Annotated in this window: 47 protein-coding genes and 6 pseudogenes (2 of these 53 running past the window's edge); 25 read left to right on the forward strand and 28 right to left on the reverse strand. The window is 70.2% G+C overall.

The annotated features are described in order from the left end of the window. The 4 genes from ACX28W_RS12655 to ACX28W_RS12670 form a co-directional block, all read left to right on the forward strand. Positions 1-2,463 carry the 3' portion of a CHAT domain-containing protein gene (locus ACX28W_RS12655; RefSeq protein WP_458999010.1) on the forward strand. The gene continues 1,575 nt to the left of window position 1, outside the view, so only the last 2,463 of its 4,038 coding nucleotides appear in the window; its start codon lies off the left edge, out of view; it ends in the stop codon at positions 2,461-2,463. Positions 2,464-2,512: 49 nt separating this feature from the next. Then, on the forward strand, positions 2,513-3,070 hold the full coding sequence (locus tag ACX28W_RS12660; protein ID WP_458999011.1) for a hypothetical protein: 558 nt from the start codon (positions 2,513-2,515) through the stop codon (positions 3,068-3,070). Between the two features lie 275 nt (positions 3,071-3,345). Beyond that, positions 3,346-4,524 carry an NAD(P)/FAD-dependent oxidoreductase gene (locus ACX28W_RS12665; RefSeq protein WP_458999012.1) on the forward strand — a complete coding sequence of 393 codons (1,179 nt, stop codon included), beginning with the start codon at positions 3,346-3,348 and terminating at the stop codon, positions 4,522-4,524. A gap of 72 nt (positions 4,525-4,596) precedes the next feature. Continuing rightward, positions 4,597-5,490, forward strand: coding sequence for an RNA polymerase sigma-70 factor (locus tag ACX28W_RS12670; protein ID WP_458999013.1), 894 nt, complete (start codon positions 4,597-4,599; stop codon positions 5,488-5,490). Positions 5,491-5,513: 23 nt separating this feature from the next. Here ACX28W_RS12670 and ACX28W_RS12675 read toward each other — a convergent pair whose 3' ends face one another. Continuing rightward, positions 5,514-5,708, reverse strand: coding sequence for a DUF397 domain-containing protein (locus ACX28W_RS12675; RefSeq protein WP_458999014.1), 195 nt, complete (start codon positions 5,706-5,708; stop codon positions 5,514-5,516). Then, a pseudogene (locus ACX28W_RS12680) lies at positions 5,690-6,523 on the reverse strand (helix-turn-helix domain-containing protein). The gene ACX28W_RS12675 and the pseudogene ACX28W_RS12680 overlap by 19 nt, the downstream one beginning before the upstream one ends. A 318-nt stretch (positions 6,524-6,841) precedes the next feature. On the opposite strand from ACX28W_RS12680, the gene ACX28W_RS12685 reads away from it, so the two are divergent. From ACX28W_RS12685 to ACX28W_RS12695, 3 genes are all read left to right on the forward strand, one after another. Then, positions 6,842-7,057 carry a hypothetical protein gene (locus ACX28W_RS12685; RefSeq protein WP_362082623.1) on the forward strand — a complete coding sequence of 72 codons (216 nt, stop codon included), beginning with the start codon at positions 6,842-6,844 and terminating at the stop codon, positions 7,055-7,057. Between the two features lie 259 nt (positions 7,058-7,316). Beyond that, positions 7,317-8,063: a DNA repair protein RecO gene (gene recO / locus ACX28W_RS12690; RefSeq protein ID WP_054235479.1), complete on the forward strand. Its 747-nt coding sequence runs from the start codon at positions 7,317-7,319 to the stop codon at positions 8,061-8,063. A gap of 51 nt (positions 8,064-8,114) precedes the next feature. Continuing rightward, positions 8,115-8,960 (forward strand): isoprenyl transferase, encoded by an 846-nt coding sequence (locus ACX28W_RS12695; RefSeq protein ID WP_458999015.1) that lies wholly within the window; start codon positions 8,115-8,117, stop codon positions 8,958-8,960. A gap of 59 nt (positions 8,961-9,019) precedes the next feature. On the opposite strand, the gene ACX28W_RS12700 is transcribed toward ACX28W_RS12695, so the two are convergent. The 4 genes from ACX28W_RS12700 to ACX28W_RS12715 are packed head-to-tail and all read right to left on the reverse strand — an operon-like array spanning position 9,020 to position 12,146. After that, entirely contained in the window at positions 9,020-9,436 is a 417-nt protein-coding gene (locus ACX28W_RS12700; protein ID WP_458999016.1) for a Fur family transcriptional regulator, read from the reverse strand. Positions 9,437-9,494: 58 nt separating this feature from the next. Continuing rightward, a complete protein-coding gene (locus ACX28W_RS12705; protein ID WP_458999017.1) occupies positions 9,495-10,397 on the reverse strand; it encodes a metal ABC transporter permease in 903 nt (300 codons plus the stop codon). Beyond that, positions 10,397-11,164, reverse strand: a complete 768-nt coding sequence (locus ACX28W_RS12710; protein ID WP_458999018.1) for a metal ABC transporter ATP-binding protein — start codon at positions 11,162-11,164, stop codon at positions 10,397-10,399. Before ACX28W_RS12710 ends, ACX28W_RS12705 begins: the two co-directional genes overlap by 1 nt. 16 nt (positions 11,165-11,180) lie before the next feature. Continuing rightward, positions 11,181-12,146, reverse strand: coding sequence for a metal ABC transporter substrate-binding protein (locus tag ACX28W_RS12715; RefSeq protein WP_458999019.1), 966 nt, complete (start codon positions 12,144-12,146; stop codon positions 11,181-11,183). 131 nt (positions 12,147-12,277) lie between these two features. Between ACX28W_RS12715 and ACX28W_RS12720 the strand changes: the two genes are divergently transcribed. The 4 genes from ACX28W_RS12720 (at position 12,278) to ACX28W_RS12735 (ending at position 16,969) form a co-directional block, all read left to right on the forward strand. After that, the gene (locus ACX28W_RS12720) at positions 12,278-13,660 is read left to right on the forward strand and encodes a glycine--tRNA ligase (protein WP_458999020.1); all 1,383 of its coding nucleotides are present in this window, start codon (positions 12,278-12,280) and stop codon (positions 13,658-13,660) included. 542 nt (positions 13,661-14,202) lie between these two features. Further along, on the forward strand, positions 14,203-15,120 hold the full coding sequence (locus ACX28W_RS12725) for a DUF4394 domain-containing protein (RefSeq protein WP_458999021.1): 918 nt from the start codon (positions 14,203-14,205) through the stop codon (positions 15,118-15,120). A gap of 221 nt (positions 15,121-15,341) precedes the next feature. Beyond that, on the forward strand, positions 15,342-16,346 hold the full coding sequence (locus ACX28W_RS12730; RefSeq protein ID WP_458999022.1) for an aldo/keto reductase: 1,005 nt from the start codon (positions 15,342-15,344) through the stop codon (positions 16,344-16,346). Positions 16,347-16,372: 26 nt separating this feature from the next. Then, a complete protein-coding gene (locus ACX28W_RS12735; RefSeq protein WP_458999023.1) occupies positions 16,373-16,969 on the forward strand; it encodes a TetR family transcriptional regulator in 597 nt (198 codons plus the stop codon). Positions 16,970-16,996: 27 nt separating this feature from the next. Here ACX28W_RS12735 and ACX28W_RS12740 read toward each other — a convergent pair whose 3' ends face one another. The 3 genes and pseudogenes from ACX28W_RS12740 to ACX28W_RS12750 form a co-directional block, all read right to left on the reverse strand. After that, the gene (locus ACX28W_RS12740) at positions 16,997-17,203 is read right to left on the reverse strand and encodes a hypothetical protein (RefSeq protein ID WP_362082650.1); all 207 of its coding nucleotides are present in this window, start codon (positions 17,201-17,203) and stop codon (positions 16,997-16,999) included. 149 nt (positions 17,204-17,352) lie between these two features. Continuing rightward, positions 17,353-17,487 (reverse strand): hypothetical protein, encoded by a 135-nt coding sequence (locus ACX28W_RS12745; protein ID WP_458999024.1) that lies wholly within the window; start codon positions 17,485-17,487, stop codon positions 17,353-17,355. Positions 17,488-17,511: 24 nt separating this feature from the next. Then, a pseudogene (locus ACX28W_RS12750) lies at positions 17,512-18,156 on the reverse strand (MFS transporter); the annotation flags it as partial. Positions 18,157-18,273: 117 nt separating this feature from the next. On the opposite strand from ACX28W_RS12750, the gene ACX28W_RS12755 reads away from it, so the two are divergent. From ACX28W_RS12755 to ACX28W_RS12765, 3 genes and pseudogenes are all read left to right on the forward strand, one after another. Continuing rightward, entirely contained in the window at positions 18,274-20,337 is a 2,064-nt protein-coding gene (locus tag ACX28W_RS12755; protein WP_458999025.1) for a zinc ribbon domain-containing protein, read from the forward strand. A 36-nt stretch (positions 20,338-20,373) separates the two neighbouring features. After that, a pseudogene (locus tag ACX28W_RS12760) lies at positions 20,374-20,538 on the forward strand (XRE family transcriptional regulator); the annotation flags it as partial. Between the two features lie 82 nt (positions 20,539-20,620). Next, the gene (locus tag ACX28W_RS12765; protein ID WP_458999026.1) at positions 20,621-21,040 is read left to right on the forward strand and encodes an NUDIX hydrolase; all 420 of its coding nucleotides are present in this window, start codon (positions 20,621-20,623) and stop codon (positions 21,038-21,040) included. Between the two features lie 38 nt (positions 21,041-21,078). Here the strand turns inward: ACX28W_RS12765 and ACX28W_RS12770 are convergent, their stop codons facing one another. Beyond that, positions 21,079-22,542 carry an MFS transporter gene (locus tag ACX28W_RS12770; protein ID WP_458999027.1) on the reverse strand — a complete coding sequence of 488 codons (1,464 nt, stop codon included), beginning with the start codon at positions 22,540-22,542 and terminating at the stop codon, positions 21,079-21,081. Between the two features lie 80 nt (positions 22,543-22,622). Between ACX28W_RS12770 and dusB the strand changes: the two genes are divergently transcribed. Further along, positions 22,623-23,774 (forward strand): tRNA dihydrouridine synthase DusB, encoded by a 1,152-nt coding sequence (dusB, locus tag ACX28W_RS12775; RefSeq protein WP_458999028.1) that lies wholly within the window; start codon positions 22,623-22,625, stop codon positions 23,772-23,774. 11 nt (positions 23,775-23,785) lie between these two features. Then, positions 23,786-24,043, forward strand: a complete 258-nt coding sequence (locus ACX28W_RS12780) for a hypothetical protein (RefSeq protein ID WP_458999029.1) — start codon at positions 23,786-23,788, stop codon at positions 24,041-24,043. A 16-nt stretch (positions 24,044-24,059) separates the two neighbouring features. Here the strand turns inward: ACX28W_RS12780 and ACX28W_RS12785 are convergent, their stop codons facing one another. Both ACX28W_RS12785 and ACX28W_RS12790 read right to left on the reverse strand, forming a co-directional pair. After that, positions 24,060-25,997: an amylo-alpha-1,6-glucosidase gene (locus ACX28W_RS12785; protein ID WP_458999030.1), complete on the reverse strand. Its 1,938-nt coding sequence runs from the start codon at positions 25,995-25,997 to the stop codon at positions 24,060-24,062. Further along, the gene (locus ACX28W_RS12790; RefSeq protein WP_458999031.1) at positions 25,994-27,739 is read right to left on the reverse strand and encodes an MGH1-like glycoside hydrolase domain-containing protein; all 1,746 of its coding nucleotides are present in this window, start codon (positions 27,737-27,739) and stop codon (positions 25,994-25,996) included. Before ACX28W_RS12790 ends, ACX28W_RS12785 begins: the two co-directional genes overlap by 4 nt. A 119-nt stretch (positions 27,740-27,858) precedes the next feature. On the opposite strand from ACX28W_RS12790, the gene ACX28W_RS12795 reads away from it, so the two are divergent. After that, on the forward strand, positions 27,859-29,100 hold the full coding sequence (locus ACX28W_RS12795) for an ROK family transcriptional regulator (RefSeq protein ID WP_458999032.1): 1,242 nt from the start codon (positions 27,859-27,861) through the stop codon (positions 29,098-29,100). 474 nt (positions 29,101-29,574) lie between these two features. Next, positions 29,575-32,316: a pyruvate, phosphate dikinase gene (ppdK, locus tag ACX28W_RS12800; protein ID WP_458999033.1), complete on the forward strand. Its 2,742-nt coding sequence runs from the start codon at positions 29,575-29,577 to the stop codon at positions 32,314-32,316. Between the two features lie 140 nt (positions 32,317-32,456). Here the strand turns inward: ppdK and ACX28W_RS12805 are convergent, their stop codons facing one another. Then, positions 32,457-33,026, reverse strand: coding sequence for a TIGR03668 family PPOX class F420-dependent oxidoreductase (locus ACX28W_RS12805; protein ID WP_458999034.1), 570 nt, complete (start codon positions 33,024-33,026; stop codon positions 32,457-32,459). 141 nt (positions 33,027-33,167) lie between these two features. Here ACX28W_RS12805 and ACX28W_RS12810 point away from each other — a divergent pair, with 141 nt between their 5' ends. After that, complete coding sequence (locus ACX28W_RS12810) at positions 33,168-34,103, forward strand: oxidoreductase (RefSeq protein ID WP_458999035.1); 936 nt, start codon at positions 33,168-33,170, stop codon at positions 34,101-34,103. A 171-nt stretch (positions 34,104-34,274) separates the two neighbouring features. Here ACX28W_RS12810 and ACX28W_RS12815 read toward each other — a convergent pair whose 3' ends face one another. The 4 genes from ACX28W_RS12815 to ACX28W_RS12830 all read right to left on the reverse strand — a co-directional run bounded on the left by ACX28W_RS12815 (position 34,275) and on the right by ACX28W_RS12830 (position 39,882). Then, on the reverse strand, positions 34,275-35,435 hold the full coding sequence (locus tag ACX28W_RS12815) for an alkaline phosphatase PhoX (protein WP_458999036.1): 1,161 nt from the start codon (positions 35,433-35,435) through the stop codon (positions 34,275-34,277). A gap of 213 nt (positions 35,436-35,648) precedes the next feature. Beyond that, positions 35,649-35,999 carry a nitrite reductase small subunit NirD gene (gene nirD / locus ACX28W_RS12820; protein ID WP_458999037.1) on the reverse strand — a complete coding sequence of 117 codons (351 nt, stop codon included), beginning with the start codon at positions 35,997-35,999 and terminating at the stop codon, positions 35,649-35,651. Beyond that, positions 35,996-38,602: a nitrite reductase large subunit NirB gene (gene nirB, locus ACX28W_RS12825; protein ID WP_458999038.1), complete on the reverse strand. Its 2,607-nt coding sequence runs from the start codon at positions 38,600-38,602 to the stop codon at positions 35,996-35,998. Before nirB ends, nirD begins: the two co-directional genes overlap by 4 nt. Beyond that, positions 38,602-39,882, reverse strand: coding sequence for an NAD(P)/FAD-dependent oxidoreductase (locus tag ACX28W_RS12830; protein WP_458999039.1), 1,281 nt, complete (start codon positions 39,880-39,882; stop codon positions 38,602-38,604). Before ACX28W_RS12830 ends, nirB begins: the two co-directional genes overlap by 1 nt. Before the next feature lie 246 nt (positions 39,883-40,128). Between ACX28W_RS12830 and ACX28W_RS12835 the strand changes: the two genes are divergently transcribed. Continuing rightward, positions 40,129-40,911 carry a sulfite exporter TauE/SafE family protein gene (locus ACX28W_RS12835; protein ID WP_458999040.1) on the forward strand — a complete coding sequence of 261 codons (783 nt, stop codon included), beginning with the start codon at positions 40,129-40,131 and terminating at the stop codon, positions 40,909-40,911. A gap of 18 nt (positions 40,912-40,929) precedes the next feature. Here the strand turns inward: ACX28W_RS12835 and ACX28W_RS12840 are convergent, their stop codons facing one another. The 3 genes from ACX28W_RS12840 to ACX28W_RS12850 all read right to left on the reverse strand — a co-directional run bounded on the left by ACX28W_RS12840 (position 40,930) and on the right by ACX28W_RS12850 (position 43,472). After that, entirely contained in the window at positions 40,930-42,009 is a 1,080-nt protein-coding gene (locus tag ACX28W_RS12840) for a S1C family serine protease (RefSeq protein ID WP_458999041.1), read from the reverse strand. A 127-nt stretch (positions 42,010-42,136) separates the two neighbouring features. Next, a complete protein-coding gene (locus ACX28W_RS12845) occupies positions 42,137-42,766 on the reverse strand; it encodes a class F sortase (RefSeq protein ID WP_458999042.1) in 630 nt (209 codons plus the stop codon). Positions 42,767-42,953: 187 nt separating this feature from the next. Next, the gene (locus ACX28W_RS12850) at positions 42,954-43,472 is read right to left on the reverse strand and encodes a hypothetical protein (protein WP_362077563.1); all 519 of its coding nucleotides are present in this window, start codon (positions 43,470-43,472) and stop codon (positions 42,954-42,956) included. A 326-nt stretch (positions 43,473-43,798) separates the two neighbouring features. Here ACX28W_RS12850 and ACX28W_RS12855 point away from each other — a divergent pair, with 326 nt between their 5' ends. Next, the gene (locus tag ACX28W_RS12855; RefSeq protein WP_458999043.1) at positions 43,799-44,446 is read left to right on the forward strand and encodes an NADPH-dependent FMN reductase; all 648 of its coding nucleotides are present in this window, start codon (positions 43,799-43,801) and stop codon (positions 44,444-44,446) included. 97 nt (positions 44,447-44,543) lie between these two features. Further along, a pseudogene (locus tag ACX28W_RS12860) lies at positions 44,544-44,708 on the forward strand (transcriptional regulator); the annotation flags it as partial. Here ACX28W_RS12860 and ACX28W_RS12865 read toward each other — a convergent pair. Further along, positions 44,656-45,249, reverse strand: coding sequence for a hypothetical protein (locus ACX28W_RS12865; RefSeq protein WP_458999044.1), 594 nt, complete (start codon positions 45,247-45,249; stop codon positions 44,656-44,658). The pseudogene ACX28W_RS12860 and the gene ACX28W_RS12865 sit on opposite strands and share 53 nt — an antisense overlap. A gap of 386 nt (positions 45,250-45,635) precedes the next feature. Beyond that, positions 45,636-45,863: a DUF397 domain-containing protein gene (locus tag ACX28W_RS12870; protein ID WP_458999045.1), complete on the reverse strand. Its 228-nt coding sequence runs from the start codon at positions 45,861-45,863 to the stop codon at positions 45,636-45,638. 163 nt (positions 45,864-46,026) lie between these two features. Here ACX28W_RS12870 and ACX28W_RS12875 point away from each other — a divergent pair, with 163 nt between their 5' ends. Then, positions 46,027-46,275, forward strand: coding sequence for a hypothetical protein (locus ACX28W_RS12875; RefSeq protein WP_458999091.1), 249 nt, complete (start codon positions 46,027-46,029; stop codon positions 46,273-46,275). Positions 46,276-46,799: 524 nt separating this feature from the next. Here ACX28W_RS12875 and ACX28W_RS12880 read toward each other — a convergent pair. Then, complete coding sequence (locus tag ACX28W_RS12880; RefSeq protein WP_458999046.1) at positions 46,800-47,237, reverse strand: cupin domain-containing protein; 438 nt, start codon at positions 47,235-47,237, stop codon at positions 46,800-46,802. A gap of 778 nt (positions 47,238-48,015) precedes the next feature. On the opposite strand from ACX28W_RS12880, the pseudogene ACX28W_RS12885 reads away from it, so the two are divergent. Next, positions 48,016-48,282, forward strand: a pseudogene (locus ACX28W_RS12885) (hypothetical protein); the annotation flags it as partial. Between the two features lie 86 nt (positions 48,283-48,368). Here ACX28W_RS12885 and ACX28W_RS12890 read toward each other — a convergent pair. Continuing rightward, positions 48,369-48,619, reverse strand: a pseudogene (locus tag ACX28W_RS12890) (IS110 family transposase); the annotation flags it as partial. A gap of 263 nt (positions 48,620-48,882) precedes the next feature. Next, positions 48,883-50,556 (reverse strand): M4 family metallopeptidase, encoded by a 1,674-nt coding sequence (locus ACX28W_RS12895; RefSeq protein ID WP_458999047.1) that lies wholly within the window; start codon positions 50,554-50,556, stop codon positions 48,883-48,885. A gap of 188 nt (positions 50,557-50,744) precedes the next feature. Here ACX28W_RS12895 and ACX28W_RS12900 point away from each other — a divergent pair, with 188 nt between their 5' ends. Next, entirely contained in the window at positions 50,745-51,155 is a 411-nt protein-coding gene (locus ACX28W_RS12900; RefSeq protein WP_458999048.1) for a gamma-glutamylcyclotransferase family protein, read from the forward strand. 90 nt (positions 51,156-51,245) lie between these two features. On the opposite strand, the gene ACX28W_RS12905 is transcribed toward ACX28W_RS12900, so the two are convergent. The 3 genes from ACX28W_RS12905 to ACX28W_RS12915 all read right to left on the reverse strand — a co-directional run. Beyond that, positions 51,246-53,393: a glycoside hydrolase family 36 protein gene (locus tag ACX28W_RS12905; RefSeq protein WP_458999049.1), complete on the reverse strand. Its 2,148-nt coding sequence runs from the start codon at positions 53,391-53,393 to the stop codon at positions 51,246-51,248. Positions 53,394-53,550: 157 nt separating this feature from the next. After that, on the reverse strand, positions 53,551-55,764 hold the full coding sequence (locus tag ACX28W_RS12910) for a molybdopterin oxidoreductase family protein (RefSeq protein WP_458999050.1): 2,214 nt from the start codon (positions 55,762-55,764) through the stop codon (positions 53,551-53,553). Positions 55,765-55,959: 195 nt separating this feature from the next. Beyond that, positions 55,960-56,634 carry the 3' portion of a SanA/YdcF family protein gene (locus tag ACX28W_RS12915; RefSeq protein ID WP_458999051.1) on the reverse strand. The gene runs 30 nt beyond the window's last position, so 675 of the gene's 705 nt are visible here — the last part of the coding sequence; its start codon lies off the right edge, out of view — the gene reads right to left on this strand; its stop codon occupies positions 55,960-55,962.

Consider the following 56,634-nt stretch of genomic DNA (forward strand, 5'->3'; position numbering starts at 1 on the left):
GTCGACGACGTGAACCGGGTGGTGTACCTGCAGAACCTGGCCGTCAACCTCTACCAGCGCTACCAGACGCGCGGGGACCTCCAGGACCTGGAGACCGCCACCCGCTACATGCAGGAGGTCAGGGCCGTCCTCGACGGCGGCGACACCGGCGTGCCCATCGATCTGTACCTGGTCGAGCGGGACCGGCCGTACCTCGAACACGGCCTCGCACAGCTGCAGTTCATGCTCGCCATCAACACCCGCTCCGAGCCCGGGATGGCGGCGGCCGTCGAGTCCATGCGCCGGCTGCGGGACTCCCTCGACGAGGACGACCCGGGGCGCCTCCCGCTCGACGCGGACTTCGGCCTGATGCTGATGGTGCGTTCCTTCTACGGCGGCACCGCGCGGGACCGCCTGGACGGGCTCGTCCTCATGTCGGAGACCGTGGAGGCGCTGCCCGAGGGCCACCCCGAGCGGCCCAGGCTGCTGCTGCGGACGGCGGGCGCGGTGCTGATGACCTCGTTCACGCCCTACAACAAGCGGGGTGTCGAGTCGGCGGAGAAGATGCTGCGCGACGTCATCGCCGCCGTGGCACCTGAGAGCCAGGAGGGACTCCGGGCGAGCGGGCTGTACGCGATCCTGTGCCACAACCGTTTCCTCCACGCCCGTGCTCCCGCCGACGCCGACCGGGCGATCGAGGTGGCCCGCGCGGCCCGCGTACACATGACGGACCGTGCCCCGTCCCCGGTCGGCACCCTCCTCACCAACGTCCTCGCCGACTCCCTGCGGGCCCGCTCGGCCCCCGGCGACGACGAGGCCGGGCGACGCACGGGTGTCGCCGGGCTGCGCGAGGCGGCCACCGTCGTACTGCTCCAGGCCGCCGCGGAACCGGCGCTCCAGATGGCCCGCACCGCCTCCGACCGGGCGCTGCAGATTGCCCGCTGGTGTCTGGCGGACGACGATCTGGCCGGTGCCGTGGAGGCCCTGGAGCTGGGCCGCGGGCAGGTGCTCCACGCCTCCACGACCACCGCCGACGTGCCCGCCCTGCTGCGCGAGGCCGACCGGACGGACCTGGCCGAGGAGTGGGAGGGCGGCGGCAGCCGCCGGGCACCGGCCCCGATCGACGTGGCGGAGCTGCTGGACGGTCCGGGCTCGCTGCTGGGCGCGCTCGGCGAGGGGGCCGAGCTGCCGCTCCCCGACGACCTGCGGCAGCGTACGCTCACGGCCCTGGCCCGCTCCCGTACGGGCGCCGCCCTGATGACCCCGCCCACGGTCGACGAGATCGCCGCCGCCCTGCGCCGGGCCGAGGCCCACGCGCTCGTCTACCTCCTGCCGCCCGGCGGCGGTCGCGCCGGCACCGCGGTCGTCGTCACCCACGAAGCCGATGTCGGCACGGTCGACTTCGGCCTGCTGCGGCACGAGGGCCTCGACGTCCTGGAGACCTACCGGGAGGCCCACCGCCGCCGCCAGGCCGCACTGGACCGACAGCCCGCCGACCTGGAAGCCCAGGAGGCGGCACACGTCCGCTGGCGCTCCGCGCTGGAGGAACTGTGCGACTGGGCCGGCCCGATGGTGATGGCCCCGCTCACCCGCTCACCCCTGATCCAGCAGGCAGGCCCCGAACCCCACCTGGTCCTTGTCCCGTTCGGCGACCTCGGCGGGATCCCCTGGCACGCCGCCCTGCTCAGCAGCGGCCGACGCCACGGCACCCGCCCCGTCCGCGCCGTCGAACGCCTGGCCCTCTCCTACGCGGCCTCCGCCCGCCAGCTCCACGAGGGACTTGGCCGCCCCCGCCTGCCGCTCGACGCCCGCCCGGTCATCGTCGGCAACCCCGACGGCACGCTGCCCGGCGCCACCACCGAGGCCCGCCAGATCCACACCGCTCTCTACCCGGGCGGCCAACTCCTCGGCAAGGTGCGCCGCGCGTCCGGTCCCGGCAGCCCCGCCGAGGTATTGGCCGCACTCCCGGGCCGCGAGGGCGCCGGCGCCTCCGTCCTCCACCTGGCCTGCCACGCCCGCCCGTCCGGCAACTCCCCCCTGGACGCATGCCTGTTGCTGGCGCCCGCGGAGGGCGGCACCGGACGGCTGCCGGTCCGCGAGATCCTCCGCCAGGCCCGGGGCCGCCCGCCCGGCGCCCCCGGCGGCCTGGTCGTCCTCGACGCCTGCGTCAGCGACCACGCCACCGGCGACTTCGACGAGGCCCTGACCCTCTCCACGGCCTTCCTTGCCGCCGGGGCCACCGGGGTCGTCGGCTCGCGATGGGAGGTCCCCGACGGCCTCACCGGCCTCATGATGTACGTCTTCCACGACCGCCTCCGCACCGGCGCCACCCCGGTACGGGCGCTGCGCGAGGCCCAGTTGTGGCTGCTGAACCCCGACCGAGTGATCCCCGACGACATGCCCCGCGCGATCGCCGACATCCTCCACGACGGAGATCCGGCCGCCCTGGAACTGTGGGCGGCCTTCGCCTGTCAGGGACACTAGTGCGGTTGTACGGCTGTACGGCCATGGCTGGTGGTACGGGGGAGGCGTGATGGACTCGGCCTTGACGGGCCTGCTGGTGGCGGTGGTGGGCGTGGGCGGCACGCTGGGTTCGGCCTGGCTGACCCAGCGCCGCGGTGACGCGTCCCGCCGCGAGGAGTGGGAGCGCCTCGAACGCACCCGCCTCGCCGAACTCACCGCGCAGCGCGCGGAGTCGGGCCGGGAGGCCCGGCGGGCGGCGTACACGGAGTTCAACGCCGCCGCCCGCCACTACCTGGCGACACTGAACGACCACGCCCACGTGCTGCGCATCGGATACGACGCGCAGGACTCCCTCGCCACGGTCGAGACGGCCCGCGTGGACTACCGCCGCCGATACGCCGAGGCCCAGATGATTGTGCCGGACACGGTGCTGGCGGAGGTGAGACGCGTCGACAGCGGCCTCGGCTCCGCCTACGGCACCCTGGCCCGCCTCACCCACGGCACGGCCCGCGAGGGCGACGACCTCGCGACCGTACGGGACGCGATCAAGCAGGGCTGGCAGAACCTGTCCCGGATGCGGGCGACCATGCGCACGGACCTGGGGGTGACCGGGCCGTCCCACGGGTGAGCGCAGTCTCGTATGAGTGAAGGCGGCGGGTTCGGCATTGCGGATCCACCCTCACGCGGAGTACGTGGCCGATCGGAAGAGGGAGTTGGGGAAGTGACCCTGCTCTGCCTCGGCCGGGCCCGGTGCAGCGAGGCAACCGACGGGTTCTTGCCGGCACGCCAACGGTGCACCCGGTGTGACGTGGTTCACATCGGCGGCCTGTCACGTCCGGTGCGGGTTGTCTGTCCGATGGGCGTCACCGGCACCGAAGCCGGTGCCCGACCTTGGGAGATCCGATGAACAACGGCCACCGCATCGTCGTCCTCGGCGCCGGCTACACGGGCTTGTTCAGTGCCATCCGGCTGGCCCACCGCACCCGCCGGACCGACGTGAAGATCACCCTGGTCAACCCCTCGAGCCGGTTCGTCGAGCGGCTGCGGATGCACCAGATCGCCGCCGGGCAGGAGCTGGCCGACCACCAGATCCCCGACCTGCTCGCCGGGACCGGCGTCACGTTCGTCCAGGGCACCGCCACCGCCATCGACCCCGAGGCCCGGCAGATCACCGTCGACGGCGCCGAGACTCTCGGGTACGACACGCTCGTCTACTCGCTGGGCAGCTCGACCGACACCGGCAAGGTCCCCGGCGCCGACACCCGGGCGTTCACCCTCGACAACCCGGAGATCGCCGGTCGGTTTGCCGCGCGGCTCACCGAGGTCGCCGCGTCCGGCGGCACGGTCACCGTCTGCGGCGGCGGCCTGACCGGCATCGAGGCGGCCACCGAGATCACCGAGAGCCACCCCGGCCTGGACGTCACGCTGATCAGCCTGGACGAGCCCGGCGGCATGATGGGCGCCAAGGCCCGCGCCTACCTCCACGGCGCGCTGGACCGCCTCGGCGTCACTCTTGAGACCGGCGCCCGCGTCACCAAGGTGCTGCCCGACGCCGTCGAACTGGCCGACGGCCGGCTCGTCCGCTCCGACGCCTGCCTGTGGACCACCGGCGTCAAGGTGTCGCCGCTCGCCGCCGCCGCCGGGATCGCCACCGACGACCGCGGCCTCATCCTGGTCGACGCCACCCTGCGTTCGGTTTCCCACCCGGAGATCCACGCCATCGGCGACGCCGCCGCCGTCCGTCTGGCCTGGGGACAGATCCACGGCACCTGCCAGAGCGGCCTGCCCACCGCCCAGTACACCGCCGACACCATCGCGCGGCTCGTGCGCGGCAAGGCCGTCAAGCCGTTCCGCTTCGGCTACTTCCATCAGCCGGTCAGCCTCGGCCGCCGTGATGCCGTCATCCAGTTCACCAAGGCCGACGACACCCCCCGCCGCACGCACCTCACCGGCCGGAGCGCCGTCGCGTACAAGGAGATGGTCAGCGGCAGCCCGCTCAAGACCTACCGGTTCAGCAAGCGCATGAACGTCACCACCATCGTCTCCAAGGGCGGCCGCGCCACCCGCAAGCCCGCGGCATGACGGGCACATCGGCTCCCAGCGCCATGATCTCGGGCCTTGCCGCCCTGGTTACGGCGCTGGCAGCATAAGCCGATGGTCGACGCCAGGGACGAGCCGGACCCGTACATCGAACACCGCAGGCTGCTGTTCGCCACCGCCTACCGCATGCTGGGCAGCGTCACCGACGCCGAGGACGTCCTCCAGGACGCCTGGCTGAGCTGGAGTACCGCGGACCGCGACGCGATCCGCCACCCCAAGGCCTACCTGGTGCGCACCGTCACCAACCTCTCGTTGAACCGCCTCACCTCCGCACGGGCAACCCGCGAAACCTACGTCGGGCCGTGGCTCCCCGAACCCCTGCTGACCTCCCCCGACATCGCCGCGGAGGCCGAATTGGCCGACAGCGTCTCCACCGCGATGCTGGTCGTCCTGGAAACCCTCAGCCCCGTCGAACGCGCCGTCTTCCTGCTCCGCGAGGTCTTCGGCTACTCGCACGCCGAGATCGCCGAGACCCTCGAACGCCCCGAGCCGACAGTCCGCCAGATCGCCCACCGCGCACGCGCGCACGTCCAGGCCCGCCGCCCCCGCTTCGACGCCGACCAGACCCGGCGCCGGCAGGTCACCGCCCAGTTCATGGAGGCCTGCGCGGGCGGCGACCTGAACGCCGTCATGGAACTGCTCGCCCCCGAGGTCACCGCCTGGTCCGACGGCGGCGGCAAGGTCACCGCCGCCCGCCGCCCGCTCCACGGCACCGACCACGTCGCGCGCTGGATCGTGGGTTTCCTGGCCAAGCCCGAACTGGCCGCGCTGACCATGGAGCCGGCCATCATCAACGGCGAGCTCGGCGTCCTGGCCACCCTCGGCGGACACACAGTCGGCGCCCTCTCGTTCGACCTCGTCGACGGCCGCATCCAGAACCTGCGCTTCCAGGTCAACCCCGAAAAGCTCAGCGGCCTGACCCCCGACAACAGCTTGGCGCTGCCCTGAAGCGTTGAGGGCCGGGGTAAAGGTCACGCCCTTACGGCGCCGATGAACTCCGTCCAGGCGAGCGGGCCGACCAGCAGAACGGGGCCAGTCGGGACCTTGCTGTCACGTACGGGGACGACGCCGGGGACTCCGTCGGCTACCTCGAGGCACTCGCCGCCGTTGTCATCGCTGTAGCTGCTCTTGCGCCACTGAGCGAGGCTCAGTTCGTACTCGCGCATCGTCTGTGCTCCTCCGCCGCCGATTCGATCAGGGCCAGGGACTCCGCCGGCGGCAGTGCGGCGGCCCTGAGCAGATCGTAAGTCCCTTGAACCTGCTTAACCAGGGCCGGATCGTCCAGCAGGTTCCCCGAATACACCGCCTCTGTATAGGCAGTTGCCGGAGCGTCCTCGAACTCCATGAGCTGCACCATGCGACCCATGAGGGGGTACGCCCCCACCGAGTAGGGCAGCACCTGGACCAGTACTCGCCGCTGTCGTACCAGGTTCGCGATGTGGTCGAGTTGCTCGGCCATCGCTGCGGCACCGCCGACCGGAATCTTCAGCACGTGCTCATGCAGGATCGACCAGTACACCGGCCCGGTAGCGTCGTCCAGCATCTGCGCCCGCTCCCTTCGGGCCGTCACCTTCTCGTCCATGTACTCGTCGGTGACGAAGGGGTTGCTCGCCAGCATCACCGCACGCGTGTAGGTCGCCGTCTGCAACAGGCCCGGCACGAGAGTCGGCGCGAACGTCGAGATCTTCGTCGCCGTCCGCTCGAGCTCCACCACCTACGCGAAATAATCCGCATACCGTTTGTCGTCAATCAGCTTTCGCCACGTGCGTTCGAAAAAGCCTCCGGTTTGCAGGAGTTCGTCGATTCGCTGGGCCACGTCCAACTGTGGTTTCCGAATAGCCTGTTCGAACTGTCCGATATAACCACCGGAGACGAAAACCCTTACCCCCAACTCCACTTGAGTGAAACCGGCATCCTCCCGGCGTCGTTTCAGCTCGGTTCCGAAGAACTCCCACGCTGCCTGCCGCGAACCGTTGGCCACAGGTCAACCCCCCTGCACTGCCTCGCACTTGTAGAGGACGGAATCCTGTCGAGTGTAGATGCAGAGGGTCACACTGGAGATGCGAAGCGTGAAACTCATAAAGAAGGGGAGCACGGTGAGGGCACAACACTCGGCGCACCGCGTCGAAGAGGCGGAGGTAACGGTGAAGGAATTGCGGGCGGCGCTCACGAACGCCGGAATTACGTTGCCGTCACTACGGATCGACCCGGCGAGTTTGGCGCGAGAGGCGCCTTGTCCGCGGATCGAATTGGGCGGCTGCTGCGTCGAGGTCGCGGCCCGGCTCGCGGCGGCGCTGCGGTGAGGCCGCCGATCGGCTCGTACGCGGTGGACGTGCGTACCGGGAAGGTGGGCACGGTCATGGGGCACGAGGGACCGTACGTACAGCTGAGACCGCTGGGCGGCGGGAAGGAGTGGGACTGCGCCCTGGACGCGGTGCGCGCCGCGACCGCGGCGGAGCGGCTGTGCGCGGCCACGGCGTATGCGAACGCCCGCAGCCGCGGCGAGGTCCCCTGACCTCCCTCCAGCGCACCCTCCTCGGAAGCCGTGAACACTTTCCCCCGAAGTGTTCACGGTTTCCGACACCCCTGGGGTGGGGGGGGAGACGCCGCTGTCATGACGTAAAGCGGGGCGCCCTCCGTATCGCCCGCTGCCGAGTGGTGGACCTGCCGGAGCGCGCTGGGTGCAAGGGCCGCAGCCACGGCCTGGGCGGCAGCGGCGGGGAACCGTACGGGTCCCGCCCTCGCCCCTCCTCCCGTAGGCGAGAATGGGCCCCATGAGTCTGTTCCGCGACGACGGCATCGTGCTGCGCACCCAGAAGCTGGGTGAGGCGGACCGGATCATCACCCTGCTCACGCGCGGTCACGGGCGCGTACGGGCCGTGGCGCGCGGGGTGCGGCGGACCAAGTCGAAGTTCGGGGCCCGGCTCGAACCGTTCTCGCATGTGGACGTGCAGTTCTTCGCGCGGGGGAGTGAGCTGATCGGGCGCGGGCTGCCGCTGTGCACGCAGAGCGAGACGATCGCTCCGTACGGTGGCGGGATCGTGACCGACTACGCGCGATACACCGCCGGTACGGCCATGCTGGAGACCGCCGAGCGGTTCACCGACCACGAGGGGGAGCCCGCCGTGCAGCAGTATCTGCTGCTCGTCGGGGGGCTCCGCACCCTCGCCCGGGGCGAACACGAGCCGCACCTCGTCCTCGACGCCTTCCTGCTGCGCTCCCTCGCCGTGAACGGCTACGCGCCCAGTTTCAGCGCCTGCGCGAAGTGCGGGATGCCGGGACCGAATCGGTTCTTCTCGGTCGCGGCGGGAGGTTCCGTCTGCGTCGACTGCCGGGTGCCCGGCAGCGTCGTACCCTCGGCGGGGGCCCTCGAACTGCTCGGCGCGCTGCTGACGGGAGACTGGGAGACCGCGGACGCGTGCGAGCCGCGGTATGTCAGGGAGGGCAGCGGCTTGGTGTCGGCCTATCTGCACTGGCATCTGGAGCGCGGACTGCGCTCCCTCCGATACGTCGAGAAGTAAGACGCTGAGAAGCAAGAGAAGCAAGAGAAGCAAGAAGGAGACGAGAGGCACATGGTCGTACGCGGGTTTCTGGGGCGGCAGCGTCGGGAGTACAGGGCACCGGAGCCGCACCCGTCCGGCGCCCGCGCGCCGAAGCTCCCTGGCGAACTGGTCCCCGACCACGTGGCGATCGTCATGGACGGCAACGGCCGCTGGGCCAAGGAGCGCGGGCTGCCCCGCACCGAGGGGCACAAGGTCGGCGCCGAGCGTGTCCTCGACGTGCTCCAGGGCGCGGTCGAGATCGGCGTGCGGAACATCTCCCTGTACGCCTTCTCCACCGAGAACTGGAAGCGCTCGCCCGACGAGGTGCGCTTCTTGATGAACTTCAACCGCGACTTCATCCGCAAGACCCGCGACCAGCTCGACGAGCTGGGCATCCGGGTGCGCTGGGTGGGCCGTATGCCCAAGCTGTGGAAGTCGGTCGCCAAGGAGCTCCAGATCGCCCAGGAGCAGACCAAGGACAACGACCGGCTGACCCTGTACTTCTGCATGAACTACGGCGGCCGAGCCGAGATCGCCGACGCGGCGATGGCCCTCGCCGAGGACGTCAGGGCCGGTCGCCTCGACCCGTCCAAGGTCACCGAGAAGACCTTCACGAAGTACCTCTACTACCCGGACATGCCGGACGTCGACCTGTTCCTGCGCCCGAGCGGTGAGCAGCGCACCTCCAACTACCTGCTCTGGCAGAGCGCCTACGCCGAGATGGTCTTCCAGGACGTCCTGTGGCCCGACTTCGACCGCCGTGACCTGTGGCGCGCCTGCATCGAGTACGCCTCCCGAGACCGCCGCTTCGGCGGCGCCGTCCCGAACGAGGAACTCCTCGCGATGGAAGAGGCCATGAAGGGCCGCCCGGAGTAGACGTGAAAAGGGGCGCCCACAGGGGCGCCCCTACAACCCGCAGACAGAAACGCGCGCCCTTACCCCTTACCGGCGGCGCACTCCGCACACGTACCAAAAATCTCCACCGTGTGCGCGACGTTCACATACCCGTGCTCCGTCGCGATCGCCTCAGCCCATGTCTCCACGGCCGGCCCCTCCACCTCGACCGCCTTGCCACAGACGCGGCAGACGAGGTGGTGATGGTGCTCGCCGGTGGAGCAGCGGCGGTACACGGACTCGCCGTCGGACGTGCGCAGCACGTCGACCTCGCCGGCGTCGGCGAGCGACTGCAGCGTGCGGTACACGGTGGTGAGCCCGACGGAGTCACCCTTGTGCTTGAGCATGTCGTGGAGCTCCTGCGCACTGCGGAACTCGTCCACCTCGTCGAGCGCCGCCGCCACGGCGGCACGCTGCCGGGTGGAACGGCCCCGAACGGGCGATCCAGCGGTTGTCACCGTTGCCTCCTCGCGTCTGCCCTTGCCGGGCCATTGTGCCAGCCCGGACTGTGCGTGGTCAGACGCCGACCTTGCGTTCGGGGCCACGCGTGGCCGGAATCGCGCACTCCGCCGGGTCCCCGGCCGCCTGCGCCGCCGCCGCGGCCCGCGCCCGGCGCCGCGCGAGTGGTGTCGCCAGCATGGTGAGCGCGATGAACACGCCGATGGTCAGCAGCACGATCGTCGCACCGGGCGGCACGTCCTGGTAGTACGACGTCACGGTGCCGCCGAGGGTCACGCTCACGCCGATCGCCACCGCGATGGCGAACGTGGCCGCGAAGCTACGGCTGAGCTGCTGCGCCGCCGCCACCGGGACCACCATCAGCGCGCTGACCAGGAGCAGGCCCACGACGCGCATCGCGACCGTCACCGTGACCGCCGCCGTGACGGCGGTGAGCAGGTTCAGGGCACGCACCGGCAGGCCCGTGACCCGTGCGAACTCCTCGTCCTGGCTGACCGCGAACAGCTGCCGGCGCAGACCGAGGGTGACCAGGACCACGAAGGCGGCGAGCACGCAGATCGCCGTCACGTCCTCCGCCGACACAGTCGACAGCGAGCCGAAGAGGTACGAGTTCAGGTTGGCGTTGGAGCCGCCCGGCGCGAGGTTGATCAGCATCACACCGCCCGCCATGCCTCCGTAGAAGAGCATGGCGAGGGCGATGTCGCCGCGGGTCCTGCCGTACCAGCGGATCAGCTCCATGATGACGGCGCCCACCACCGCGACCGCCGTCGCCATCCACACCGGCGAGGTGGAGAGCAGGAAGCCGAGGCCGACGCCGGTCATCGCCACGTGGCCGATGCCGTCCCCCATGAGCGCCTGGCGGCGCTGGACGAGGTAGATGCCGATCGCGGGGGCCGTGATGCCGACCAGGACGGCGGCGAGCAGGGCCCGCTGCATGAAGGCGTAGTCGAGGATTTCCATCAGCTCAGCAGTCCCGTCCGGATGGGTTCGGCGTCGTGAGCCGCGTGCGGGTGTACGTGGTCGTGGCCGGGCAGCGCGTGCTGGCCGACCGCGCGCGGGGGCGGGCCGTCGTGCAGGACGCAGCCGTCGCGCAGGACGACCGCGCGGTCGATGAGCGGCTCCAGGGGGCCCAGCTCGTGCAGGACGAGCAGGACGGTCGTACCGGCCGCCACCTGTTCCCTGAGCGTCTGCGCCAGCACCTCCTGGCTCGCCAGGTCGACGCCCGCCATCGGCTCGTCCATGATCAGCAGTTCGGGTTCGGAGGCGAGGGCGCGGGCGATCAGTACGCGCTGGTGCTGGCCGCCGGAGAGGGCGTTGACGGAGTCCTTCGCCCGGTCCGCCATGCCGACGAGCTCGAGGGCCCCTCGTACGGCGTCGTGGTCGGCCTTGCGCAGCACGCCGAAGCGGGCCCGGGACAGCCGGCCGGAGGCGACGATCTCGGTCACCGTCGCGGGCACGCCGCCCGCGGCGGTGGTGCGCTGCGGGACGTAGCCCACGCGCTTCCAGTCGCGGAAGCGGCGCCGCGGGGTACCGAAGATCTCGATCTCGCCGTCACTGACCGGTACTTGGCCGATGACGGTGCGTATGGCGGTCGACTTGCCGGAGCCGTTGGCGCCGAGCAGCGCGACGACCTCACCACCGTGCACGGTGAGGTCGATACCCCGCAGGACGGGGCGCGAGCCCAGCTCGGCACGTACGCCGCGCAGGGATATGACGGGCTCGCTCACGCGGTCCTCCTGGAGATCACTTGGTGCCCAACGCTGTCTGCAACGCCTTCAGGTTCGATTCCATTACCTGGATGTAGTCGCTGCCCTTGGACTTGTCCGTGATGCCCTCGATCGGGTCGAGGACGTCCGTCTTGAGGTTCGCGTCCGAGGCGATGGTCTTGGCGGTCTTGTCGCTGACGAGCGTCTCGTAGAAGACCGTGGAGACGCCGTCGGCCTTCGCCATCGTCTCAAGTTCCTTCACGCGGTTCGCGCTCGGCTCCGACTCCGGGTCGAGGCCGGTGATGGCCTCCTCGGTGAGGCCGTAGCGCTCGGCGAGGTAGCCGAAGGCGGCGTGGGTGGTGATGAAGACCTTGGTCTTGGTGTTCTTGAGCCCGGTCTCGAACTGGGTGTCGAGGCCGTCGAGCTTCTTGACCAGCGCCGCGGTGTTCTTCTGGTAGTCCGCCGCGTTGTCCGGGTCCTCCTTCTCGAAGGCCTTGCCGACACCCTCGGCGACCTCGGCGTACTTCACCGGGTCGAGCCAGATGTGGGGGTCGAGGCCGGACTCCTCCTCGCTGTGCTCGTCGTCGTGCTCGGCCGCGTGCCCGCCGACCTCGCTGCCGTGCTCCTCCAGCTTGGTCAGCGAGGTGGCATCGATCTTGGTCTTGACCTCGGACTGCGCCACGGCGTCGTCGACGGCCGGCTGCAGGTTCTTGAGGTAGAGGACGGCGTCCGCCTCCTGGAGCTGCGCGGTCTGCTTGGCGCTGATCTCCAGGTCGTGCGGCTCCTGGCCGGGCTCGGTCAGATTCGAGACGTTCACATGGGAACCGCCGATCTGCTCGGCGAGGTACTGCATGGGGTAGAACGACGCCACGACGTCGAGCTTCCCGCTGCCGTTGTCGTCCGCGGCGCTGCTGTCCGAGGAGCAGGCGGAGAGGGCTCCGAGACCGAGGACGGTGGCTGCCAGCGCGGCGGACCCGGATATAAGACGTCGTCGTACGTTCATGACACTCATTTTCAACAAATCTGGAAACGATTGTCAACAAGCCCTGGGTTGCGAACCGATTTGATACAGGGGTGGGCGGCGCCGGTAACCTGAATCATTCGCTCCCGTCCGTTCGTAATGAAGAGAGCACCGTGGCCGCCGACAAGATCGACACCATCGTCAGCCTGAGCAAGCGCCGTGGCTTCGTTTTCCCCTGTAGTGAGATCTACGGTGGACAGCGCGCCGCCTGGGATTACGGCCCGCTCGGCGTCGAGCTCAAGGAGAACATCAAGCGCCAGTGGTGGCGCTACATGGTCACCTCCCGCGAGGACGTCGTCGGTATCGACTCGTCGGTGATCCTGGCCACCGAGGTCTGGGTCGCGTCGGGTCACGTCGCCACCTTTACCGACCCGCTCACCGAGTGCACCTTCTGCCACAAGCGCTACCGCGCCGACCACCTGGAGGAGGCCTACGAGGCGAAGCACGGCCGCCCCCCGGAGACCGGCCTCGCCGACCTCAACTGCCCCAACTGCGGCAACAAGGGCACCTTCACCGAGCCCAAGCAGTTCTCGGGCCTGCTCTCCACGCACCTCGGTCCCACCCAGGACAGCGGCTCCGTCGCCTACCTGCGTCCCGAGACCGCGCAGGGCATCTTCACCAACTTCGCCTCCGTGCAGCAGACTTCCCGCCGCAAGCCGCCGTTCGGCATCGCGCAGATGGGCAAGTCCTTCCGCAACGAGATCACGCCCGGCAACTTCATCTTCCGCACCCGCGAGTTCGAGCAGATGGAGATGGAGTTCTTCGTCAAGCCGGGCGAGGACGAGAAGTGGCAGGAGTACTGGATGCAGGAGCGCTGGAACTGGTACACCGGCCTCGGTCTGCGCGAAGAGAACATGCGCTGGTTCGAGCACCCTGCCGAGAAGCTCTCGCACTACTCCAAGCGCACCGCCGACATCGAGTACCGCTTCCAGTTCGGCGGCAACGAGTGGGGCGAGCTCGAGGGCGTCGCGAACAGGACGGACTACGACCTGGGCGCCCACTCCAAGGCCTCCGGCCAGGACCTCTCCTACTTCGACCAGGAGGCCGGCGAGCGCTGGACTCCGTACGTCATCGAGCCCGCCGCCGGTGTCGGCCGCGCGATGCTGGCGTTCCTGCTGGACGCCTACGTCGAGGACGAGGCCCCGAACGCCAAGGGCAAGATGGAGAAGCGCACGGTCCTGCGCCTCGACCCGCGCCTCGCGCCGGTCAAGGTCGCGGTTCTCCCGCTGTCCCGCAACCCGGAGCTGTCGCCCAAGGCCAAGGGCCTGGCCGCCGCCCTGCGCCAGAACTGGAACATCGACTTCGACGACGCCGGCGCCATCGGCCGCCGCTACCGCCGCCAGGACGAGATCGGTACGCCGTTCTGCGTCACGGTCGACTTCGACACGCTCGAGGACAACGCGGTCACCGTCCGCGAGCGCGACACGATGAAGCAGGAGCGCGTGTCCCTCGACCAGATCGAGGGGTACCTGGCCAGCCGACTGATCGGCTGCTAGGCGCTCAGCGGGACGGGCGGCTTTGCGACTGCGGGCCGCCCGCGGCTGGTCGCGCCTCGCGCCCCTTAGCCGCCGTTGTTCCATTCGGGGCCCGCGTGACGTCGGCCTTCACGACCTGGTTGTGGTCGTGAAGGCCGACGTTGTCCCGGCGTTCTCAACCCCGGGGCGGCGACACGCATCCGGCCTCGTATGCACTCCTTGGTGAGCAGCTACCAACCCGAGAGCGACCAGGCGGCCGAAGTCCTCGACGGCGTCAGTCAGTTCAGCACTGTTCATGGACGCCGACGCTACCGACCGCCGGGCCCCGGGCGGTCAGCCGGTCATGACGGGTTCGCGCACAGCACCCGGGCCGACGTCGGGCCCCGAATTGCCCAACGGCATCCCCTTGGGGGGCGCGGTCTCCGCTCTCAGGTGTCCCGGTTTCGTCACGTCCGTAACGGATGTAACGGAACCGGGGTTTTGCAATCCAGGCCCCGCGGCGCTCCGAAGAACAGGTCACGCGGCCCGCAGGGGGTGGGCCGCCGGACCTTCACGGGGGCATCATGCGCAAGCAGGCAGTCATCGGCGCCGCGACCCTGGCCCTGGCCATCGGGACCGTCGGCTACGTCGCGGCGAGCGACGGGGGGCAGCGGTCGGACCGTACGGCCGTAGGGTCGCAGGCGGCCCTGGGGGCCGGGCTTCCCGGCGCGGCGGCCGCCGACCGGCTCGTGGCCGTCGGGCTCACCTCCGACCAGCGGCTCGTCAGCTTCCGGGTCGACCGGCCCAAGGTCGCCGTCCCGCTCGGCGCGGTCAGCGGACTCAAGGGCGACGCGAAGCTGATCGGCATCGACTACCGCGTGCAGAACAACAAGCTGTACGGCGTCGGCGACCGCGGCGGCATCTACACCCTCCGCGAGGCCGGCGCCCGCGCCACCAAGGTCTCGCAGCTCACCGTCGCCCCCCAGGGCAAGGCCTTCGGCGTCGACTTCAACCCCGCCGCCAACCGGCTGCGCGTCATCAGCGACACCGGGCAGAACCTCCGGCACAACCTCGACGACCCGGCGGGCGCCCCCGCCGCGGGCACCACCGCCGTCGACGGCACCCTCACCAACCCGCCGGTGCCCCCGAACCCCGGCGCCACCGCGCTCGGCGTGACGGGAGCCGCGTACACGAACAACGACCTCGACGCGACGACGGCCACGACCCTGTTCGACCTCGACACCTCCCTCGATCAGGTCTCGGTCCAGTCGCCCGCCAACGCCGGCAACCTCGCCCCCACGGGCAAACTCGGCATCGACGCACCGCTCAACTCCGGTTTCGACATCTACAGCTCGGCGCGCAGCGGCACGAACACGGGGTACGCGGTGACGGGCGGCCAGGTGTTCCGGGTCAACCTGCTGACGGGGAAGGCGACTTCGGTTGGTTCGTTCCCGGGTGGGCGACAGGTGGTGGACCTGGCGATTCCGCTGCGGCAGGGCTGAGTCTGGCTGCACCCTGCACCCTGCACCCTGCGCATGACGGCTGGCGGATATCGGATGACGGCTGACAGGTAACGGCTGACAGGTAACGGATGACAGATGACAGCTGACAGGTAACGGATGACAGCTGACAGATATTGAAATCTGTCAGCTGTCATGCCATGGTGGATGTACGACATCCCCACCCGGCGCGGCGTCCCGCCCGGGAATCCCAAGGAGTCCTCATGCGCACCCGCCCCCTCGGAACCACCGGCCCGCAGGTCTCCGCCCTCGGCCTCGGCTGCATGGGCATGTCCGCTCTGTACGGCGACGCGGACCGGGCCGAGTCCATCGCGACGATCCACGCCGCTCTCGAAGCGGGCGTGACCCTGCTCGACACCGGCGACTTCTATGCCATGGGCCACAATGAGATGCTGATCGGCGAGGCCCTGCGCACCGCCCCCGCGGCCCTGCGCGAGCAGGCGTTGACCAGCGTGAAGTTCGGTGCGCTGCGCGACCCGGACGGCGGCTGGAGCGGATACGACGGCCGCCCCGCCGCGGTGAAGAACTTCGCCGCGTACTCTCTGCAGCGGCTCGGGGTCGACCACATCGACGTCTATCGGATCGCGCGGCTCGACCCCGGTGTACCCATTGAGGAGACGGTTGGCGCGATCGCTGAACTCGTCGAGAAGGGGCACGTCAGGCACATCGGCCTGAGTGAGGTCGGCGCCGACACCATTCGCCGGGCCGCGGCCACCGCCCCCATCTCTGACCTGCAGATCGAGTACTCCCTGATCTCCCGCGCCATCGAGGACGAGGTGCTGCCGACCACCCGTGAGCTGGGCATCGGGATCACCGCGTACGGCGTGCTGTCGCGCGGTCTGATCTCCGGGCACTTCACCCGCGACCGGCAGCTGGCCGCAAACGACTTCCGCGGGATGAGCCCCCGCTTCCAGGGCGACAACCTGCAGCACAACCTCGACCTCGTCGACGCGCTGCGCAAGGTCGCCGAGCAGAAGGGGGTCAGCGTGGCGCAGATCGCCATCGCCTGGGTGCTGTCGCGCGGCGAGGACATCGTGCCGCTGGTGGGTGCCCGCCGCCCGGACCGGTTGACCGAGGCGCTCGGAGCCCTCGATGTCACGCTGGAGGCCGACGACCTCGCCGCCATCGAGGAGGCCGTGCCGGAGGGTGCCGCGGCCGGCGACCGCTACCCGCAGGCGCAGATGTCGCACCTCGGCACGGAGCGCTGACAGTACCGCCAGGTACGGTCTTCGACATGGCACCGACCACGGAAGCACTGACCGCCGAGCGCATCCTCGAGGCGACCGAGGAGGTGCTGCGCCGCCACGGCCCCGCCAAGGCCACCGTGGTGGACGTGGCCCGCGCGCTCGGCGTCAGCCACGGCAGCGTCTACCGCCACTTCCGCACGAAGGCGGTGTTGCGGGAGGCAGTCACGAAGCGCTGGCTGGACCGTACGTCGCAGATGCTGGACGAGATCGCCCGGACGCGGGACGCGACGCCTCCGGTGGTCTTGAGGCATTGGCTGGGCGCACTGTTCACCGCCAAGCGGCACAAGGCGGGCGACGATCCCGAGCTGTTCGCCACGTACTCGGTGCTGCTCGACGAGACCAGCGTCGTGGTCGAGGAGCACGTCGCCGAGCTCGTCGACCAGCTCACGCGCATCATTCATCGCGGTGTACTGGAGGGCGACTTCGTGGCCGTGGACGGCGATTCCGCCGCGACGGCCCGTGCGATCTTCGACGCCACGAACCGCTTCCACGACCCCTGCTATGCCCCTGAGTGGGTACAGCCTGGTATCGAGGCCGAGTTCAGCACCGTGGTCGACCTCGTTCTGCGCGGGCTGCGCCGCTGATCCGTCGGACCCGGAAGCCCTTCGGGGCTATCCCTCCGACGGATCCACCGTCGCCTGATGCGCCTCCGCCAGGTGTTCCTCGGCCTTCAGCCACGGCAGGAACTGCGCACCCTTGCGCCACCCGCACGTATCGCATCTGATCGTGCGCTGCATACCCGCACGTTGGACGCGTACGACGTGCTCGCGGCCGTGCTGGTCCCAGCGGCTTACCTTGCTCGTGTTGATCTGCAGCATGCCACCTCCAGGTGCTACCGCTCAGCTGATACCACTCCACTTGCCCGGCAAGGCGTTCGCAGCAAGGAGTGTGCAGCATGGTGAAGATCAACGGGGGTTCTTCGGCGGCGAGTTAGCCGCGCCGTCATCCGCCGTCACGATTCGGCGCGTCACCGGGGTTCGGTGGTGAGGGTTTTGACGCGGCGGAGTGTCAGGACGGTTTCCGCCGTGTGGATGCCGGTCAGGGCGCCGACCTTGTCGCTGAGGAAGGTGTAGAGGTCGTCGGTGGTCCGGCAGAGTACCAACTACCGGCGACGCCCGGCGCGCGCTCAGCTGATCGTGCGTGGCAGCCGCAGGCTCAGCGCGGTCGTCAGGGCCACGCCCGCCAGCTGGACCAGGAGGGTCGTCACGAGGGCGTTCCGCATGCCGTGGCCCGGGACGAGGGTCAGGAAGAGGGTGCCCAAGGTGGCCACGCCGAGGGCGAGGGCCGACTGCTGGACGGTGATCATGACACCGCTGCCGACGCCGGCCCGGGCGGGCGGGACCTCGGAGAGGATGATCCGGAAGAGGACGGGGAGTTGGAGCGCCTGGCCCGCGCCGGCCACCGCGGCCCCCGGCAGCAGCTGCCACACACCCACGTCCGGCCAGGACCGCCATGCGGTCAGTGCCAGCAGCGCCACGCCCACCGCCTGGAGCAGTCCGCCCGCGGTGACGACCCGGGTGCCGTAGCGGGCGACCAGCCGCGGCCCGCACAGCGACACCACGAAGAAGACCACCGCCATCGGAGCGAGCGCCAGCCCCGCCGGGACCGGACCGAGCCCCGCACCCCGCTGCAATGCCACCGCGATCACGAACATGAAGCCGCTGAAGCCGATCGCGAACGGCACGATCATCACCAGGCCCCGGCGCAGCGACGTGAGCGCGAACAGGGTCACGCGCGGTGCGTTGATTGGTCTGGTTTTCCTGGGTGTTGCTGTGGTTTTTGCGGGTGGTTCTCGGTCGGGTGTGACTTTGTGGGGTCGGGTTCGTTGGGTATGTCAGTCCGATCGTCGGACAGGTGAGTCATCGGGTTGGGGCGGGGGGTGGGTGGTGTGCGGCGGAAGGTGGTGCTGGGTGAGGCGGAGGCGGAGCGGGTCGCGTGTGCTACCGCGTCCGCGTTCCGGGGCCTGGACGCGGTGACGGGTGAGGTGCTGGGTGCGGGGGCGCTCGCGGCACGGGTGGGCTGGCTTGCCGCCCTGGTGGAGTCGATGGCCGCCGCCGTGATCGGCTCGCACTGGTCGCGGCCCGAGATCGAACAGCTCGCTTCCGGGCGCGCTCCGTCGGGGGAGAAGCTGCCGCCGAACGCGTGGATGGCGTTGCGCACCCTGGGCTGGACGGCGGTGGCTCCGGAGGGTGTGTATGTGCCGGACCGGGTCCGCAGGGTCGCTGAGGAGCAGGCCGGACGGGTGCTGCGCTCGGCCCAGTGGCGTGCCCAGGTCGTGGACGCGGTGCTGGCCACCTGGCCCGCGGACAATTCTGACCCTTTGGGGCGTACCGAGGCTCAGTGGGAGGCGCTGCGTACCGCGTGTCCGGACGGTCAGGGCGTGCCGGCGTCGGTGCTGCGGGGCCGCACCCGCCAGGTACAGCGGTTTGTCGCCGCCCGTCACCGGATGCCGGTGGATGTGTGCGAGCTGGAGGCGGCGCCGGGCGGCGGCCGTCAGGTGGTCCTCGCGGCCGCGGACAAACAGCTGACCACGCTGACCCGCTGCGAGGATGATCCCGCCCGCTACGGGGTGCTGACGGTGCGGCTGCCGCTCCGTGCCGACCCGCGCTCGCGTGCCGACTGGCATCCGGTGACCGTGCGTTTCCGGCTGCCGCCGACCATCGACGCGACCGCCGCCCTGCACGCCCCCACCCTGCGCCTGCGCGACGGCCGGATCCGCCTCGACGTCGCCCACACCGCCGCCGCGCCCAGGGCACGGCGGGACGGTCACACCCGTGCGGTGGCGTTCGACTACGGGCTGAACACCCTGCTCACCGGCGGCACCCTCACCCTCACCGGCGGGGCACAGCCGGTCGTGTTGACCGACGCCCGTCCCGTGTTCCTGCGCGTGGACGGTGCCCTGGCGAAGGCCGACCGGTTGCGCATCGAAGCCGAACAGCTGTGGACCAAGGCCGCCCACCTGGACACCCTCATCGAGGGCCAGTACACCCAAGGGTCGCGCCCCGACGCGATGGATGTGGCGAAGCGGGCTGTGCTGCGGGCCGAGCACTGGTGGGTCAGCCGACGGCGTGAACGGTTGAACCGGGCGCTCGCCCAGACTGCGGCCCGTTTCATGGTGGACCACGCGCGCACCGCCGGGGCGAGCGTCATCTACCTTGAGGATTTGCGGGACATGGAGGCCCGCGGCAAGGGCCGTACCCTCAACACCCGGCTGTCCTCCAGTGTCCGCGGTCAGATCGTCACCGCCACCGTCCACGCCGCATCCCGGCACGGCATCACCGTGGTCATCGTTCCCGCCCGGGGCACGTCGAAGTACTGCCCCCGCTGCCTGACCGTCTTCCGTCACCACGCCGCCCCCGACCGCGCGGAACGCGGTTGGAAGTGGGCGACCTGCCCGAACCCGGCCTGCCGTTACAGCGCGGACCGTGATGTCGCGGCCTGGCAGCGGATCGGCGCCCGCGGCCTCCAACACCAGCACCAGACTGTCCTGAACCGTACCGAGGGCAGCTACCTGCTCCGCCGCACGGTCGAGGAGCTGGACCAGCCGGTCCGGCACACCCACCACCCGGCCCCACCCCCGTCCACTCCGCAGGTGCTGCCCGCGGACCGGACGAAGGCGGGGCCGACGAGAAGCTGCCCTGTGCCCAGGAAGCGACGCAGGGTCCCCGCCCCACCCGCAACACCACCGGCCCCGATCACGGCCGCCGGTGGACCGGGTGGAAAGCGTCCGGCGGGGCGGACGCCCCAGCCACCCACCCACCGCAGCCAACGGTGGCGCGGGCGGCAGGCACCGCACACGATGAGCACCCCCGCACGGCACCAGCCGTACGGGGCCAGACTCGGCGCAGGCTTCCACCTGCACGCCCACGCCACCCCCTGGGGGCCCAGGCACCGGCAGCCGAGATCTCTTTTCCACCGGGGCGAAAACCCAGCCCCACCCAGGAAAACCTAAGCTCATCAGTGACGCTGGTACCAGAGTGTCCTTATGTTCCTCAACCCGCACGTCGGGCTCCTCACCCTCGACCACACCGACCTGTGGCTGGCCCCCGACATGGGCGCCCGCATGGTGACGTACGCCCCTGTCGACGAGGAGTCCCGCGAGGGGCTGGAGAAGTTGTACGCCATTGCTCTGGAGGACGGGACCGAGTCCTGAGACCGGGCTCTGTGGGGGTGGCGCCGATCGCGGTCCGCGGCGGAAAATCGTAGGTCCGACACCTCCCGAGCGAGGAGCCCGTATGGACAGCCCGGGTGACCGGCGGCTGGCGGCCGCGGTGGCGATGTTCCACGGACGGATCCTGGTTGTCCGGCGCAGCGCGAGAGAGAAATTCCTGCCCATGGTCTGGGGCGTGCCGTGCGGAAAGCTGGAGCCGGGGGAGTTGCCCGAGGACGGCCTGCTGCGGGAACTCAAGGAGGAGACGGGTCTGCTGGGCGAAGCCATCCGCAAGGTCGGGGAATCGTCCTTCGTGAGTGAGTACCAGGGCAGAGAGATCAAGAACTGGCAGGACAACTTCCTGGTGAGGCCCCTCAGCCGGCACATCACTCTGCCCGAGCCCGATCAGTCCTACGCGTGGCTGACCCCGGAGGAGCTGCACAGCGTCGACATCGACGCCTACAACCTGGACATCGTGCGGCAGGCTCTTTCCGCCCAGCGCTAGGGACCCGGCGCTAGGGGCCCGGCGCCAGGGGCCCGGCGCTAGGCGGCCGGTGCGTCCTGGGGCCGCACGCCCGCTGCTTCCCGTGCCTCCGGCGACTCCAGCTGCCGCGCCGTGCGCTCGGCCGTGCCGCGGGCCCAGCGGCCGGTGGTCAGCGCACCCAGGACGAGGACGGCGAGGCCACAGCCGGTGAGGATCCACCAGCCGGGGACGGCGGCCGCCACGAAGGTGTCCTTGTACGCCGAGTCGTCGATGCCGGAGGCGAGGACCGCGCCGACCACCGCGACGCCGAGGGTCGCGCCGATCTGGCGGCTGGTCGAGGCGACGGCGGCCGCGACACCGGCCTGGCTGCGGGGCATGCCGGAGACGGCGGTGTTGGTGATGGGGGCGTTCACGAAGCCGAAGCCGAGGCCGAACAGGACGTAGCCGATGACGAGCGTGACGTTCGACGTCTCGCCCTCGAAGGCGGCGAACAGCACTCCGCTCGCGGTCATCGTGACCCCCGCGATCAGCAACGGCAGCCGCGGTCCCCTGCTGCCGATCAACCGCCCCGACAGCGGTGCGCACACGAAGCACATCACGGCCATGGGCAGCATCCACAGGCCCGCGTGCAGCGCGTCCAGGCCGCGGACGTTCTGCAGATAGAGCGTCGAGAGGAACAGGAAGCCGCCCAGTGCCGCGAACGCGCTGACCGCTATCACCGTGGCCCCGCTGAACGGCGCCGAGCGGAAGAAGCGCAGGTCGATGAGGGGTTCGTCGCGCCGACGCTCGTACCACAGCAGACCGAGCAGCGCGGCGACGGCGATCGCGCCGAAGACGAGGATCTTCAGGGCGCCGGAGCTGGGCGCCTCGATGATCGCGTACGTCAGCGCGCCGAGCAGCGCGATGACGAGGACCTGGCCGACCGGGTCGGGGCGGCGGGCCTTGGGGGCGCGGGACTCGGGGACGTAGCGCCAGGTGAGCAACAGGGCGGCCAGGCCCACCGGGAGGTTGATCCAGAAGATCGAGCGCCAGCCGACCGAGTCCACGAGGAGGCCGCCGATCAGCGGCCCCGCGGCCATGGAGACGCCGACCACACCGCCCCAGACCCCGATGGCGCGGGCGCGCTCACGCGGGTCGGTGAAGGTGTTGGTGACGATCGACATCGCGACCGGGTTCAGCATCGAGCCGCCGACCGCCTGGACCATGCGGAAGGCGACGAGCGATTCGAGGTTCGGGGCCAGGGAGCACAGGACCGAGCCGATCGTGAACAGGACCAGGCCCGCCTTGAACACCCGGCGGCGGCCGATGCGGTCGGCGGTCGAGCCCGCGAGCATCAGCAGCGACGCCAGGACCAGTGTGTACGCGTCGATGGTCCACTGGAGACCCGCCATGTCCGTGTGCAGGTCCTGCTGCATCGAGGGCAGGGCGACGTTGAGAACCGTGTTGTCGAGGCTCACGATCAGCAGACTCATACAGCAGATCGCGAGCACCAGCAGACGGCGGCGAGGACTGAGCTCGGGCATTCCACCAGGGTACGCCGACGTCAATAGTGCGTCTAACTAACGACTCGCGGGCACCTCTCCTCGTACGCGACAATGGGGGAATGTCCACGACCGTCCTCGCGCCCGCCCCCTCTCTCTCGATCGGCCCCCACACGGTGCAGCCGCCCGTCGTCCTCGCCCCCATGGCCGGGATCACGAACGCGCCGTTCCGTACGCTCTGCCGGGAGTTCTCCGGCGGCAAGGGCCTCTTCGTCAGCGAGATGATCACCACACGGGCGCTGGTCGAGCGCAACGAGAAGACGATGCAGCTGATCCGCTTCGACGCGAGCGAGCAGCCGCGCTCGATCCAGCTGTACGGCGTGGACCCGGCGACCGTCGGCAAGGCCGTCCGCATGATCGCGGAGGAGGGACTGGCCGACCACATCGACCTGAACTTCGGCTGCCCGGTCCCGAAGGTGACCCGCAAGGGCGGCGGCTCCGCCCTCCCGTACAAGCGGCACCTGCTGCGGGCGATCCTGCGCGAGGCCGTCAGCGGGGCGGGCGACCTCCCCGTGACGATGAAGATGCGCAAGGGCATCGACGACGACCACATCACGTACCTCGACGCCGGGCGGATCGCCGTCGAGGAGGGTGTCACGGCCATCGCGCTGCACGGGCGCACCGCCGCCCAGCACTACGGCGGCACCGCGGACTGGGACGCGATCGCACGCCTCAAGGAGCATGTGCCGGAGATCCCCGTCCTCGGCAACGGCGACATCTGGTCCGCCGAGGACGCGGTGCGGATGGTGCGGGAGACCGGGTGCGACGGGGTCGTGGTCGGGCGCGGGTGCCTCGGGCGGCCGTGGCTGTTCGGCGATCTGGTGGCGGTCTTCGAGGGGCGTACGGAGTATGCGCGTCCGACGCTGCGCGAGGTCGCGGCCGTCATGGTCCGGCACGCCACCCTGCTCGGCGAGTGGATCGGCGACGAGGCGCGCGGCGTCATCGACTTCCGCAAGCACGTGGCCTGGTATCTGAAGGGCTTCGCGGTCGGCTCCGAGATGCGCAAGCGCCTGGCGATCACCTCCTCGCTCGCCGAACTGTCCGAAGGGCTGGCCGAGTTGGACCTCGACCAGCCGTGGCCGCTCGGCGCGGACGGGCCCCGCGGCCGTACCTCCGGCAACAACAGGGTCGTCCTGCCGGACGGTTGGCTGAAGGACCCGTACGACTGCGCGGGCGTGAGCGAGGACGCGGAGCTGGACACGTCCGGCGGGTGATACGGCCGGGGGTGACGACGCGGCCGGGTGTGACGCGGCTGCGGGTGACACGGCCGGGGGTGCCACGGTCGGGTCCTGGAGGCCCCGCCCCCGCCGCCGAAGCGGCCGAAGCCGTTCAGCGGGCGGCGGCGGACGCCAACAGTGCGCTGTGGCGGGTCACGGAGGGCGACCCGGGCGCCCGCGAACGCTTCGACGAGGCCCACGGAGTGTTCCGCCACAGACTGGCGGAGTTCAACGAGGCGGCCCGCGACGCCATGACCGCCTCGTAGGAACCACCGACAGGACCTACGCGCCCCCCACCGCCGTGAGCAGCGCCAGTGGAGCCGCCGCCGAGCGTGACTCCCGTACGCACGCGTGCGGGTACGGCACCGGCTCCCGGTGGGTGTCACGGCCGTAGCCCGCGAGGACCTCGGGGAGGCGATGGCCGGCGGCGGTGGCCGCGTCCACCAGCGCGTGGGCGACCGTGCGAGCCTCGTCATGCAGGCCGTAGCGGGACAGGCCCAGGGTGATCAGCGCGTTGTCGTGCGGCCAGACCGAGCCACGGTGGTACGACAACGGGTGGTACGCCGGCTGGTCGGCGGCCAGGGTGCGCACGCCCCAGCCGGAGAAGAAGTCCGGCTCGAGCAGGCGGCGGCCGACCAGTTCGCCGTACTCCTTGTCGAGCAGACCCGACCAGAGCAGATGGCCCGCGTCCGACGCGAGGGCGTCGACCTGGTTGCCGTCGCCGTCCAACGCCAGGGCAGGGAAGGCGTGTTCGGCCATCCAGAAGTCTCGCTGGAAGCGGTCGCGGAGGTCGGCGGCGGCCTGTTCGAGAAGGGCCGCGTAGACCTCGTCGTCCCAGACCGTGCGGGCCAGATGCGCGGTGCGGCGCAGTGCGTCGTACGCGTATCCCTGCGCGCCCGCCGCCATCACCGGCCCGGTGGGGCGGCTGCCGTCGGCCGAGCAGATCGCGCCCGGGGAGTCCTTCCAGTTCTGGTTGGCGAGGCCGCCGCCGTCCGCACGGTAGACGAGATAACCGCGGGAGGTCAGGCCGCCGTGGTCCAGCATCCAGCCGATCGCCGCGCGGGCGTTGGCCTCCAGACGCCGGGCCAGGGTCACCTCACCGGTGTGCTCCGTGTACGCGCCGAGCAGCACCAGGAACAGGGGCGTCGCGTCCACCGAGCCGTAGTAACGCCCGTACGGCACCTGCCCGAAGTGCGCCAGCTCGCCGTGCCGCACCTCATGCACGATCTTGCCGGGCTGGGCCACCGTGCCCGCTCCCACCTCCACCGCCTGGGTCGCGGCGAGCGCGGGCAGCGTGGCGGCGGCGAGCTGGGGGCGGTAGGGGAGCGCGAAGAGGGAGGTCAGGAGGGCGTCGCGGCCGAGCAGGGTGAGGAACCAGGGCACTCCGGCCGCGGGGACACGCAGCTCCTCACCGTCCGGGCCGCGCGCCGGGACCTGGAGCACCGCGAGGTCCGACAGACCTCGCGCGCAGGCCGCGGCCAGCTCCGGCCAGCCGGTCGGGAAGGGCACGCCCTCCGCGAACTCGTCCTCCAGCGCGAGGAGTTGCTCGTTGGCCGCGGCGGGGGAGGGCGGTACTTCCGGGTCCTTCAGGGCGCCGTGCGGGCGGGCCGCCACGCGCAGCGACAGCTCGGCGGAGGCGTGCGGTTCGAGGTCGAGCGTCCAGACGAGGCGACGGGCGCCCGTGCCGGTCTCCTCGACTCCGTCCGGCGGCGGCTCGGAGGTGACCGTCGTACAGGACCGCCACTCCCCGCGCTGATAGCTGAACTCGACTCCGTCGTCGAGGACTTGGCGCCTGCGTACGACGCCGATCTTGGCGTACGTACGGTGGTCGGAGCGCAGCTCGAACTGGTCCGTGAAGTCGGCGTCCACCGTCACCGCGATCCGCACCGTGGTGGGCGTCGGACGGTTGCTGGTGACGCGCAGCGCCTCCACGAACGCGCCGTCGGTGACGGCCTGTTCACGAAAGAGCGTGTACGCGGGCGGTTCGTTGCGGCCGCCGCGCGGTACGAGCACACAGCGCGCCGTGTCGCCGTCCGTGACCGGCGTGAGCGCCTCGGGCACCGCGCCGTCGACGGTCAGCTGCCAGCGGCTGAGGTGCCGGGCGTCCCGTACGAATAACCCGTCCGGGGAACTGCCGCCCCGCACTCCGCTGATGTCCCCGCCGTCGCCCACGGCGGCGAACGTCCCACCGTGCACGAGCAGATGATGCCGCTCCGTCATCCCCGGTCCCCTCCCTTGGCGCCCGTCTCGAATGTGCTGTGTGGCGTGGTGCTGTGTGGTGTGTCGAACAAGGTGTCGTGCCTCGAGTGGGACACGATCTGGTCCGCATGGTCCGTGTGGTCTGCCTGGTCCGTCCCTGAGGGCTCGTGCAGCAGGTCCAGCGTCAGCGCGGCCGTCCAGCTGAAACCGAGCGCTCCGCAGGCCTCGCCGGTGTACGGATCCACGTACTCCGCGAACCCGGACGCGTCGGCGGTCTCCAGCAGCGCGGCCCGCAGCTCCTCCGCGCGGCCGTGCTCCCCGTGCAGCCGCAGTCCGCGCTCCAGCAGCCAGTTCGTGTTGAACCAGGCCGGGCCGCGCCAGTAGCGGTGCGGATCGAAGGCGTGCCCGGTCAGGTCGTAGCTCGGCACCAGCCGGGCGACGTCGCCGAGCCCGAAGTGCGGCCCGCTCGCCGTGCGTACGACGGTGGAGGCGATGTCGCGGGGCAGCGCGGGGAGGATGAGCGGAAGGAGCCCGGCGACACTGCGCTCGGGAATGAGAGCACCGCTCTGGGAGCGCTGCTCCGATGTGTGAGCGGTGCTCTGTGAGCGACGCTCCGAGAGGTGAGCGCCGCTCTGGGAGCAGTGCTCCGATACGTGAGCGCCGCTCTGGGAGCGCTGCTCCGAAGCGTGAGCACCGCTCCGAGGGCGCCGCTCTGAATCGAGAGCACCGCTCTCGCCCCCGCCGTACACATCCCGGCAGAAGAACATTCCCTCCGCCGGATCCCACAGCCGCTCCACCAGCGCGGCCGTCAGCCGCTCCGCGCGCGCGTGCCGTGCGGTCCCCGCCGCGCCCAGCTCCCGCGCGATGGCCGCCAATGCGTGCTCGGAGGCGATCAGCAACGCGTTGAACGCCGGGTCCTCGACGGCGAACTCGCCGCCCCCGTCGGCGTACCCCCCGTCCCGGTAGTCCGTCGCGAGCCGCACGTACCGCCCGTAGTCGAGATCCGTCGGCCGGTCCTCGGCGGCACCGTGGTCGAGGTCGGCGCGGCGGAAGGTGCGCGGCTCGGCCGGGGTGATCCGGCTGAGCGGGGCATCCCAGCAGGGGCTGTTGTCCATACCCTGTTCCCAGGGGTGGACCACCGAGGCGAGCCCGCCGCCGCCCAGGTCCCGGCGGTGCAGGAGATAGCGGTGCCAGGCCGCGAGCCGGGGATACATACGGGGGAGGAAGGCGCGGGCCCGCGACAGGCCGGGGTCGGCCTGGTGCACCAGCCAGGCGGCGAGCGCGTGCACCGGCGGCTGCACGATGCCCGACGTCTGTACGGCGCGCGGGGCGCCCGCGGCGCGCCCCGCGGTGGAGGAGCGCCAGAAGTCGGGGCTCGGGAAGTACGCGTCCAGTGGTACGGAGGGGTTGAACACAATGTGCGGGATCCGACCGTCGCCCCACTGGGCGCCGAGCAGTGTCTCCAGCTCCGTCTGTGCCCGCAGGGGGGACAGGTGGCGCAGGCCGATCGCGATGAAGGCGGAGTCCCAGGACCATTGGTGCGGGTACAGGCCGCGCGAGGGGACCGTGGACGTTCCCGTCCAGTTGCCCTCGAGCGTGCGGGCCGCCCTGAGGTGCAGCGACCCGGTGGACTCGGCGGGATCGTATACATGTGCGCCGGAGTGGGTGATCTCACGCGAGCCGGGCGGAGAGGGTGAGCCCGAGGTGCGTACGGGGGTGGTGATCCCCGTGCGACGAATGGTGAGTTGGGTTGTGCTGTCCACTCAGGTCTCCCCGAAGACGTGCGGTCGGCCGGTTCGGCAGTAGCTACCGTAGGGTTACGTCTATTTAACACGCAAAACTCAATATGTAATGCAGAGTTGGTTAACGCAAGAGGGTGCGCATGACAGGAAGGGCGGCGAAGGCCATGAGGGCCGGGAATCAGGCAAGCGCCGGAGATCTGCTCGAGCTGGTGCGCAGCGGCCGCGCCACGACACGCGGCGCGCTGCAGCAGGCCACCGGTCTGTCACGGGCCACGGTCGGCCAGCGCCTGGACCGGCTGTTCCGCGCGGGCTGGCTGCGCGAGGGTGCGGGTGGCCCGGTGGACTCGCCGCTGGGCGGGCGTCCTTCCATCACCCTCGAGTTCGACGACGCGCACGCCGTCGTCCTCGCCGCGGACCTCGACACCCGGCACGGCCGGGCCGCCGTCGTGTCGCTGACCGGCGAGATCCTGGCCGAGCACCACGGAACCCTGCGTATCGAGGACGGCCCGGACGCCGTCCTGGGTGAGCTCGGTCATTGGTTCGCCGAGTTGCTGGAGAAGGCCGGGCAGAGCGCGGACTCCGTGTGTGGCATCGGGCTCGCGGTGCCGGGCCCCGTGGACAGCGACACCGGCCGGGTCGTCCAGCCGCCGATCATGCCGGGCTGGGACGGCTACGACATACGGGGACGCCTGAGCAGGGCGTTCGAGGAGCACACCGGAACCCGGACCGGAACCCGGAGCGGCGCCGGGATCCCCGTACTCGTCGACAACGACGCCAACCTCATGGCGTACGGAGAACAGCGCACCGGTTATCCGGACTGCTCGGCGTTCGCGCTGGTCAAGGTCTCCACCGGTATCGGCGCGGGCATGGTCGTGGGCGGTGCCATCTATCGGGGCGTGGACGGGGGCGCCGGCGACATCGGGCACATCCGGATCGGCGCCGACGCACTGTGCAGGTGCGGTTCGTACGGCTGTCTGGCCGCCGTCGCGAGCGGTGGCGCGGTGGCCCGTCGGCTCGCCGAGTCCGGGGTGCGGGCCACGTCCGGCTCGGATGTGCGCGACCTGCTGACCGCCGGGCATCCGGAGGCGATGGCGCTCGCGCGGGAGGCCGGGCGGCAGGTCGGTGACGTCCTCGCGACCGTCGTGACGCTGCTCAACCCGGGCGTTCTGATGATCGCGGGGGATTTGGCCGGAACACCCTTCCTCACGGGGGTGCGGGAGCTGCTGTACCAGCGGGCGCTGCCCCGTTCGACCGCTCATCTGGACGTGGTGACCTCGCGGCTCGGTGACCGGGCCGGGCTGGTCGGGGCGGGGGCGCTGGTCGTGGAGTACTTGTACGCGCCGGGGCGGGTGGAGGAGCGACTGACGGCGCTGGGCGTGTGATGGCGCTGGGCGTGTGACGGCGCCGTCAGTGTGACGGCGCCGTCAGTGTGACGGCGCCGGGCGTGTGACATCCGTGTGTCGTGTCCGCAGGGCGGTCCGCATGGTGAAATCTGGCCGCTCCGCGCGACGTGATTCTCGCCACGCTTGATAAGGTTGATGCTCAGATGAGCGGATCTTGAGCGGGTGCACTTCCCTAAGGGGTGGCACTCAGTGCCACCCCTTGATCGTTCACCAGGTGAACTCAGGCGTGTCGACGCCTGCTCATGTGAGCGCGTAGGGCGATCTACGGGCGTTGATTCGTTCAAGAAGTGAAAACAGCCGCAGGTCGACGCTTGCCAAGCTTTGACTTTCGATCCAGTGGCGGACGGGTGGTTACAGGCGCATGACGCGCAAGTGGACGTACCCAGGCGCCTTCGATCTGGGTATGTTCCTGGCCGTCAGGGCAGCCACCGCGTCCTCGAGGAGTCGAGACCCGTGTCGGAAAACAAAGATCCCCACGTAGCTGAGAGCGGCGTCGAGGGCGTGAAGTTCGTCTATGACTTCACCGAGGGCAACAAGGACCTCAAGGACCTCCTCGGTGGCAAGGGCGCGAACCTCGCCGAGATGACCAACCTGGGCCTTCCCGTCCCTCCCGGCTTCACGATCACCACTGAGGCGTGCAAGACCTACCTCGACAGCGGCGAGGAGCCGGCGGCGCTGCGTGACGAGGTGAGTGCACACCTCGACGCGCTCGAGCAGAAGATGGGCAAGAAGCTCGGCCAGGCCGACGATCCCCTGCTCGTATCCGTCCGTTCCGGTGCGAAGTTCTCCATGCCGGGCATGATGGACACCGTGCTGAACATCGGGCTCTCCGACAAGTCGGTCCAGGGCCTCGCCAAGCAGGCCGGCGACGACCGCTTCGCGTGGGACTCGTACCGCCGCCTCATCCAGATGTTCGGCAAGACGGTCCTCGCCGTCGACGGCGAGCTCTTCGAGGACGCGCTGGAAGCGGCTAAGGACGCCAAGAAGGTCACGGTCGACACCGACCTCGAGGCGGCCGACCTGAAGAAGCTGGTCACCAAGTTCAAGAAGATCGTCAAGACCGAGGCCGGGCGGGACTTCCCGCAGGACCCGCGCGAGCAGATGGACCTCGCCATCCACGCGGTCTTCGACTCCTGGAACACCGACCGCGCCAAGCTCTACCGCCGCCAGGAGCGCATCCCGCACGACCTCGGCACGGCGGTCAACATCTGTTCGATGGTCTTCGGCAACCTGGGCCCCGACTCGGGTACGGGCGTGGCGTTCACACGTGACCCGGCCAGTGGCCACCAGGGCGTCTACGGCGACTACCTCCAGAACGCCCAGGGCGAGGACGTGGTGGCCGGCATCCGCAACACGGTCCCGCTCGCCGAGCTGGAGTCGATCGACAAGAAGTCGTACGACCAGCTGATGCAGATCATGGAGACCTTGGAGAACCACTACAAGGATCTCTGCGACATCGAGTTCACCATCGAGCGCGGGCAGCTGTGGATGCTCCAGACGCGTGTCGGCAAGCGCACGGCGGGCGCGGCCTTCCGTATCGCGACGCAGCTGGTGGACCAGGGCCTGATCGACGAGGCGGAGGCGCTCCAGCGTGTGACGGGTGCCCAGCTCGCCCAGCTGATGTTCCCGCGCTTCGACGACGAAGCGAAGGTCGAGCAGATCGGCCGGGGCATCGCGGCGTCGCCGGGTGCGGCGGTCGGCAAGGCGGTCTTCGACTCGTACACGGCGATCAAGTGGTCGCGTTCAGGCGAGAAGGTCATCCTGATCCGCCGCGAGACGAACCCCGACGACCTCGACGGCATGATCGCGGCGGAGGGCATCCTGACCTCGCGCGGCGGCAAGACCTCCCACGCGGCCGTGGTCGCGCGCGGCATGGGCAAGACCTGTGTCTGCGGCGCGGAGGAACTGGAGGTCGACACCAAGCGCCGCCGCCTGACGGCGCCGGGCGGCCTGGTGGTCGAGGAAGGCGACGTCGTCTCGATCGACGGCTCGACGGGCAAGGTGTACCTGGGCGAGGTCCCGGTCGTCCCGTCCCCGGTCGTCGAGTACTTCGAGGGCCGGATGCACGCGGGTGCCGACGACGCGGACGAACTGGTCGCCGCCGTACACCGGATCATGGCGTACGCGGACAGGGTCCGCCGTCTCCGGGTCCGCGCCAACGCCGACAACGCGGAGGACGCCCTGCGCGCCCGTCGCTTCGGTGCCCAGGGCATCGGCCTGTGCCGCACGGAGCACATGTTCCTCGGCGACCGCCGTGAACTGGTCGAACGCCTGATCCTCGCCGACACGGACGCGGAGCGCGAGGACTCCCTGAAGGAGCTCCTGCCCCTCCAGAAGAAGGACTTCGTCGAACTCTTCGAGGCGATGGACGGCCTCCCGGTGACGATCCGTCTCCTCGACCCGCCGCTGCACGAGTTCCTGCCCGACGTGACCGAACTGTCGGTACGAGTGGCGCTGGCGGAGTCGCGCGGCGACGCCAACGAGAACGACCTGCGCCTCCTCCAGGCGGTCCACCGCCTGCACGAGCAGAACCCGATGCTGGGCCTGCGCGGTGTGCGCCTGGGCCTGGTCATCCCCGGCCTGTTCACCATGCAGGTACGGGCGATCGCCGAGGCCGCCGCCGAGCGCAAGAACGCCAAGGGTGACCCGCGCGCCGAGATCATGATCCCGCTCGTCGGAACGGTCCAGGAGCTGGAGATCGTCCGCGAGGAGGCCGACCAGGTCATCGCGGAGGTCCAGGCGGCGACGGGCACGGCCCTGAAACTCGCCATCGGCACGATGATCGAACTGCCTCGGGCCGCGCTGACCGCCGGTCAGATCGCGGAGGCGGCGGAGTTCTTCTCCTTCGGTACGAACGACCTCACGCAGACGGTGTGGGGCTTCAGCCGGGACGACGTGGAGGCGAGCTTCTTCACGGCGTACCTGGAGAAGGGCATCTTCGGCGTCAGCCCCTTCGAGACCATCGACAAGGACGGCGTCGGCTCCCTGGTCCGCTCCGCCGCCAAGGCCGGCCGCGAAACCCGCCCCGACCTGAAGCTCGGAGTCTGCGGCGAGCACGGCGGCGACCCCGAGTCGGTCCACTTCTTCCACGAGGTGGGACTCGACTACGTCTCCTGCTCCCCCTTCCGTATCCCGGTGGCTCGCCTGGAAGCGGGGCGCGCGGCGTCCTCGTCCGCGGGCAGCGACCACCGCTAGGGCCTGTCCGGGCCTCACGACCCCGGGGCTGTCGCCGGGTCACCCCGACCCTCACCGACACGGCAACAGCCCCGGCGCACCAAGAGAGGGCGGCACCCCTGTGCGGGGGGTGCCGCCCTCTTGGGTTTCGTACATGTACGTCACCTCGGATTCGGCCCTCCCGCCAAGGCCGGCCAGGACAGGTCCTGGGCGAAGGCCCAGCCGCTCCAGTGCTCGACCCGGACGGCGACCACGGGGCCCTGGGGAGGGGACTCCTTGTACTGCTTGTACTTGCCGCACAACAACCTCACCGCGTCGCGCCGCTCCTGCCCGTCCTCCAGCAGCACTTCCCCACGGCCATCGGCACGGGCCCACCACAGCGTCGACCAGTCCTCGTCGTAGTGATCGACCAGCACCGTCACCGAGGGGTTCTCCTCGATATTGCGCAACCGCCGCAGCGTCCGTGTGCTCTTGGGCTTGTGGTCCACCGCGAAATACACGACGTCATTCAGGACGGCGAAGGTCACTGGTACCGCATGGGGAACCCCGTGGGCGTCAGCTGTCGCCAGCCGAGCGACGGGCGAGGAAACAAAACGTTCCCGGGCGTCGAGCGGCGAGAGCTTCATGCGTCCCACCGTAACGAGGCCCTGTTGCTTGTGCTTCTTGTGCTTCCGGATCACCTGATGGGATGGCAATCCATACACCAAAGGTTTCAGCATGTAACTGATCAACTATTTTGTGTGATATCCGGTGGTCGGTGGGGCCGTCGGGATCACGCGAGGGGACAGATGAAAACGGCGATGGGGTGAGTTGATTCGGCGGGGGCTGAGAGGGCGCGGCTTACGGTGAGTAGTCGAGGAGAGGGGCTTGGTGTGGGTGGCTGGGACTTGAGCGACATTCCTGATCAGCGTGGGCGTAACGTCGTCGTCACGGGAGCCAATAGTGGGATCGGGTATGTCACCGCGCGTGAGCTCGCCCGGCGTGGCGCCCGTGTGGTGCTTGCCTGTCGGAGTGAGGTGAGAGGGGCCGGGGCGGGGGATCAGATCGTCGCCGAAGTGCCCGGCGCGGATGTTGAGTTCTTGCGGCTGGATCTTGGGGATCTGGAGTCGGTGGCGGAATTCGCGGTGGCGTATGAGCACGCGTACGGCCGGCTTGATCTGCTGGTCAACAACGCCGGTGTGATGGCCTTGCCACGGGGGCGGACCGTCGACGGGTTCGAGACGCAGTTCGGGGTCAATCACCTTGGGCACTTCGCGCTCACCGGGTTGTTGCTCCCGGCGTTGCTCCAGACCCCCGGTGCGCGGGTCGTGACCGTGTCGAGCATGTTCCATGTGGTCGCCAACATTGATGTCAATGATCTCAATTGCGAGCGGCATTCATATCGGCGTTGGGTTGCCTACGGGCGGTCCAAGACCGCCAATCTCCTCTTCACGCATGAGCTGGCGCGGCGGCTGGCCGGTATCGGGTCCGATGTTGTGGCGGCGGCCGCGCATCCGGGGTATGCCGCCACCAACCTCCAGACCGTCGGGCCGAGGATGGCGGGCCGCAGGGGTACTGAGCGGTTCATGGAGATCGGCAATCGGTTCTTCGGGCAGAGCGCCGATGCTGGGGCGCTGCCTACGCTCTACGCCGCCACCGCGCCCGGGGTGCTGCCCGATTCCTTCACCGGGCCCTCGTTCGCGATGTGGCGCGGCTCGCCCACGACGTCCCGGCGGGCCGGGTGGACCTTGAACGACACGGCCGGGGAGCGGCTCTGGGCGGCGTCGGAGCGGCTGACGGGAGTCACGTACGACGCGCTGAAGGGGTGAAGGGTTGAAGAGCTGCCCCGCTCAGTCGGGGTTCCCTCCGCCCCAGGGGGTGTCGGAAACCGCCAACACTTTCCGCGAAAGTGTTGGCGGTTTCCGAGAGGGGTGGCCCCGGCAGAGGATCCGCCGACAGCGTTCAGCAGCCGGCCGGGAGCCATGTCGCACGGGCAGCCGTCAGGAGCGGAACGGGCCCCTCACCTCGTACGTGATCCCGCCCGACGAGCTGCCGCTCGTGCCGCGCTGGCTGGAGAAGTACAGGCGGGTGCCGTCGGGGGAGAAGGCAGGGCCGGTGATCTCCGAGCCCGACTGGCCGGTGATGCGCAGGAACGGGGCGATCACGTCGTCCGGCGTGATGACGCAGATCTCCATGTTGCCGCCGTCCTCGGCGACGAAGAGATCGCCGGAGGTGGTGCCGGTGATGTTGTCGACGCCGGTGAGGGGGGCCGTGCCCGACGTGACCAGGGAGTCGTCGTACGCCAGCTCGTAGGTGTTGGTCGTCAGGTTGAGCTGCCAGACTCGGTTGTCGCCCTTCGTGGTGAACCAGACCGTGTCGTTCGCGTAGTAGCAGCCCTCGCCGCCGTTGAAGGACTTCGAGCCCGAGACCTGGGTGCGGGTGGTCGTGGGAGAGCCGTCCGGGTCGGGGATGTTGGTCCAGGTGAAGGAGCCGGACGTGGCCGTTCCCGCGACCATGACCTGGAGGGTGCCGGCGGACAGGTTGCCCCACGTCGTGGGGACGAAGCGGTAGAGACGGCCGTTCGTCTCGTCCTCCGTCAGGTAGATGACCTTGCGTACGGGGTCGGCCGCGGCCGCCTCGTGTTTGAAGCGGCCCATCGCGGGGCGCTGCACCGCCGCGTTCACGCCCCACGGGTCGGTCTCGTAGACGTAGCCGAGGGACACCTCCTCGCAGGACAGCCAGGTGTTCCACGGGGTCTTGCCGCCCGCGCAGTTGGTGCGGGTGCCGGAGAGAATGCGGTACGCGGACGTGATCGTGCCCGAGGAAGAGAACTTCACCGCGCTCGCGCCGCCCGACGGGTTGATCTCCGAGTTGGATACGTAGATCCAGCCGCTGCCGTCGGTGTAACAGGCCCCACCGTCCGGTGCGTTGTGCCAGGTGTACGAGGTGCCGGTGACTGTCTGGCCGGACCGGGCGATCACCCGGCTGGTGAAACCGCTGGGCAGCTGGATGCCGTTGGCGTCCACCGAGCCCAGCGCCCCGTAGGGGCCGGTGCCGGGCTGGGCAGGTGCGGCGTAGGCGGCGCCGCGCCACAGGGTTCCGCCCAGAACGGCCGATGAACCGCCGAGGACGGCCGCACGCAGAAGGGTACGACGTTCCACTTTCGCTCCAAGGAGGTGCCGTGACCGCCCCGTTCGCCGGTCGGCGACGGGGTCGCGCACCGCCGGAGCCTAGGAGTGCGGGGTGGACGGGCCATGGACAGGCGATGGCGTGTACTCGTCACGTGTGTCGTTCCCTGTACGTCCGCGCGTCATGCTGCCCACGAGTGGGGAGTGGTGCGATGCGTAGTCCTCGGGATCAGTCAAGAGGCGAAGTTACTGCGCCCGCACCTCGTACGTCGTCACCGTCACCGTCTCGTCGTCCAGGCACCGTCCGGACTCCAGGTCGAAACGCTGCTTGAGCAGCGGGGAGGCGACGAAGGGGCGGCCCTGGTGGGTGCCGGTGAGGCCGCGGGAGAGGACCGCCGCGCCGCTGAACGGGTCGCGGTTGTCGATGGCGTACATCCGGCCCGCGCGGTCGCGGAAGACGGCGGCCTGCCGGCCGTCGGGCAGCAGTGCCGCCACTCCGCGTCCCGGGGTCAGCAGGGACAGGTCGCAGATGGCGAACCAGCCGTCGTCCAGCCGCAGTTGGACCTTCAGGTCGGTGGTCTCGGGAGCCAGGGTCATCGCTGGGCGCTTCCTTCCAGGGGGCGGCGGCCGATGGACAGCAGCGGCAGGTCGGGCTTGATCTGGTCGCGCTCGGGGACGAAGCCGACGACCGGGTCGGGGGTGTCCGGGGCGTTCACGAAGGACACGAACCGGGCCAGCTTCTCGGGGTTGTTGATGGTCTCGGCCCACTCGTCGCGGTAGGCGGCGACATGCGCGGCCATCAGCGTCTCCAGCTCCTCGCAGATGCCCAGCGAGTCGTGGACGACCACATCGCGTACGTGGTCCAGGCCGCCGGGGATCCGCTCCAGCCAGGTCGACGTGCGCTCCAGGCGATCGGCGGTGCGGATGTAGAACATCAGGAACCGGTCGATCAGGCGGATGAGTTCGGCGTCGCTCAGGTCCTGTGCCAGCAGGTCCGCGTGGCGCGGGGTGGCGCCGCCGTTGCCGCCGACGTACAGGTTCCAGCCGTTGGAGGTGGCGATGATGCCGAAGTCCTTGGACTGGGCCTCGGCGCACTCGCGGGCGCACCCGGAGACGGCCGACTTGAGCTTGTGCGGGGAGCGGAGTCCCCGGTAGCGCAGCTCCAGGTCGATGGCCATACGGACGGAGTCCTGGACGCCGTAGCGGCACCAGGTCTGTCCCACGCACGACTTGACGGTCCGCAGGGACTTTCCGTACGCGTGCCCGGACTCGAAGCCGGCGTCCACCAACCGGGCCCAGATGAGGGGGAGTTGCTCGACCCGTGCGCCGAACATGTCGATGCGCTGACCGCCGGTGATCTTCGTGTAGAGGCCGAAGTCCCGGGCCACCTCACCGATCACGATCAGCTTCTCGGGGGTGATCTCGCCGCCGGGGATGCGCGGCACGATCGAGTACGAGCCGTTCTTCTGGAGGTTGGCGAGGAAGTGGTCGTTGGTGTCCTGGAGGGCGGCCTGCTCGCCGCCCAGGACATAGCCGTCGGCGCCGATGGTCGGGGCGAGGGAGGCGATGATCGAGCCGACGGTCGGCTTGCAGATCTCGCAGCCGTCGCCGCCCCGGGCGCCCTCGCGGCCGTAGCGGTCCAGCAGGACCTGGTACGAGGGGATGCGCAGGGCGAGGACGATCTCGTACAGCTCCTCGCGGGTCTGCCCGAAGCAGCCGCACAGGCCGTGGTCGACCTCGACGCCGCTCGCCGCCAGTTCGTCGTTGACGAGCTGGCCGAGCACCTTGACGCAGCTCCCGCAGCCGGTACCGGCCTTGGTGCACTTCTTGACCTCGGGCACGGTGGTGCAGGAGTGCTCGGTGACCGCGCCGCGGATGGTGCCCTTGGTGACGTTGTGGCAGGAGCAGATGACGGCGGAGTCGGGGAGCGCGGAGGGGCCGAGGGCGACCGGGGCGCCCGCGCCCGCGGGGAGCACCAGCTGCTCGGGGGCGATCGGCGGCACGGAGCCGGTGAAGGCGCGCAGGGTGCCGTAGGCGTCCGCGTCGCCGACCAGGATGCCGCCGAGCAGCTCGCCGTCGCGGCCGATGACCAGCTTCTTGTACGTGCCCGAGCGCGAGTCGGCGTAGACGACGTCGAGGCAGTCGGCGGTGGCGCCGTGCGCGTCGCCGAAGGACGCGACGTCGACGCCCAGCAGCTTCAGCTTCGTCGACAGGTCGGCGCCGGTGAAGCTCGCCTCGTCGGCGGCGATCGTGGCGGCGGTCGTCTCGGCCATCTCGTAGCCGGGCGCGACCAGGCCGTACACCCGGCCGTCCGAGGCGAGGGCGCACTCGCCGATCGCGAACACGTGCGGGTCCGAGGTGCGGCACTGTTCGTCGACCTTGATGCCGCCGCGCTCGCCGACCGTGAGGCCGGTGTCGCGGGCCAGCTGGTCGCGGGGGCGGACACCCGCCGAGAACACCACCAGATCGGTGGAGAGTTCGGAGCCGTCGGACAGCTTCATGCCGGTCACGGCGCCGTCCTCGCCGGCGACGATCTCCTGCGTGCCGGTGCCCGTGTGGACGCTCAGGCCCATGTCCTGGATGGTGCGCAGGAGCGCGGCGCCGCCGCCGTCGTCCACCTGTACGGGCATCAGGCGCGGCGCGAACTCCACGATGTGCGTGGTCAGTCCGAGGCCCTTCAGCGCGCCCGCGGCTTCCAGGCCGAGCAGGCCGCCGCCGACCACCGCGCCGGTCGTCGCGCGCGCCTTCGCGTACTCCTCGATGGCGAGCAGGTCCTCGATGGTGCGGTAGACGAAGCAGCCCTCGGCGTCCTTGCCGGGGACCGGCGGCACGAAGGGGTAGGAGCCGGTGGCGAGGACGAGGGTGTCGTACGCGACCGTCAGGCCGGAGCGGGCCGTCACCGTCCGCGCGTCCCGGTCGATCGTCTCGGCCGGGTCGCCGAGGTGCAGCTCGATCGCGTGCTCCTTGATGAACTCCGCGTCGGTGAGCGAGAGTTCGTCCGGTGTGCGGCCCGAGAAGTACGAGGTGAGCTGGACCCGGTCGTACGCCGGACGCGGCTCCTCGCACAGCACGACCACGCGGTGCGTGGCGGTCAGGCCGCGCTCGGCGAGCGCTTCGAGGAGGCGCTGGCCGACCATGCCATGGCCGACGAGCACGATCGTGGGGCGGGGCCGGTCCCCAACAATTGCGGTCGTGGACATCAGGAGCCTCCATCGTTGGTGAGCAGGTGAAGCAGCGGGGCACCGTCCGTGGGGAGCGGCTCTGCTCCCTCCCAGGCGCGGGCGAGCGCGCCGACGGTGCCGAGTTCGCCGACGAGTACGCCGCCGACCAGCCGGTCGTCGCGGACGACGACCTTGCGGTAGGTGCCGCGGGTGGCGTCGGCGAGCTGGATGACGTCGTCGCCGGGGCGGGGGTCGACCTCGCCGAAGGCGGCGAGATCGAAGGGGCTGTGGTCGAAGGGGGTGGTGTGACCGGTGAGGGTGAGCCGGGTCAGGGAGCGGGTGCCGGTGTAACGGGCACTCGTATTACTCGCGTTACTCGCCTCGCTCGCAGCACTTGCGTCGCTCGCGCCGCTTGCGATCAGCTCGGCGAGTACGTCGGCCTGTTCGAGGGCGGGCGCGGCCAGGCCGTACACCGTGCCCTGGTGTTGGACGCAGTCGCCGATCGCGTGGATGTGCGGGTCGGACGTACGCAGTTCGTCGTCGACGAGGATGCCCTTGTGGACGGCGAGGCCCGCGTCCTGCGCGAGGCCCACGCGGGGGTGGACGCCACAGGCGAGGACGACGAGGTCGGCGTCGAGCGCGTACCCGTCGGCCAGCTCGACCGAGCGGACCGCGCCGGCGACGCTGCGCACGTCGCGTACCCGGCACTCGGTGTGCACCTCGACGCCCAGGTCCGTGAGGTGCCGGTGCACCAGCCGGGACGCGGAGGGGTCGAGCTGGCGCTCCATGAGTCGCTCGGCCTGCTGGGTGAGCACCACCTGTGCGCCGCGCACGGCGAGCGCGCGGGCGGCCGAGACGCCGAGGAGTCCGCCGCCGATCACGACGGCCCGGACGCCGGGGCGGACGGCCTTCGACAGGCCCAGGCAGTCGTCCATGGTGCGGAACGCGTGCACCCCCTCGGGCAGCTCGTGCCGGTCACGTGTGAACAGACCGCGCAAGGGGGGGAGCATGGCGTTGGAACCGGTCGCGAGGACCAGCGTGTCGTATGCGATCACCGAGTCGTCGGCGCAGTGCACCATGCGTGCGGCGCGGTCGATGTGGACGGCCCGGGCGCGCACCAGCCGGGCCGGCGAGGGGAGCGCGATCACCTCGGGGGCGTAGCGGCCGGCCAGGACCTCGGCGAGCAGCACGCGGTTGTACGGGTCGTGCTCCTCCTCGCCGACGAGCACGGCGGACATGCCGAGCTGCTGGAGCCGCTGGGCGAGACGTGCGCCCGCGAGTCCGGCGCCGATCACCACCACACGCGTATTCGAGGTCATGTACCGCAGCGTGCGATGCCGGTGTTACCCGATCGCATCACGTCTGTTTCCCGCGGGGAACGCTGCCCTCAGCGGGGGCGGGGTCCGGATGTGAGGGTTCGGCGTACGCGCCAGGGGCCGGGCGTGAGGTGGTGCGCGCGGGGCTGCGAAGCGCGCCCCCGAACCCCGCCCCCGAACCTCAGGAGATCCTCAGGCTTGACGCCAATTCATGGACGGCGCATCTATCCCGTCCATAGGGTCGCGATCATGTCTGACATATCGCTGACCGTGGTCGTTGTGCTGTGCCTCGCCTCCCTCGCGGCGGGCTGGATCGACGCCGTGGTGGGCGGCGGCGGGCTGCTCCTGCTTCCCGCGCTGCTGCTGGGGCTGCCTTCCGGTACTCCGGCGGCGTACGCGCTGGGCACCAACAAGGCGGTGGCGATCGTCGGGACGACGGGCGCCGCGGTGACGTACGCGCGCAAGGCGCCCGTGGACGTGCGCCTCGCCGTACGGATCGGGCTCGCTGCGCTCGCCGGCTCGACGGCGGGGGCGTTCGTCGCGGCCGGGCTGAGCACCGAGGTGCTGAAGCCGGTCGTCATGGTCGTCCTGGTCGGCGTCGGAGCCTTCGTGATCTTCCGCCCCGCCTTCGGTACGGCACCCTCGACCACCCCCGTCTCCCCGCGCCGCGTTCTCGCCGCCATCGGGCTCGCGGGCCTCGGCATCGGCTTCTACGACGGGCTGATCGGCCCCGGCACGGGTACGTTCCTCGTGCTCGCCCTGACCGCGCTGCTCCACCTCGATCTGGTGACCGCCTCGGCCACCGCCAAGATCGTCAACTGCTGCACCAACGCCGGCGCCCTGGCGACCTTCGCCTGGAAGGGCACGGTCCACTGGCAGCTGGCCGCGCTGATGGCCGTCTTCAACCTCGTCGGTGGCACGGTCGGGGCGCGCACGGCGCTCAAGAAGGGCAGCGGGTTCGTCCGGGTGGTGCTGCTGACGGTGGTGTGCGCGCTGGTGGCGAATTTGGGGTATCAGCAGTGGGTCGCATAGCGGCGCGGTGGACGGACGTCACTTTCTCAGCGTGACGTCGGTCTGCCAGGGCTCGCCGAACTTGTAGGGCGTCCCGTCCTCGGATGTCCCGCTGCTGGTAAATACTCCGATGACGCCGAGCTTCTCACCCGGTGTGGACGACTGAAGAATGTCGCACACCTGGGGGGCGGTGGTGACCGGAGTGTCCTTGAGGTGGGTGATGACGTCACGGGCCTCGAGATTCGCCTTGCTGGCCGGAGAGTTGTTGTCCACGCTCAAAATGACGAGACCGTCGATTTTCTTGTCGGTGAGGCGCTTCTGCAGCGCCTGCATCTTAGCTTGGTCTTCCTCGGGGAAGTAGGCCAGGAAATTGGGGTCGCTGAGCGCGATCAGGTTCTGCCATCCGGGATTGTTCTTTCCCTCTCCGTCGGAAAGCCTTTTGAGAAGGGGTTCGGCGTGGTCGCTGCTGATGGCGAAGTTCTGGTCTCGAATCTCGCCTGCGGCAATGGCCTCGTTGATACCGACAAGCTTCGCTTCGCTGTTGAGCAGCGGACCTCCGGAATTTCCGGCATTGAGCGTCGCCGAATGCTGGATCGTGGACGGCAGGTTGGGCTGACTCAGATTGCCCGTCTGGGCGACGTCGGGCGACTGGACCACCCCGTTGGTAAGGACAGCCTTCTGATTACTCGTTTCGCCCATTGTCTCGGGGTAGCCGATCGCCGTCAGTTCGTCCCCCTGCTGAAGTTCGCCGCTGTCGCCGAACTCCACCTGCTTCAGATCCTCTTGTTGCGTCGCGAGTTTCATGACCGCCAGGTCCTCGCAGGGATCACTTCCCAACAGCCGGGCAGGAACGGGCGCGCGGTCCTCGATGCGGACTTTGAGGGCGGTCTCGCCGGCGACTACGTGGGCGTTGGTGAGGATGAGACCTTGTTCGGCGTCGTAGATGATTCCCGTACCGGAACCTCCGGAGCCACCCAGCACTTGCACGGTCGCGGGCGCCACCCGTTCGAAGATCTCCCTCGGCGACAGGTCGTCCGCCGTGGCCGTGGTCGTGGTGAGACCGCCGCCCAAAGCGAGGGCTGACGCGATGGCGACGCATATTCTGGTGATCGGCCGCATAACGGCCTCCTAGCTCTGGCCCCTGAATCCCGGCCGGAGGCACCAACTCTCAAGCCGGGCAAAAGATCTGCCCTTTCAGCCTAATGCTCCGACATTCGCCTGTCGCGGTGAGGGCAGGCCGCGCCGGTCAGCCGGCACTGCTCCCTGTCAGATGGGCGAAGACGACCACGTTGCCCCGGTACCCCGTCGACTTCGCATAGTCGCCGCCGCAGGTGATGACGCGCAGCTCGGGCCGGTGAGCGGCGCCATACACCTTCTCGTCGGGGAAGTTCCGGGCGTCGTACGCCTCTACGGCGTCGACGGTGAAGACGGCGGTGCTGCCGTCGCGTCGCTCCACCTGGACGACGCCGCCCTTCTTGAGGGCGCCGAGGTCGTAGAAGACGGCGGGGCCGTCGGCGTTGTCGACGTGTCCGGCGACGATCGCGGTGCCCGTCTCGCCCGGGGCGGTGCCGGCCTCGTACCAGCCGGCGAGGTTCTTCCGCTCGGCGGGCGGGACGTCCAGGCTGCCCTGCGGGGTGAGGCCGAGGCCCATCAGGGGGGCGTTCACGCCGATCGAGGGTATGCGGATGCGGACCGGCGGGGAGTGCGGCAGGGCGGGGGCCGCGGACTGGTTGTCGGCGGCGCCGGGTGACGCGGCCTGCGCGGCGGACGGCTGGGGCGGCGGGTGGCTCCCGGCGCCGCTGTGCAGCAGCCAGGCGCCGGAGCAGAGGGCGGCCGCGGTGACGGACGCTATGGCTATGTTGCTGACTCGGCGCACGGGAGCCTCCTTTCGGGGTCCTTTCCGGGGCTGTATCAGGGGTTGCCGGGAGGCGTCGGGGGTTATCGGGGTTGTGGGTGGGGGTGGGTGGGGGTGGGTCCCCATCCCCCTCCGGGCCGCGAGGGGCGTCGAGCCACGGAGGGGGAGGGGACGGCGGTACCGGCGGACGGACGGCGGAGGGTGTCCGTCAGATCCCGTCGCCTCTCGCCCGGCGATGCAGGAGCCAGGTACCGCCCGCGGCGGCGACGGCCAGGGCCGCCACTCCCGCCGCGGTCTGCACGGGGTCGGGGCCGAGTGCGCCACCGACTCCCGTATTCACATGCCCACGCGGCTGAATCTGCTCGCGCGTGGAGGTCAGGGTCACCATCAGATCACCGGCGGCCTGCCCGCCGCCGGGGCACTTCGCGACGATCTCGTACGTCCCCGGCTGCGCGCCCGGCGGCACCCGGAACTGCCCGATCGCGTCCTGTTCGTGCGCGCTGGCGGCGAGCATGAAGGTGCCCGCGCCGACCGCACTGGCGTCGCCCGTCGCGGGGCCCTCCGCGCCGCACACCGCCGTGTTGACGGTGACGTCGGAGCCCGGGACGACGGTGGAGGGAAACACCTCCAGCCTCCCCGTGTTCCCGCCGTACGCGGGCGCGGCGGCGAGGCCCGCGGCGGCGACGGCGAGCGCGGTACCGGTCAGCAGACGGGCTGTGCGTCGCATGGTTGCTTGCTCCTCCGAGGGGGCGCGGCCGGCGGCACCCCCAAGTGCCGCTGCGTCGGTCGTGCCCCTGCTCCACCGAGGTAAGTGGCACACGGCCGCGCCCGCTTCCTGAGAACACGTCAGAAGTGCGGTGAACGGGTGGCGGACGGAGGGCCGTACGGGGGCCGGATGGGGGCGGTTCAACGGCATTCCAGCAGGTCACCGCCGTACAGCCGGTGCGTCGTGGAAAAGAACCCGAAGATCGGCGGGCAGGAGGGTGAACGGGTGACCGGGTGGGTCCGCGACGCCTTGACCTCAAGGGAGGTTGAGGTAGCAGGCTGCGCGGCATGAAGACAACTGCCCCTGAGCAAACAGCCCCTGACGCCTCCGCCACCTCCGCCACTTCCGCGACCTCCGCCGCCTTTGATGTCGTACGTGTCGCCGTCGTCGTCGGCAGCAACCGCGAGGGCCGCTTCGGTCCCGTGGTCGCCGACTGGCTGCTGAGCCGGATCCGGGAGCGCGGCGATCTCGTACCGGAGGTCGTGGACGTCGCCGACATCCAGCTGCCCACCACTCTGTCCCCAACCCCCGAGGCGACCGCCGCGCTCGCCGCCGTCACCCCGAAACTGGCGTCCGCCGACGCCTTCGTCGTCCTCACCCCCGAGTACAACCACTCCTTCCCCGCCGGCCTGAAGAACCTCATCGACTGGCACTACGCCGAGTGGCGGGCCAAGCCCGTCGCCCTCGTCTCCTACGGCGGCCTCGCCGGAGGCCTCCGCGCCGTCGAGCACCTCCGCCAGGTCTTCGCCGAACTCCACGCCGTGACGGTGCGCGACACGGTGTCCTTCCACAATGCGGGCGGGTCCTTCGACGACGCGGGCCGCCTGAAGGACTCCTCGGCCCCGGACGCGGCCGCGAAGACGATGCTGGACCAGGTGGTGTGGTGGGGGCGCGCACTGCGGGAGGCGAAGGAGAGGCGGCCGTACGGGGGGTGAGCGCGGCCGCAACGACGAACCCCGCCCCGGAAGGGCCTGTATTGACGTGGGTCGATGCAACCTTGCGACTTGGATCGAAAAACGTCAACATAGAGGCATGTCGAAACAAGAGCTTGAGGTGATCGGCCAGGGCACGGCCGGTTCCTGCTGCGACGGACTGGCGTCCGCACCGCTGGACGACGAGCGCGCGGCGGAGCTGGCCAAGGTGTTCAAAGCTCTCGGAGACCCGGTCCGGCTGCGGCTGCTGTCGATGATGAGTTCGGGACGTCGTTCAGGGACGTGATCACCTCGTCGGAGCGCAGCTGCTGCGAGGGGCAGCGCATCATCTCCTCCAGGACCTCGGCGTTCTCCCAGTCGGCCTGCTCGGGGGTGCGGTGCACCGTGACGACGGCGCTCAGCCGGACCGGGCCCTTGGCGCCGCTCGCCGGTATCTCGTAGGAGTGGGTCAAGGTGGCGAGGACGTCCTTCGGGAGTGCCTGCTGCTCCCAGACACAGTCGTCGCCGAGGACCGGCGAGCGCCGCGGGTCGCTCTCGTACGGGGTCCGGCGGACGGCGCCGGGGCCGAAGGCGGAGGGGTCCGCGATGACGTCCCGGATCAGCGCGGCGGCCTGGGCCCTCGTCGTCGGCAGTTCGGCGGGATCGATGTCCACGACGGCGGTCGACGACGGGCCGGCAGTCGTCGTGGCAGCGGCCTTCTTCGCAGGCGTCGACCCGGACGGCTCGCCTCCACCGGAGGTACAGCCGACCACCACCAGGCCGCACACCGCGACGGCGCAGCCGAGGCGCAGCGCTTCCCTTGTCACGACCACAAGCCCCCCTGGAATCACCAGTTCACCATGCGTCCGCCGTGATGCTAAGCGGTAACTGGCGGGACACTACAACCGGTTGACGATCACGTGGCACAGCCGTACCCCACCTGTCACACACCCGGCACAGGCCCCGCACAGACCTGGCGGAGAGTCCGTCCCGGACGTGGTGCCAAGGCCCCGGCCGTGGCATCCGCCGGTACCGGCCCGTCCTCGCCTTCGGGTCAGTCCTTGTCGCACACCGGCGCTTGGGCGGTCCTCCACGGAGAAGCTGCTGTGGCATCAGGTGAGCTTCCTGCGGCGGCATCTTCAGGGTGTGGAGAGCGAGTTCATCCGTACGGGATGAGCGCCCCCGACCCCACCCGCCCACGAGCGGCTCGGCCTCAGGCGCCCCCGATCCCGGCCGAGGAGAGCAGCGCGGTGTGAAAGTGCGTCCAGGTGGGGGGCTGGAGGAGGAGGGAGGGGACGGTGGGGTTCTTGGAGTCGCGTATGGCGATGGTGGTGGGGATGTTGGTGGCTATCTCAACGCACTCGTGTTGGCCATCGCTCGCGGTGTCCGATCCGAAGGGTGAGTTACGGCCGAGTCCGCGCGAGGCGACCGCGGACGACATGTTCGGGCGCGGGCTGCTGATCGTCGGTCACGTCGCCGACCGCTGGGGCGTGTGGGAGTTGAGCGTCGGCAAATCGGTGTGGTGCGAGCTGGACCTCGTACGCCGGGTGGCCACCGCCCACTACCGCGGCGGCAGCGAACCCCCGCCACCAAGGAGGACGACCATGGCCGAACCGTTGAAGACCTTCGTCGGCGGTGTCGAGGTCGAGGTCCCCAACAGCATTGACGACATCCGGGCCGCCCTTCCCGAGGAGCGGCGAGGGGAGTTCGACACCGCCATCAACGAGGCCGGGGTGCAGGAGATCCACGCCGTGATGCGGCACTGGATGCTCGAGGCCGTGCCCGACCCGGAGGCCGAAGCGCTGCTGCGGCGGCTCGCGGCGGACGAGGCCGAGAGGCGGGGCGTCGCTTGAGCTACCGCATCACCTACGCCTCGCCCGCCGACCCTGGCCAAGATGCGGAACGCCGAGGTGTTCCGGGGCGCGATGGCGCGGACGATCGGCCGCGATCCGTACGGGCACGGATCGACCGCCGTACGGGCACGGATCGACCGCCGTACGGGGTGAACGTGACCGACGCGAGGCGACGGTCCTCGGCGCCATCGTCCTCTCCTACGTCTCGGGTTCCGTGCTGACCGTGACCGTGGTCAGGGTCGTCCCGGCGCTCTGAGCCGGTCGGCGGCCGCCTTCCGCCGTTGGCCGGAAGACCGAGGCGGCCGCACAGACCCACTCCCCCGGGGGATGGATAGCTACGTTTGCCCTGTTGTGATGTGACGCGCCGCTCGGGTGCTGGCGCAGCGGTGCGTCACCATGAGTCGGTCCGGGTGGCAGAACGTGTGCGGGTTCGTGAGATCGATGACGATGAAGGCCGGAGGTTGCTGCAAAGCCCGGCACCTGGATCGGTGTTCCGGACTCCGCACTCTTGTCGATCTCGCGGGTCAGCCTTCGGAGGGACGTGGGGCGCGCAGGTGCGCCCGTTCCGTCAGCTCCTCCTCGTCGACCAGCGTGAGCATCGGCTGACCCGGCGCGCACACCATGGTCACCACGAACTTGGTCGGTGCGTCCGACAGGGCGTTGCCGTCCTGGTAGTGGATCACGTCACCGCCTGGCTCCCAGAACGTCCCACCGGCCTCGACCACACGCTCCGGCTCACCCTCGAGCTCGAACCGGAGCGCGCCCTCCATCACGTAGCCGAACGACGGGCCCGAGTGGCGATGCGGAGGGAGCCCGGGGTGACCGGGAGGCCACTCGACGAGGATGGTCATTCCCGAACCACCTTCGGGAAAGAAGGGCGGAGTGACTTCCTGCAGCAACTTGACTTCGGGCGGCAAGGAGACCTCGTGGGCGCTCCCGTGTTCTGGGTTCTTCGCTGACATGTACCACACCTCCGTAAGCGTCGCTGATGAGCTGAGGTTCCCTGGGCGATCCTGGGTTTTCCTGGATGCTGGGAAGCGGTCCGTCGTGCTGGGCGGGGTGTGGATGCCTGCCGGTGGTCCGTGGGCCGTCGCCGCCGGGTGCGGTGCGGGTGCTCATCGTGTGCGGTAACTGCCGCCTGTGGCGCTGCCGGCTGCGGTGATTCGGAGGCTGCGGTATCCGCCCCGCCGGACGCTTTCCGCTCCGGTGTGGACCCGGGCGGGGCGGGGACCCCGCGTCGCTTTCCTGGGCACGGGGCGGATTCTCAAGGAGACCGGAATCGTGATTGCAGACGCACAGTCACCGGAAAGTGCCACAAAAACCTGATCACACCACATTGAGCACCACCCCGTGATACCCAGTCGCACCAAGGATGCACAGGCCATCAGGAGCACTGCGCACGAGCCTGCCCGGAATGGACGATCTTGCGTCGGCCACCGCATTCCGGACCGGTGTACCGACCCACTCGTTCGGCGGTGACCAAGTTCGCCGGTTCCCGGCTCACACAACTCGCTTCGCGATGAGGACAAGCCACAGCCCGCATCCGGGAAAGGCCGTGTGCCTTCTGCCTTGCCCAAACGGTCTCGACACCATCCTGCCTCCCGTCGGCGGCCGCCACAATCCGGGAGCCAGCGGCATCGAGACCGCATCGCGCCATGTCATCGGCCGGCATCCAGCGCCGTATCAAGCAGCGTCTGCCCTGTTGTGATGTGACGCGCCGCTCGGGTGCTGACGCAGGCGGTGCGTCACCATGAGTCTGTCCGGGCGGCAGAACGTGTACGGGTTCGTGAGATCGATGACGATGAAGGCCGGAGGCTGCTGCGGATCATCCGCAGAGGCACCGGCTCGGTCGTGACGTGGCGGCGGGCCCAGATGGTGCTGCTGTCAGCACAGGGCATGGCGGTGGCGGAGATCGCCGAGGTGACGTTCACCAGCGCGCGGGTCCGCGATGTGATGCACGACTTCAACACCGACGGCTTCGAGGCGCTCTACCCCAAGTACAAGGGGTGGATGAGATCAGGAATTCCTGAGGCGGTCCCCTGGTATACCGGAGTCACCTCGTAGTGCACAGCCTGATCGTCTCGTATTTCATTGGCAACACGGTTCTCCGCGTCGCGGGCGACGGCCAGGGGCAGGGCGCCGATGGAGGTGGGCTCGTCCACGATCACGAGGACGGTGCCGAACTTGGTCCGGAGCTTGTCCAGGCGGTCCTCATTGTGGGTTCGCTGTTGGCCAGGGGCTTGTCGAAGACTTTCTTGTCGGCCGGGGTCAGCTCATGGCCGTGATGTGTGCTCTTGCCGACGTCCAGGCCGAGGAAGATGCCCACCCTGTCGATTTCGATCACCGTGCCCCCACGTGTTCCGATGCGGTGCCGGCCTCGGTGGTGGGGCCGTTCGCGCGCATCCACGTTGTGCAGTCCTGCCGTCCGAACGATGCCATGCGTTGCGCACGGCCGGGCGGTGGCCGGGCCTCTGATCAGCGTCTCCGACGGCACCCCTCGGGCCCGGTGACACCACCCCCAGGTCAGCTGTTCGACAGGGGGCAACGGTCATGCCGGGCCCGGAGGCCGGCGGCCCTCTTGCAGGACCGCGAAAAAGACAACGGGGCTCAGCTCACCCCCACCGCAGACCAGGCCGCCGCCACCGCTTTGTACTCCGCACTTCCCGCCCCGTACAGATCCTTCGCCGCGTTCAGCGTCGCCGTGCGGGCGGCGGCGTAGTCGGTCGAGGAGGTCATGTAGACCGTGAGGGCGCGGTACCAGATGGCGCCGAGCTTGTTGTGGCCGATGCCGGTGACCGTCGAGCCGTTGCAGGTGGGGGAGTTGTACGAGACGCCCTTGATGGTCTTCGCGCCGCTGCCCTCGGCGAGGAGGTACGCGAAGTGGTTGGCGACGCCCGAGGAGTAGTGGACGTCCAGGTTGTTGACCGAACTGCTCCAGCAGTCCACCGAGTTGCCGTCCTTCGACGGTTTGTCCATGAAGCGCAGGGCCTTCTTGCCGAAGCCCGAGCGGACGACCTTCTCGCCGATCAAGTAGTCGCCGGGATCGGTGGAGTTGGCCGCGTAGAACTCGACCAGTGTGCCGAAGATGTCCGACGTCGCTTCGTTGAGCCCGCCGGACTCGCCCGAGTACGTCAGCGCCGCCGTGGTCGACGTGACGCCGTGGGACATCTCGTGGCCCGCGACGTCCAGGGCCACCAGCGGTCCGAGCGTCGTCCCGTCACCGTCCCCATAGGTCATGCAGAAGCAACTGTCGTCCCAGAAGGCGTTGTTGTAGCTGCTGCCGTAGTGCACGCGGTTGTACGAGCCCTTGCCGTCGCCGGCGATACCGCTGCGGCCATGGACGTTCTTGTAGTAGTCCCAGGTCTTGTCCGTGCCGTACTGCGCGTCGACCGCCGCCGACGAGCGGTCGGACGCCGTCCCGGTGCCCCAGTGGTTGTCCGCGTCCGTGAAGAGCGTCGCGGGCGCGCGGCTGATGCAGATCCCGAGGATGCACACGTCCGTCTTGTTCGCGGCGTCGCCGGTGTACGTGTTCCCGCGCGTCGCGTCCTTGAGCTGGTACGTCGATCCGGAGAGCGTCGTCTTCAGCGGGACCGTGCCGCCGTACAGCGACCGCCCGTCCCCCGTCGCCGTCTCGATGCTGTCCCACGCGTCGATCTGGTCGCCGCTGCGGGCGTCGGTCAGCACGGTGCGGGCGACCGGGTTGCCGAGGGAGTCCTGTCCGACCACGTCGGTGCGCCAGGCCAGCCGGGGTGCGCCGTGCAGGGCGTCGACGACCAGCTCGGGCTTGGCCGTCACCTTCTTCAGCAGCTCACCGACGTTCGCGGCGCGCAGCGCGGCCGAGGCCAGGTCGGCGGCCTTCGGTGCGGAGAGCGAGGGCTTGATGGTCGAGAGGGAGAGGGCGCGGGTGGTGGCGCGGTCGGCGCCGCGGTAGGAGCCGTTCGGGGTCAGGTGGAGGACGAAGTCGCCGCCGAGTACCGGGAGTTGACGGTACGTACGGTCGTAGCGCACATGCTGGCTGCCGTCCGCGTCCACGACGACGTCCCGGACGTCGGTACCCTGCGCGGAGGTCAGGCCCAGGCGCGCGGCCTGGTTCAGCAGCACCGAGGCCGCGTTGTCGATCGCGGTGGCCGCGGTCGGACTGCCGTCCGCGTTCGCGTTCGCGTTCACTTCCGCGTTCGCGGTCGGGGTGAGCGCGGCCGCCAGCAGCGTGGCGGCCGTCGCGGCTATGCAGGCGGTGGCGAGACGGGAACGGGAACCGCGGATCTGCTGTGTCCTGCGCATCGGTCTCCTTGTGCTGAAGTTGATCTCAGGTTTAAGGGGTCATGACATGGCATGTCCATAGCGCTTACTGGGGGAGGTGTGAGGGGTGAGAATCGTTTCTGCAAAGGCCTGTGAAGCGGGCAGCCCGAGGAGACGAGTGGAAGAGGAGACGAGTGGAGAAGGGGACGAGTGGAGAAGGGGACGGCCGAGTGAACCTGTCCTTCTTCGTCTACGGCACCCTGCGCCCAGGCGAGCGCAACCACGCCCTCTTCCTGCGCGGACGCACGGCGTCGGAGGAGCCGGGAGGGCTGACGGGCGCGGTGCTGTACGACGGGCCCGGCTACCCCTACGCCGTGGAGGAGAGCGGAGGTGTGGTCCGCGGGGAACTGGTCACCGCGCTGCCCGAGGTGTACGGGGAGCTGCTCGGCGCGCTCGACCGGCTGGAGGAGTACGTGCCGGGCGACCCCCGCAATCTGTACGAGCGGGTGGCCCGGGAGGTGACCCGCGCGGACGGGACGGCCGTACAGGCTTGGGTGTACGTGGCGGCGCCCGCCGTCGCCGCCGGGTTGCGGGCCTGCGGAAAGCTCATCGAGGGCGGGGAATGGCGCGGGCGCGGCTGAGGTGCGAGGCCTCCACCCCGACAGACGTCCGCAGGGCAGGTGGGGTGCCGGTCGGACGTGACCGTTCCATGAACAGCCGGCCGACGTGCGTCACATGAGCCGCACCAGCAGCGTCCCAGGGGCCCGCGGCAACGTCACGCGCAGCGCCGCCCCCTCCCACTCCGCCGCCCCGTCCCACTCCGCCGCCCCGTCCCACTCCGCCGTCCCGGCCGGAGCCGACGGATGCAGGATTTCCACCCGGACATCCTCCTGCCCCGCCAAGTGCGGTACGGGAAGTACCTGTTCGCCCGAATCACCGCCCCGCCACCACACCGACACATACGTCGCCCCCGCGACCGGCGCCCGCATCCCCAGCGCCACCCACGCGTCCGTCCACCTCGGCAGCCCCAGCGGCCAGAACGGCACCGCGCTCCGCAGCTCACCCCGCAGCCCCTTGTACGTCGCCATCGCGTCCCGCACGAGCCCGAGTTGCCGCGATGTCATGCGATCGAGATGCCCGGAGAGATGGACCCGCCCCAGCAGCGCCGAGCCGAGCGTGAAGCCGATCTCCTCGTCCGTGAACTCCGGTTGTGGATATGCCCATACGGCCCCCTGCTCGGGCGGCGCCACGGTCGGCGCGGAGGCGGCGATGGGTGGGTAGCGGAGCGGATCCTGCTGGTCGGAGGTGGACTGGAGCTGGGCGACGGCGAGGGACGCGCCGTCCATGCGCATACCGCCCGACCCGCAGTTCTCCACGACCAGACCCGGATGGCGGTCCAGCACGGCCGACAGCCAGGACAGCCAGGCGCGCGAGTGGTCGAGGAGCCCCGGCGCGGAGGTGGTGATGTTGTAGTCGAGTTTGAGATAGCCCACGCCCCAGTCGCCGACGATCCGGTCGACCGTACGGTCGAGATGCGCGCGGGCGGCCGGATGCGTCAAGTCCAGCTGGTGGCGCCCCTGTTCGGTGACGCGCACACCGCCCGCGTGGCGGAGAAAGGCGTCGTCCGGCAACTCGGCCGCGACCGGACTGCGTACGCCGACCACCTCCGGCTCCAGCCACAGCCCCGGCACCATTCCGCGCTCCCGGATCCGGCCGAGCACGGCCTCGAGACCACCGGGAAAGCGCCGCGCCGACGGCAGCCACGCACCGACGCTGTCCCACCAGCCCCCGTCCTCGCCCCCGTCGGCAGCCCCGTCCTCGCCCCCGCCCTCGTCGTCGTACCACCCGGCGTCGATACAGAAGTACTCCGCGCCCGCCTCGGCCGCCGCGTCGATCAGGGGCAGCAGCTTGCTGGTGGTCGGGTCGCCCATGAGCGTGTTCATGTAGTCGTTGAAGACGACGGGGAGCCGCTCGTGGTCCGGGTGCGGGCGGCGGATCAGGCGGCGGTACGAGGTCAGCGCGGCCAGCGCTCCGTCGAAACCGTCGCCGAGCGCGACGGCCGCGTACTCCGAAGCGAACTCGGCGCCGGGGGCGAGGACGTGATGCCACTGATGATCGTCCGCCGTCGGGCCGCTCAGGGACAGGTAGGTGTGGTGGTCCGCCTCGCCCGTCTCCCACAGCCAGCTCGCGGCGGACTCGATCTGCCAGAGCCAGCAGCGCCCGTCCGTACGGTCGGTGAACGCGCCCATCGCCAGATACCCGTCGGTGGGCCAGCTCCCGTGCCCGGCGAGCCGTATCCCGGCCCGTCCGTCGTGCCCGTGGAGCGCGCGCCCGATGTCGGGCACGGACTCCCGCAACTCCTCCTCGTACCAACGGCATTCGGCACCCCAGTCATTGCGGGCCCGCTGTACGTCGAGCACGTCCGGCGAAGGGAGCCCGCCCAGCAGCAGACTGCTGACGGAGCGCACGGTGACCGGCGCGTCCCCGTCGTTGCGGAGCCGGACGCGGGTGCGCAGCACGGGTACCGCGTCCGGCGAGGCGTACTCGACGAAGACCGTCAATCCGCCTGTCGGGTCCTGGAGTTGGATGGTGAGGTGGTGCCAGCCGTCGCCGTACGTGGCGTGGTGGGCGCGGTGCCGGAGGCGCTGCCCGAGTGCCGTACCCGTGAAGCGCGGCGCGGACCAGCCGGTCCCGTCCCCGAGCAGGGTCACGTCGACGAGCGGCGGCCCGGCCTCGGCGCCGCCGACGGCACCGGCGGCCTCCTTGGGCTCCGGTTCGCCGGGCCGCGTCAGCCGGACCAGCCGGGGTGCGCGACCGTTCAGATCGAAGTCGGCCCCGAGTCCGGAATGGCCCCAGCGGTAGCTGTCGTCCTGCGTCACGTGATCATCCCCCGCCGCCGACCGATCCCGAACCGGTCGGGTGACCAGCGGGGTGGCACGGCCCCATGCTAGGCACTGTCACACTCCGCCAACGAGGGTTGACAGAAAGACAGTTGGCCTGCCGGGAAGAGCTTCATCGTCGGCGTCGCGCGGCCCCCTACGGCCGGGTGACCGCCTCCAGCCGTACCGCGCACGCCTTGAACTCCGGCATGCGTGAGGTCGGGTCGAGGGCCGGGTTGGTCAGGGTGTTGGCCCGGCCCTCGCCCGGCCAGTGGAAGGGCATGAAGACGGTGTCGGGGCGGATGCCGGTGGTGATCCGGGCCGGCGCGACGGCCCGTCCCCGCCGCGATACGACGGCCACGGCGTCCCCGTCCACGGCGCCGAGCCGCTCGGCCAGCCGCGGATGCATCTCCACGAAGGGTCCGGGCGCGGCCGCGTTGAGCTCGTCGACGCGCCGGGTCTGCGCCCCCGACTGGTACTGCGCGACCACGCGCCCGGTGGTCAGCAGCAGCGGATACTCGGCGTCCGGCTCCTCGGCGATGCCCCGATGCGACACGGCGACGAACCGCGCCCGCCCGTCCTCGGTGGCGAAACGGTCGAGGAAGAGCCGGGGAGTGCCGGGGTGTACGTCATCGGGCAGGCGGCCGCCGTCGGTGTCGCTCGCCGGGTCGTCAGCCGCCAGGTCGAAGCCCGCCTCCTCGACGTCGCCCGCAGGCTCGCCCGCGAGAGCACCCGCACCTCCGTGCGGCGGATCCTGCGCCGGGCACGGCCAGAACACCCCGGCCCCTTCGCCCTCCGCCAACCGCCGATAAGTGATTCCCGAGTAGTCCGCCACCCCGCCCGCGCTGGCCCGCCGCAGCTCCTCGAAGACCTCCTCCGGGTCCGTCGGAAAGCCCTTCTCCATGCCGTCGCCGAGGCGGGCGGCCAGTTCGTGCAGGACCTCCAGGTCGCTGCGTACGCCGGAGGGCGGGGTGAGGGCCCGGCGGCGCAGCAGGACGCGGCCTTCCAGGTTCGTGGTGGTGCCCGTCTCCTCGGCCCACTGGGTGACCGGGAGGACGACGTCGGCGAGGGCGGCCGTCTCGGAGAGGACGACGTCCGCGACCGCCAGGAAGTCCAGCGACTTCAGGCGCTCCTCGATGTGCGCGGCCCGGGGCGCGGAGACCACCGGGTTCGACCCCATCAGCAGCAGCGAGCGGATGTCCGTACCCATCGCGTCGAGGAGTTCGTACGCGCTGCGGCCCGGACCCGGCAGTGAGTCCGGGTCGACGCCCCACACCTCGGCCACGTGCCGCCGTGCCGCCGGGTCCGTCAGCTTGCGGTAGCCGGGCAACTGGTCGGCCTTCTGGCCGTGTTCGCGCCCGCCCTGCCCGTTGCCCTGCCCGGTCAGACAGCCGTACCCGGACAGCGGTCGCCCTGAACGCCCCGTCGCCAGCGTCAGGTTGATCCACGCGCCCACGGTGTCCGTACCCTTGGACTGCTGCTCGGGCCCGCGCGCGGTGAGCACCATCGCGGCCGAAGGCTCGCAGAACAGCCGTACCGCTTCCCGGAGTTGTGGAACGGATACCCCCGTGATCCGCTCCACGTACTCCGGCCAGTGCGCCATGGCCGCTGCCCGCGCCTCCTCCCAGCCGCTCGTCCGCTCCTGGATGTACGCCTCGTCCGTGCGTCCCTCGGCGACGATCAGATGCAGCAGGCCCAGCGCCAGCGCCAGGTCCGTGCCCGGGCGGGGCGCCAGATGCAGGTCCGCCTGCTCGGCCGTACGGGTGCGGCGCGGGTCGATGACGATCAGCGTGCCGCCGTTCTCCTTCAGCTCGGTGAGGTAGCGCAGCGCGGGCGGCATCGTCTCGGCGAGGTTCGAGCCGACCAGGATCAGACAGCCGGTCCTCGGGATGTCCTCCAGAGGGAACGGCAGCCCCCGGTCCAGGCCGAAGGCCTTGATGCCGGCCGCCGCCGCGGAGGACATGCAGAAGCGGCCGTTGTAGTCGATCTGCGAGGTGCCGAGGACGACGCGGGCGAACTTCCCGAGGGCGTACGCCTTCTCGTTGGTCAGTCCGCCCCCGCCGAACACCCCGCACGCGTCCGGGCCATGCTCCGTGCGCGTGCGGGACAGCCCCGCGGCGATCCGGTCCAGGGCCTCGTCCCAGGTGGCGGGCTCCAGAACGCCCGCGTTCCGGATGAGCGGGGAGGTCAGCCGCACCTGGGACGAGAGCAGCGCGGGCGCCGTACGGCCCTTGCCGCACAGAGCGCCCCGGTTCACCGGAAAGTCCGCGCGCTCCGCCACCTCGACGGTCCCGCCGGGCGCGGGCGTCAGATTCATCCCGCACTGCAGAGCGCAGTACGGGCAGTGGGTGGGCGTCGCGGAGGTCGGCATACTGCTCAGCGTGCGTCGGACGTGTTACGCGCCGGGGTGGGGCGCGTTACGCGGCCGGGACGGGCACCTCCCGGCCGGGCGCCGGCCGCCGTGAGGCGCGGAGATGCCCACCCCGCTGTCGTCGCCGCCCGGGCACGGACGTTGCCGCTGTGACAGAAGACGCCTCACGTGACTTATCCCGTATCGCAACGCTCCCTACTCGTTCGCCGCCAACGCCCGTTCCACACCTGGTTCCTTGGGGCCCAGGAACGTGGGATCAGGCTTGAAAAGGGCGTCCCATGCTGCCTTTCCCGCCGCGAACACCTCGCGCGCACCCCCGTAGTACCAGGTGACGTCGTGCCTGGCCTCGACCCCGATGCCGTACGACCGCACCCCCGCCGCCTGGCACAGCGCGACCGCGCGCCGGATGTGGAAGCCCTGACTGATCAGCACGGCCTCATCAACCCCGAAGATCTTCCGGGCCCGCACACAGGAGTCCCAGGTGTCGAAACCGGCGTAGTCGCTGACGATGCGGCCGTCCGGGACGCCCTGCTCCGTCAGGTAGGTGCGCATCGCGTCCGGCTCGTCGTACTCCTCGCGGCTGTTGTCCCCGGTGACGAGCACGACCTCGATCCGCCCCTCCCGGTACAGCTTCGCCGCCGCGTCCAGCCGGTGCGCGAGATAGGGCGACGGTTCGCCGTTCCACAGCCCGGCCCCGAACACCACCGCGACCTCGGTCCGGGGCGCGTCCGCGGTGGTCCGCAGCCGGTCGCCCGCCACCGTGTACATCCAGGTCGCCGGAAGCAGCGCCAGCACGCACATCAGCATGACCACTTGCACGGCCCGCCGCTGCCCCGTGCGGGTGCGTGGCAGGCGCGGCATGCGCGGTCT

The sequence above is a fragment of the Streptomyces sp. SD15 genome (assembly GCF_054462255.1).

What these genes read in the sequence shown, in the direction of transcription:
- ACX28W_RS12855 (WP_458999043.1), top strand. Translation starts at nt 43,799, where the DNA reads ATGAAGACAACTGCCCCTGAGCAAACAGCCCCTGACGCCTCCGCCACC.
- ACX28W_RS12795 (WP_458999032.1), top strand. Translation starts at nt 27,859, where the DNA reads ATGACAGGAAGGGCGGCGAAGGCCATGAGGGCCGGGAATCAGGCAAGC.
- ACX28W_RS12895 (WP_458999047.1), bottom strand. Translation starts at nt 50,556, where the DNA reads ATGCGCAGGACACAGCAGATCCGCGGTTCCCGTTCCCGTCTCGCCACC.
- ACX28W_RS12715 (WP_458999019.1), bottom strand. Translation starts at nt 12,146, where the DNA reads ATGAACGTACGACGACGTCTTATATCCGGGTCCGCCGCGCTGGCAGCC.
- ACX28W_RS12695 (WP_458999015.1), top strand. Translation starts at nt 8,115, where the DNA reads ATGGTCGTACGCGGGTTTCTGGGGCGGCAGCGTCGGGAGTACAGGGCA.
- nirD (WP_458999037.1), bottom strand. Translation starts at nt 35,999, where the DNA reads ATGACCCTGGCTCCCGAGACCACCGACCTGAAGGTCCAACTGCGGCTG.
- ACX28W_RS12875 (WP_458999091.1), top strand. Translation starts at nt 46,027, where the DNA reads ATGGCCGAACCGTTGAAGACCTTCGTCGGCGGTGTCGAGGTCGAGGTC.
- dusB (WP_458999028.1), top strand. Translation starts at nt 22,623, where the DNA reads ATGTCCACGACCGTCCTCGCGCCCGCCCCCTCTCTCTCGATCGGCCCC.
- ACX28W_RS12705 (WP_458999017.1), bottom strand. Translation starts at nt 10,397, where the DNA reads ATGGAAATCCTCGACTACGCCTTCATGCAGCGGGCCCTGCTCGCCGCC.
- ACX28W_RS12835 (WP_458999040.1), top strand. Translation starts at nt 40,129, where the DNA reads ATGTCTGACATATCGCTGACCGTGGTCGTTGTGCTGTGCCTCGCCTCC.
- ACX28W_RS12665 (WP_458999012.1), top strand. Translation starts at nt 3,346, where the DNA reads ATGAACAACGGCCACCGCATCGTCGTCCTCGGCGCCGGCTACACGGGC.
- ACX28W_RS12730 (WP_458999022.1), top strand. Translation starts at nt 15,342, where the DNA reads ATGCGCACCCGCCCCCTCGGAACCACCGGCCCGCAGGTCTCCGCCCTC.
- ACX28W_RS12830 (WP_458999039.1), bottom strand. Translation starts at nt 39,882, where the DNA reads ATGACCTCGAATACGCGTGTGGTGGTGATCGGCGCCGGACTCGCGGGC.
- ACX28W_RS12910 (WP_458999050.1), bottom strand. Translation starts at nt 55,764, where the DNA reads ATGCCGACCTCCGCGACGCCCACCCACTGCCCGTACTGCGCTCTGCAG.
- ACX28W_RS12740 (WP_362082650.1), bottom strand. Translation starts at nt 17,203, where the DNA reads ATGCTGCAGATCAACACGAGCAAGGTAAGCCGCTGGGACCAGCACGGC.
- ACX28W_RS12785 (WP_458999030.1), bottom strand. Translation starts at nt 25,997, where the DNA reads ATGACGGAGCGGCATCATCTGCTCGTGCACGGTGGGACGTTCGCCGCC.
- ACX28W_RS12840 (WP_458999041.1), bottom strand. Translation starts at nt 42,009, where the DNA reads ATGCGGCCGATCACCAGAATATGCGTCGCCATCGCGTCAGCCCTCGCT.
- ACX28W_RS12880 (WP_458999046.1), bottom strand. Translation starts at nt 47,237, where the DNA reads ATGTCAGCGAAGAACCCAGAACACGGGAGCGCCCACGAGGTCTCCTTG.
- ACX28W_RS12850 (WP_362077563.1), bottom strand. Translation starts at nt 43,472, where the DNA reads ATGCGACGCACAGCCCGTCTGCTGACCGGTACCGCGCTCGCCGTCGCC.
- ACX28W_RS12675 (WP_458999014.1), bottom strand. Translation starts at nt 5,708, where the DNA reads ATGCGCGAGTACGAACTGAGCCTCGCTCAGTGGCGCAAGAGCAGCTAC.
- ACX28W_RS12725 (WP_458999021.1), top strand. Translation starts at nt 14,203, where the DNA reads ATGCGCAAGCAGGCAGTCATCGGCGCCGCGACCCTGGCCCTGGCCATC.
- ACX28W_RS12870 (WP_458999045.1), bottom strand. Translation starts at nt 45,863, where the DNA reads ATGTCGTCCGCGGTCGCCTCGCGCGGACTCGGCCGTAACTCACCCTTC.
- ACX28W_RS12670 (WP_458999013.1), top strand. Translation starts at nt 4,597, where the DNA reads ATGGTCGACGCCAGGGACGAGCCGGACCCGTACATCGAACACCGCAGG.
- ACX28W_RS12765 (WP_458999026.1), top strand. Translation starts at nt 20,621, where the DNA reads ATGGACAGCCCGGGTGACCGGCGGCTGGCGGCCGCGGTGGCGATGTTC.
- ACX28W_RS12735 (WP_458999023.1), top strand. Translation starts at nt 16,373, where the DNA reads ATGGCACCGACCACGGAAGCACTGACCGCCGAGCGCATCCTCGAGGCG.
- ACX28W_RS12770 (WP_458999027.1), bottom strand. Translation starts at nt 22,542, where the DNA reads ATGCCCGAGCTCAGTCCTCGCCGCCGTCTGCTGGTGCTCGCGATCTGC.
- nirB (WP_458999038.1), bottom strand. Translation starts at nt 38,602, where the DNA reads ATGTCCACGACCGCAATTGTTGGGGACCGGCCCCGCCCCACGATCGTG.
- ACX28W_RS12660 (WP_458999011.1), top strand. Translation starts at nt 2,513, where the DNA reads ATGGACTCGGCCTTGACGGGCCTGCTGGTGGCGGTGGTGGGCGTGGGC.
- recO (WP_054235479.1), top strand. Translation starts at nt 7,317, where the DNA reads ATGAGTCTGTTCCGCGACGACGGCATCGTGCTGCGCACCCAGAAGCTG.